The organism is Photorhabdus akhurstii (genome assembly GCF_019090985.1).
Classification (GTDB): Bacteria; Pseudomonadota; Gammaproteobacteria; order Enterobacterales; family Enterobacteriaceae; genus Photorhabdus; species Photorhabdus akhurstii.
This window is the reverse complement of the sequence record NZ_CP020335.1, coordinates 1,672,472-1,730,142: the sequence shown is the minus strand read 5'-3', so window position 1 is coordinate 1,730,142 and position 57,671 is coordinate 1,672,472. Positions and strand designations below refer to the sequence as shown.

Below are 57,671 nucleotides of genomic sequence, written 5' to 3'. Positions count from 1 at the left end.
AAATACGACACATTATCCTTTCTCTATTTTCAGAATAAAAAAATAAAGCCAGACTAACCGGCTTTATTCTTACTTCAAACTGCTTCGGCCACTATAATCATGCAGCCCTTACAACGTAGTTAAATGCAATGTTACGGGGTCTATTTTCATGTGATGTTCTCGCAACATTTGAATTATCAAAATAGATTACATACCCGGTACCTGCAACTTGCTGATAAACGATTGTACGAGCCGGTCCTTCCGAAAACACACCGCTCGTGCTGTCATGCGGTCGCGTCATCATGCCGATGTTATTACCGCCTTCAAGTGCCCCGCCTAATTTCTGCATTGTATCTGTTTGCCACGTACCGCACATGCGACCGGGATCAACACCACGGCCATCATCCCATCCCCGGATAAATTCGCCTCTTAAATCAGGTAATCTACCGTCAGGATAAGCTTCCGCCAACTTCGGATACTGTAATTTATTGAAAAATGCGCCATTACAAGTGAGATAGCCAACAGGTGGATAGGGCAACGGCCACGGAATAGGAGAACCAGCAGGAATTTCACTGGCAGCTTTAATCCGGTTATCTATCTCTTCACGAGTATAAGTATACTCACGTAATGAATTTATTTCTTCCTTAACAAACTTTTGCGTCACTGCCAATGTATCACTATTGCCAATCACATTTGTCAGCTGAACAACGCCTTTTTGTGTTAATGAGGCACTGGGAATGTCTGTTGTAATTTTTTGTTCTATCGCTTTATTTAATTGAGCGGTGAGTTTGGCTACATTTCCATCATCAAGAACATCATTGCCAGATTGTGTCGCGATAAAATCAGCGACGACAGATGATATGGTTGATGCTTGACGCAATACCTTATTTAACAAGTGTGTGGGAACATTATCCGGATAAAATCCTGTCTGCAACCCCTGGCTTTGTTCATATTTTTCTTGACTAATTACATTTGCATTATCACTAATAGAAAAAGCCTTAAAATCATTCTTTTGACTCATATACTTTCCTTAAATTAAATCATGTTATTTTATAATCAACACCTTAAATTATTGTAAAAATAACCCCCTATAATTCAGGATAATAAAATTCTAGTTCAGGAAAAATATAATACTGTGTTCTTATTACTTATAAGGTTAACCGTTTTTGTATCATTAGCAGTAATAAATAGTTCAATATTTTGGAGTCGAAAATACCCCACCAATTTATATTTAATATCTGAAAATTATTTTTCTCTTATTCCTGTCATCTCATAGAAAAGTTTCGCAAGTAATTAGCGTAAGAAACTACGGAAACGGGGTATTGGACCGAAAGGTTGAATTTTTCGAAATGACAACAAGCATCTAATTCTGAGTGCCTCTTTTGTGAATTACTCTGATGACTTTATGTGAGGGTCTTAGCCTATCGTAATCCTAACTGGTTTCCCTAGCCAGTACACCTCAAAATCTAAAAAGATAAAGCCGGACTAACCGACGTTATTTACTAACCACACCTTTCCTCCTTTTTATATATTTCTGATAACCAATTATCAATGATATTTGAAGCTTCAATTAGTGTAATTGGATGTCCGTTATCACCTTTTCGGCCTCTGATTGTTACATTGATCATGTTTCACACCCATAAAAAGTAGGCATAACACCCACAAATATATTGATAATAGAATTAATGTATAGGTATTATACTCATACATTAACCAAACGGAGGATTTATGGGTAGTGCAGAGCTAATAAAACTCCTAATAGCTGACGGATGGGTTAAGGCCAGACAAGACGGTAGTCACATCACTCTAACTAAACCCGGTGTTGCAAAAATAATCACAATACCGCACCCAAGAAAAGACTCATCAAAAGGTGTTATCCGGCAGGCACAAAATATTTCAGGGCTGAAATTACTATGATAACGGGCACAGTTATGCCGCCCTTTCTATGCAAAGCTCATGATCAAATTAAGAGGTAATACTATGATTTATCCACTCTTTATATTTAAAACAGAAGATGGGTTTGACGGTTACTTCCCCGATGTTGAAAGCTGTTTCTTTGCTGGCAATACCTTAGAAGATGCTATTCGGGATGCTGAAAAAGCGTTCGCGCAGCACATGGAAGTTTTAATCGAACACGGCGGCTATGTCCCCGCTCCTAAAAACTCTTCTGATTACATCGGTGATCCTCGCTTGTCTGAAGATGGAGGGGTTATTGCCCTCATCGAGTTAGATCCAGCGAAATATGAGTCAAAAGCCATAAAGTTCAATTTAACTATGCCTGGCAATCTATTAACTGCCATAGATCGCTACATTGAAAAAAACGGACACTACAAAAACCGCTCTGCTTTTCTAGCTGAGTTAGCCAGAAAAGAAATAGCTCACCAGTGACAGATTTAGTTTTCAGAATAAAAAAATAAAGCCGGGCTAACCGGCTTTGTTATTACCTCAGTTTATCCAGCCATTCAATATCGTAAGCTTGTAAAATATCTGTTCTGCTCAGCAATACCCGATATGTTTTCCATTCAAGCAAAACGGCTTCTTATATTTTTGGCTTTTAAAGGGTATTTTTATTCGGCGATTATGCTGCCCTCACTATGTAATTAAATGCAATATTGCGGGGACGGGTTTCATGACCGCCGGTATTGTTAGCAATTGATGTAACAGTTGCGTCACCTGTAACATCCCTACCGAGCGGGTATTGGTATCCATCTACAGGTCCTTGATAATTAGAAAGGTATTTTCTTCTCTCATTCCCTTGAGAAAGTTGTATTCTTTTTGTGTTGTCAGTCTGTGCGCTTAAAATAATACGACCACTATCAACACCTCGGCTATCATCCCAACCACGAATAAATTCTCCACGCAGGTCAGGTAATTTCCCTGTAGGATACGCCGCCGCTAATTGTGGGTAAGCTGTTTTATCGAACTCTGCTCCATTACATTGCAGCCACCCCGCTGGCGGTATAACTGTAGGCCAGGGAATAGGAGCTCCCACAGGAATATTATTAACTGCATTGACTAGATTATTAACTTCTGCCTTGGTATATGCACCTATATCCTCAGCCTCTAAACTAATGTCAGTAGACAATGTTTTCCCATTCACCTTTCGGCTATTGGGCACTCTGTCATTAATATTTTCACGCAATGAATCTATTATTTCCTGGGCTAGCTTTTGAGTGACAACCAATGTATCACTATTGCCTGCTACATCTGTAAGCTGAACAATACCTTTCTGTGTTAATGAAGCATTTGGAACTTCTGCTGTGATTTTTTGCTCTAATGCTCTGTTTAATTGGGCTGTGAGTTTAATTATATCACCATTATCCAGAATATCATCGCTAGATTGTGTAGCGATAAAATCAGCTACCACAGATGATATAATTGATGACTGGCGAAGAACTTTATTTAATAAATCAATAGAAATAGTGTTTGGTGGAAATCCAGTCAGTAAACCCTCACTTTTTTCATATATTTCTTGACTAATTATATTCGCATTATTACTAATAGAAAAAGCCTTAAAATCATTCTTGTGACTCATGCACTTTCTCCTTAATTTAAACAATGTTATCTTATAATCAATATATTAAATTATTGTAAAAATAGTCTCCCTTTCAATTCACACTAATTAAAGTCTAGTCCAAAAAAAGAATGTGGTTCAACATTTCTAAATCAAAATATACCCTATAAATTTATATTTAACTCTGGAAATTATTTTTATTTTATTCTTTCTATTTCATCCTGTAATTTTTTCTATTTTAAATTCCAAACTGAATGTTCTAGCATTTGGACAAAAATATCTAATCGGTAAATGAAAGTGATGACACTGGAAGATTTCAATAATATGATGGATCTGCCGGGTTAACGCGGTTATCGACAAAGTAGAGCCAGAGTGAACAATGAATATTAAACCCATTAGAACAAAACAAGATTATCAAGAAGCATTAAAAACTGTCGCTTCTCTGTTTGATAATCAACCTGAAATCGGCACACCTGAATTCAATTATATGGAAGTTATGGTTCTATTGATTGAAGCCTACGAAGCAGAACACTATCCCATCGACCCACCAGACCCAATCGAAGCTATCAAATTCAGAATGGAACAATCTGGATTGACGGCCAAAGATTTAAAGCCGGCAATTGGTAAAACAAATCGAGAACACTGAGAAGTCCCCAGGACATGAGACAGGCATAGAGTGTTTGTGATCCACCGATTGCTCAACCAATTCAATGAGATCTCCTCTATGCCTGTTCTTAATGTATGACAGAACTTTTTCCCCGTACGCCTTAGCACCATTTCACAAATATCGACAGAATGCCCTGACTAATGCCACTGTAGTGCTGATCAGAGGTGTATCATGATGTTGACCAGCCTTGGACATTTTCTACCGGGGCCCACTCAGATTAAAGGAGAGGATTATTATTCGATCCAACCTCCACTTCAATTTCTGCGTTTAAATAACTGGCGAGATTAGTAGCTGTAACTTTATAGTAGTAAATAAGATTAGGAGGCGGTATAAGTATTTCACTTCTGCCGGGATAGATCTCTATAGAATTATACAGAGTATAATCTCCGACTAAGGACGCCCAGTAACCACTCACTTTAACTAGCGCTAAACTAACGTTTTTTATAGTTATATGAGGTTGATGAGCAGGGACTAATATACTGCCATTCTTATAAATATCAAGAGTCTGATTAGGGTTTATATATACTCGTGCCATTTTATTGTTTCCTTATTATTACGGTTATTTGACTGTTTATATAGCATGTGACCTTATCGGTGAAATTTAAATTAGCATTTACTCCGAGTAGTTAAATATTGAACTTTATCAGTGACGTAAAAATAATAAGATAACCTCATGGTCATATCAGTATTAAATGATTAGTAGGAAGAATGTTTTCTGGAGTATATTAAATGTCAGTATTAAAATCAGCCAGATTAATTATGAGCTATACATTGGTATACTTTTAGAAATGAAATAGTGATGAATGTCGTTTAGACGTTTAATTTTAAAGTAATAGATATGTTTTTAATTTCAAAATTTTGGGTTATTTATTACTATTAATTACATGTAATGGTTAATCATTTGAGATGTAAGAATATTTCATTGTTATTTATCAAAATTAGACTATGTTTTTAATGAATTGTCAGAGGTTTTCTACAGTAATAAATATATTATTTATAGAATAATATGATAGTTTCGAATAGTAAGTGCAACATAATTACCCTACAAGTAAATAATTTCGTATTCTTTTAAACAATTTATTGTGGGCTTTGCAATTACATGTTGTTATCCCGCTTCGCTCGGCTCGAACCTGCGACCCATTGATTAAAAGTCAACTGTTCTACCGACTGAGCTAACGACCCATCTAGGGAATTGGTTTTGAATGAAGCTTTAAGATGGTGGGTCGTGCAGGATGACTCGGCCTGGGGCCTCGCCCTTCGGGCCAGCGCTTACGCGCTGTTATCCCGCTTCGCTCGGCTCGAACCTGCGACCCATTGATTAAAAGTCAACTGTTCTACCGACTGAGCTAACGACTTAGCTGAGGGATTTGTTTTTGAATGAAGTTTCAAGATGGTGGGTCGTGCAGGATGACTCGGCCTGGGGCCTCGCCCTTCGGGCCAGCGCTTACGCGCTGTTGTCTCGCTTCGCTCGGCTCGAACCTGCGACCCATTGATTAAAAGCCAACTGTTCTACCGACTGAGCTAACGACTTATCTGAGGGATTTTTTTTGAATGAAGTTTCAAGATGGTGGGTCGTGCAGGATGACTCGGCCTGGGGCCTCGCCCTTCGGGCCAGCGCTTACGCGCTGTTGTCTCGCTTCGCTCGGCTCGAACCTGCGACCCATTGATTAAAAGTCAACTGTTCTACCGACTGAGCTAACGACCCATCTAGGGAATTGGTTTTGAATGAAGCTTTAAGATGGTGGGTCGTGCAGGATGACTCGGCCTGGGGCCTCGCCCTTCCGGCCAGCGCTCTCGCGCTGTTGCCTCGCTTCGCTCGGCTCGAACCTGTGCGACCCATTAATTAAAAGTCAACTGCGCTACCGGCTGAGCTAACGACTTATCTAAGGGAATTGGTTTTGAATGAAACTTTAAGATGGTGGGTCGTGCAGGATGACTCGGCCTGGGGCCTCGCCCTTCGGGCCAGCGCTTACGCGCTGTTGTCTCGCTTCGCTCGGCTCGAACCTGCAACCCATTGATTAAAAGCCAACTGTTCTACCGACTGAGCTAACGATTTATCTAGGGAAATGGGTTTTAAATGAAGCTTTAAGATGGCGGGTCGTGCAGGATGACTCGGCCTGTGGCCTCGCCCTTCGGGCCAGCGCTTACGCGCTGTTGTCTCGCTTCGCTCGGCTCGAACCTGCGACCCATTGATTAAAAGTCAACTGTTCTACCGACTGAGCTAACGACCCATCTAGGGAATTGGTTTTGAATGAAGCTTTAAGATGGCGGGTCGTGCAGGATGACTCGGCCTGTGGCCTCGCCCTTCGGGCCAGCGCTTACGCGCTGTTGTCTCGCTTCGCTCGGCTCGAACCTGCAACCCATTGATTAAAAGCCAACTGTTCTACCAACTGAGCTAACGATCTATCTAGGGAAATGGGTTTTAAATGAAGCTTTAAGATGGCGGGTCGTGCAGGATGACTCGGCCTGGGGCCTCGCCCTTCCGGCCAGCGCTTACGCGCTGTTGTCTCGCTTCGCTCGGCTCGAACCTGCGACCCATTGATTAAAAGTCAACTGTTCTACCGACTGAGCTAACGACCCATCTAGGGAATTGGTTTTGAATGAAGCTTTAAGATGGTGGGTCGTGCAGGATGACTCGGCCTGTGGCCTCGCCCTTCGGGCCAGCGCTTACGCGCTGTTGTCTCGCTTCGCTCGGCTCGAACCTGCGACCCATTGATTAAAAGTCAACTGTTCTACCGACTGAGCTAACGACCCATCTAGGGAATTGGTTTTGAATGAAGCTTTAAGATGGCGGGTCGTGCAGGATGACTCGGCCTGGGGCCTCGCCCTTCCGGCCAGCGCTTACGCGCTGTTGTCTCGCTTCGCTCGGCTCGAACCTGCGACCCATTGATTAAAAGCCAACTGTTCTACCAACTGAGCTAACGATCTATCTAGGGAAATGGGTTTTAAATGAAGCTTTAAGATGGTGGGTCGTGCAGGATGACTCGGCCTGTGGCCTCGCCCTTCGGGCCAGCGCTTACGCGCTGTTGTCTCGCTTCGCTCGGCTCGAACCTGCGACCCATTGATTAAAAGTCAACTGTTCTACCGACTGAGCTAACGACTTATCTGAGGGATTTGTTTTTGAATGAAGTTTCAAGATGGTGGGTCGTGCAGGATTCGAACCTGCGACCAATTGATTAAAAGTCAACTGCTCTACCGACTGAGCTAACGACCCATCTAGGGAATTGGTTTTGAATGAAGCTTTAAGATGGTGGGTCGTACAGGATTCGAACCTGTGACCAATTGATTAAAAGTCAACTGCTCTACCGACTGAGCTAACGACCCATCTTGTGACTTCTCTCGGCAACGGCGGCATATATTACTGATTTCTCCGCGCTACGCAATGATTATTTTTTCAAATTACGTTTAAATGCTTATTAAACACTCAATTAACCCCGAAAATGTATTACTACACCCTTCCGGGGCCAATAATTATAGAGTAGAAAGCTTTTTCTCCGCCAGTTTAGCTGCATTCGAACCAGGGTATTGTTTCATGACCTGTTGATAAACCGATCTCGCTTTATCCTTCTGCCCCTTGTCCTGCATGATTAAACCAACTTTATAAAGCGATTCACCACTCTTCTGCGACTTTGGGTACTCTTTGACTACCGTAGCAAAGTAATACGCGGCTTCGTCTTTTTTACCCTTGTTGTAATTAAGCTGCCCTAACCAGTAATTGGCATTAGGCATATAGCTCGACTTTGGGTAACTCTTCACGAAACTTTGAAAGGCTACAATCGCTTTATCATACTCTTTGGTATTCACTGCCAAATGAACAGCAGCGTCATAATCACCTTTCTCACTGCCCGTGCCGACAGATGATGATGCCTGATTGCCACTATGACTTGCCGTTGAAGAAGCTGTATTTGCAGCAGGTTTGCTCCCCTCAGAACTGGCAGCCCCTTCCAGTTGCTGATAAATGTCCTTCTGCCGCTCTATAATCTGATTGAGCTGATACTGATTCTCCTGAATCTGCCCTCGAAGCATGTCAATATCACGTTGAGAATCAGCAAGTTGTTGCTGGAGTTGCGTTAATAGCTGACTGTGAGCGTTGGAAATCCGCTCTAATTGGGTAAGGCGCTCATCGGTAGAACCCGATCCGACATTACTGATTGGCGCTTGGGCAATAGCGGCCCAAGGAACCGCTACGCCAACCAGTAACGACAGACCCAAAAAATGATGTCTGAAGTTACTGTTCATGAACTACTCTTAGTATGCCAGTACTGCGCGACGGTTCTTAGCATAGGCTGCTTCGTCGTGACCCAGTACAGCAGGTTTCTCTTTACCGTAAGAGACGATAGAGATTTGCTCACCGGAAACACCTTTGCCTTGCAGGTACATTTTCACTGCATTAGCACGGCGTTCACCTAATGCGATGTTGTACTCAGGAGTACCACGTTCGTCAGCATGACCTTCTACAACAACTTTATAAGATGGGTTGCTGCGCAGGAATGCCGCGTGAGCGTCTAACAGCTGAGTAAAATCTGAGCCAACGTCGTATTTGTCAAAACCAAAATATACGATGTTGTTGTTTTGTAGCTCTTGCATTTGCTGACGAGCTAATTCCTCTGCTGACAGACCCGCATTAGTTTCGTTAACAGTGCCGACACCAGTCTGATCGTTATCAGCATTCTTGTTAGAACTACACGCTGCTACGGCCATAACTGGTAAAGCTAACATCAGCCCTTTTAGCACTTTGTTCAGTTGCATCTCTTTGATCCTTTTAAAATTTGCCATACATATTATTATGCATCACAGATACGGCGACCAGGCAGGGAATTTTACCTGTCCATCGGTTGCCGGAAGACGCGCTTTGAAACGCCCGTCAGTCGAAACTAGCTGCAATACAGTCCCCAACCCTTGGGTGGAGCTATAAATCACCATAGTGCCGTTAGGTGCGATACTCGGCGTTTCATCCAGGAACGTATCCGTCAAAATTTGAACGGCTCCCGTTGCCAGATCTTGTTTAGCTATGTGCTGCTTACCACTCTCTGAGCTGACCATCACCACAAAACTACCATCTGCGCTTACATCAGCATCCTGGTTTTGTGTGCCTTCCCAAGTGAGACGTTGCGGAGCACCGCCATTAATATCGGTTTTATATAACTGTGGACGACCACCCTGATCAGAGGTGTAAACCAAAGTCTGGTTATCCGGCATCCAACTTGGCTCAGTGTTGTTACTGCGGCCATCTGTAACCTGACGAATCTGAGCTGAACCCAAATCCATCACGTAAAGATTCAAACTACCCGATTTAGATAGAGCAAATGCCAATTTACTGCCATCAGGGGAAAATGCAGGCGCACCGTTATGACGCGGGAAGGAGGCAACCTGACGCACCTCACCACTCGCCAAGGTCTGGATCACCAAGGCAGAACGGCCGCTTTCAAATGTCACATAAGCCAGTTTGGCTCCATCAGGAGACCATGCCGGCGACATCAACGGTTCCGGCGAACGGTGGACAGTGAACTGGTTGTAACCATCGTAATCAGATACACGCAGTTCATACGGATATTTACCGCCATTCGTTTTTACAATATATGCCAAACGGGTACGGAATGCGCCTTTGATGCCCGTCAGTTTTTCAAATACTTGATCACTGGCTGTATGCGCAGCATAACGCAACCACTGTTTGGTCACTTTAAATTGATCCTGAGCAAGCACCGTGCCCGGAGCGCTCGCAGTATCAACCAATTGATAAGAGATTAAAAAACCACCATCCGCACTTGGTTGGATCTGCCCAACAATAACAGCATCAATCCCTAACGCCGACCACGCAGCAGGCGTCACCTCAGATGCCGTTGTTGGTTGCTGCGGCATACGGCCGACATCAATAGGGTTAAATTTACCGCTGTTGCGAAGATCGGCCCCAACGATCGCCCCAATTTCTTCCGGCGCATTGCCCGCTCCAGTCCATTTAAAAGGTACAACGCCAATAGGACGTGCAGAATCGACACCTTGGGTGATCTCAATACGAACTTCTGCGTAAGCAACCGTGGCCCACAACATTAAAATGCCTAGTACTACTTTAAAAGCCTGCCTCATTAATCTCTCCCTTATCACGATGGAATAGTCGCAATAATTCGCAGAATATTAACAAACGTCAACAAACAAAACCAGATATACCCGTTATCTTTCAAGTTGCCTCTTTGTTGGCCGCACTCGCTCACCCCGGTCACATAGTTATCTATGCTCCCGGGGATTCGCTCCCTTGCCGTCGCGATCCATCTTGAAATCCATTGGGTATAGCTTAATAACATTGAATGGTTCTGTTTGTTATTAATAACTTTTAAATAACAACTTTATTGAGGGTTGAAATCAAGCGGCGCGTTTTTAAACACTTCGTAAACCTCCTTACTTGGCGGTTTAGGAATTTTCGCTTGTTTAGCCGCCGCTACCGCTGCCTGGCACAACGCCGGGTCTCCCCCCTCTGACCTTACATCAATTAACAATCCATCAGGAGCAAGTTTAATCCGTAATGTACAGGTACGCCCACGATACATACTTGGATCGTAAAACTTATTCTGTATCGCTATCTGGATCTGCCCCAAATAGTTATTAATGTCGGCATTCGAAGCTCCACTTTTCTTGCCGCCGCCTTTACCGGCGGCAGAAGCCCCTCCTTGCTGTTTCGGTGCATTGGAAGTTAAGCCACCCAGTAAGTCATCAACTTCACTTTCCTGTTTAGCGGCTTGCGCCGCAGCTTTCTTCTTGGCGTCAGCTTCGGCCTTAGCTTTAGCCTTTGCATCCGCCTCAGCTTTGGCTTTAGCATCCGCTTCAGCCTTGGCTTTTGCTTTAGCCTCAGCGTCTGCTTTGGCTTTCGCTTCTTCCGCGGCTTTTTGTTTAGCAGCAGCGGCTTCAGCCTCTTTCTTAGCTTCAGCTTCGGCTTTCTTCTGCGCCTCAGCCTGCTCTTTAATCAGTTTTTCTTTTTCAGCCTTAGCCTTTGCCGCCGCTTCTTCTGCCTGTTTTTGCTCTTCACGGGCTTTGTTTGCAGCTTCTACAGCCTGCTTTTTCTGTTCTTCCGCTGCCTGTTGCGCCTTAATTCGTTCTTCTTCTACCGCCTTTAAACGCTCCTGCTCTTCGGCCTGTTTTTCCCTTAATTCAGCAGCCTGCTGTTCGGCTTTCTTCTTTCGTAACTGCTCTGCACGTTTAGCATCAGCCTGTTGTTGTTGCTGTTGGTTGTACTGTTGTACTACCGCATTCGGATCGACCATCACAGCATCAATAACAGAACCATCCTGACCACCGCCACCCATTTCAGTTTTTCGTGTCAGGGAACCCCAAATAAGTAACCCAATCAAAATAATATGCAACACAACCGAAACGATAACAGCGCGATTTAATTTATTGTTTTGCCCGTTTGTCTTTCCCACGCTCGATATCCAAGATCTTCAAATAACAGCAACTGCCGGCTAAACTCAGATAGGCTGAGTCATTAAACCAACGGATTTCACACCTGCCCGATGCAGCATGTTGAGTGCCTTAATAATCTCATCGTAAGGCACTTCCTTCGAACCACCGATTAAGAAAACGGTTTTTGGATTCTCTTTTATTCGCGCCTGCGCTTCCGCAATAATCTGCGGCTCAGGCAATAATTCCAATCGTTCATGGTTAACTATCATGGTGTACTGACCAACACCAGAAACCTCCACGATTACCGGTGGATTATCGGAGTTGGAAACCGTTTTAGAATCTACCGCATCCGGCAGATCAACTTCTACGCTTTGAGTGATAATCGGCGCTGTCGCCATAAAGATAAGCAACAGAACCAGCAACACGTCCAGTAAGGGAACGATATTGATTTCGGATTTCAGCTCACGCTTGCGACTACGGGTGCGTGCCATAGCTTCTCCCCTTACTATTTGTTCTCTGCTTTATTTTCAGCAGCGAAAGCCTGACGATGCAAAATAGCCAGAAACTCTTCCATAAAGTTATCGTAATTTTGCTCCAGCTTATTAACACGCTGATTCAAGCGGTTGTATGCCATAACTGCCGGAATCGCCGCAAACAGACCAATCGCCGTTGCAATCAACGCTTCTGCAATACCCGGCGCTACCATCTGGAGAGTGGCCTGTTTTACCGCACCTAACGCGATAAACGCATGCATGATCCCCCAAACCGTACCAAACAAACCGATATACGGGCTAATTGAGCCAACGGTACCCAAGAATGGAATATGGCTTTCTAACGATTCCAATTCACGATTCATTGAGATACGCATTGCACGCGAAGCCCCTGTTACTACCGCTTCTGGAGCATGATTATTTGCATGACGCAGACGGGCAAATTCTTTGAACCCAGAATAAAAAATTTGTTCTGTTCCACCTAAAGAATCTCGACGCGACTGACTTTCCTTATATAAGCGTGATAATTCAATACCCGACCAGAATTTATCTTCAAACGCTTCCGCTTCACGGGTTGCTGCATTGAGAATTTTGGTCCTTTGAATAATGATCGCCCATGAAGCAACGGAAAAGCAGATCAAAATAAGCATGATCAGCTGCACCAAAAGGCCCGCTTTCAGGAATAAATCTAGAATGTTCATGTCAGTCACTGCTTAAACTCCGCGACAATAGACTTTGGAAGCGCAATCGGCTTCATTTGAGATGTATTCACGCAGGCGATTAAAACTTCTGCGCTGTTAAGAATTGTCCCATTACCATCAACAATGCGTTGAATAAATGTCAAAGACGCTCTACGAATATCCGTAATTTCGCTCTGCACCTCTAACATATCATCAAGCCGGGCCGGGGCACGATAATCAACCACCATACGCCGAACAACAAATGCAATTTGTTCATCAAGTAAACGCTGTTGATGAATTCCATGCTGACGTAACATCTCAGTACGTGCTCTTTCATAAAAGACCACATAACGGCCATTATAAACTATCCCACTCACATCTGTATCTTCGTAATAAATACGAATGGGCCACCGGAACAACGTATTACTCACTTTCAATCCTACATAAGGCGAATTAACGCTGCCACTATACTCAAGACAATGCGGCTTTGGAATAATGTGCAAATAAAAAATTTATGGGTCAGAAGCCCCATAACATACAGAATTAACTCATAAAGAAACGATACAAACCCCAAATCAAAATCAAGAATGCCGGCAAAGGAGAAAAAAAGATGCGCCAAACTATATTTCTTGGCTGAAAACCCACCCCGAAAATCACACCTGTACATACAGACCATATTAGCAAAATACCTTGCCATATCTGCAATGAACTGGTGTTAGCCGCAAAACGAGCCGGGTCCCAAAATACACAAGCGGCAAACATTAATGCAACAATAAGGATAAAGCCCCGAACAGGGGCTTTATCCATTAGCCGATAGTATTTATCTATCAACACGATTTCTCGCTATTTTTAGCGGTTTTTTCTTCTTCATTATGCTCAAAAGCTAAGGCAGCGATTATAGCGAAACTACAAGCCAAGAGCGTTCCGAGAATCCAAGCAAAATACCACATGCTTTATGCTCCTTAGTACAGTGAATGTTTGTTATCTTCAATAAAACTTTTATCCAAACGCCCAAACATTTTGTAGTAACACCAAATGGTATATCCCAGAATGATTGGAACAAAAATCAATGCAACCACAAACATGACGCGCAGTGTCATCAAGCTTGAAGTCGCATCCCACATCGTCAAGCTGACATTAGGATTAGTGATTGAAGGCATCACAAATGGGAACATCGTTACACCACAGGCCAGAATGATGCCAGCAATTGTCAGTGAAGAGAACAGAAATGCCCATCCAGCCTTATTCATGCGCGTCATCAGCATCGTCAGCAAAGGCGAAGCCACGCCCAGTGCCGGCAGCACCCACAACCACGGATAGTTGTTAAAGTTAGTCAACCAAGCTCCAGCCTGATGAACGACTTCTTTATGTAATGGGTTAGACTGAGCCATCGTATCCAAGCCGCCGGTCACAACATAACCATCAATACCATAAATCAGCCATACGCCTGCCAACAGGAAAGCCACCATTGTCACCAGCGCACAGAGGTAAGTCGCGGTACGAGAACGCAGACGCAGCTCACCCGTAGTACGCATTTGCAGATAAGTTGCTCCCTGCGTCACAATCATCATCAAGCTGATCACTCCCGCCAGTAAACCGTATGGGTTGAGCAATCCAAAGAAGGAGCCGGTGTAGAACAGACGAAGTTGAGAGTCAACGTTAAACGGCACTCCCTGTAATAGATTACCGAATGCCACGCCGATAACTAATGGCGGAACAAAGCTACCGACAACGATTCCCCAATCCCACATGTTACGCCACTTGCGGTCTTCCAGTTTGGAGCGGTAATCAAAACCAACCGGACGGAAGAACAATGCAGATAACACTAGGATCATAGCAACATAGAAGCCAGAGAATGCCGCGGCATAGACCATCGGCCAGGCGGCGAACAGCGCTCCACCGGCGGTAATCAGCCAAACTTGGTTACCATCCCAATGCGGCGCCACTGAGTTAATCATGATGCGACGCTCAGTATCGTTTTTCCCGATGATACGTAACAGGATACCAACTCCCATATCAAAACCATCAGTTACCGCAAAACCGATTAGCAGCACACCAATCAGTAGCCACCAGATAAATCGTAGTACTTCATAATCAAACATAAGTGGACTCCTGTTTACTGAGCATCGGGTGCTGAAGTTGTTTTCTGTTCAAAATGGTAACGCCCGGTTTTTAAGCTACTTGGGCCAAGGCGAGCAAATTTGAACATTAAAAACATTTCCGCAATCAGGAATAAGGTATAAAGGCCACAAATCAGCGCCATAGAGAACAAAATATCGCCGGCTGTTAAATTGGAACTCGCCACCGCAGTTGGCAGAACTTCACCGATTGCCCACGGTTGACGACCATATTCCGCCACAAACCAGCCTGATTCTATGGCAATCCACGGTAATGGAATGCTGTACAGTGCGGCGCGAAGTAACCATTTTTGTTTACCAATACGGCCACGGATAACACTCCAAAACGCCAAACCAATCAACAATAACATCAGGAAGCCGGCTGCAACCATGATACGGAATGCAAAATAGAGCGGCGCAACACGTGGAATAGAATCTTTCGCGGCTGCTTTGATCTGTTCTTCACTGGCATCAGTCACTTTGCTGGTATAACGTTTCAGCAACATGCCATAACCCAGATCTTGTTTACTTTCATTGAATGCAGTACGAACAGTCGGGTCTGTGTTACCGGCACGCAATTCTTCCAACAGTCCATAAGCCTTTATACCGTTACGAATACGCACCTCATGCTGCTCCATCAGATCACGCAGACCAATGACCGGGGTATCAACGGAACGGGTAGCAATCAATCCCATAAGATAAGGGATCTGGATGGCATATTTGTTTTCCATTTTATCCTGATCCGGGATACCTATCAGTGTAAAAGCGGCCGGCGGTGCCTGAGTTTCCCATTCAGCTTCGATTGATGCCAGCTTAGTCTTCTGTACGTCGCCCATTTCGTAGCCAGATTCATCACCCAACACAATAACAGACAACACAGCCGCGATACCAAAGCTTGAAGCAATCGCAAATGAACGTTTAGCAAATGGAATATCACGGCCTTTAAGCAGGTAGTAAGAGCTGATACCGAGAACAAAGATCGCCCCTGTCACATAACCCGCAGCAACGGTATGAACAAATTTCACCTGAGCAACCGGGTTTAGTACCAGTTCAGCAAAACTGACCATCTCCATACGCATAGTTTCAAAGTTGAAATCAGAAGCAATCGGGTTTTGCATCCAACCGTTAGCAATCAGAATCCAAAGCGCAGAGAAGTTAGAGCCTAGTGCGACCAACCAAGTTACCGCCAGATGTTGCGTCTTACTGAGACGATCCCAACCGAAGAAGAACAAGCCTACGAATGTAGACTCCAGGAAGAACGCCATCAAGCCTTCAATCGCCAGAGGCGCACCGAAAATGTCACCAACGTAGTGAGAAAAGTATGACCAGTTAGTTCCAAACTGGAACTCCATAGTCAACCCTGTTGCAACCCCCAAAGCAAAGTTAATACCAAATAACTTGCCCCAGAACTTCGTCATATCTTTATAAATTTGTTTACCGGAAAGCACATATACCGTTTCCATGATCGCCAGCAAAAACGCCATACCAAGCGTTAGCGGAACGAATAGGAAGTGATACATCGCAGTTAAGGCAAACTGTAATCGTGACAGTTCGACAATATCAAACATCTTGACTCCTTGCTCCTAGCAGGAAGACACCGACTTGCGGCAACCTGACTTCATATAAGCCCTTTTCTCAAAGAACTCATGCAAAAGCCCCGTAACTACCAGCAATAAATGCCTTTAAAATAACAACTCATTACTAAGTAAATTAAAAACCAATTAGACTAATAGTATAGTACGCTTATATTCCCATACAATAAATAGGTTTTACGTGATTCAGATTAGAATTCTGAATATAGGTCAAGAATTGCAGCCATGTTTAATAGGAATTAATTTGATCAGAGTCAATTTAAGCAAACTAAAGCAATAATGCTATAGTAATAACTTGATTTTAGTTATCTTTTTCTGGTTAGTGTTAATTACTTTGTCTATTATTTAATTTTGGTTGATATCTTGTTAATTATTTGTTCATTTAGATAAATGTTGATTTCTATATTGTTGTGAAATGACTTTTAAAATTAACTTCTTATTTTCATTCTTAAGAAAATATTATTATTAACTTTGCATTAACAGTGAGATCACAACCATTTGGCTGTCATTCAGATAGCATAATGACACGCAACTCAAGAACTAAACTTCCCTCTTACGACAAATCTCTTCAAACTGAGTGAAATGACTTAGTATTTTAAGTTACACAGACCAACAATAATTGTGTAAAAATATTTTACACAACAGAAAAACTGCGCGTACCAGCAAATAATGACCAATATCGCATTATTACATTCACATGGTACTACAAAGCAGAAACATTCTGATATTTTTAAAGATATAGAGCTTATGAAAAAGCTAAAAGTTGAGAACAGAAAACCGGTTGAATTAGAGAACTCACCTACAGAACCAGCAAATTATTTTGGCCTTCCCAGAATAGCATTCTCCAAAGATTCTAAATTACCCGAATTCTGGATAAGAAATTGACATGAAGCCTGTTCCAGGAGCAATGTTTTGGTGCATGCCGAAACAGCTCCGGGGAGGAACAGGCTATGGACAACTTAGTTGAAATTTTCTGTGATGTCGATGATTTTTGCCGTTTTTTCATCCCTCAATGGGAACAATTTTGTCTCGATAGCGGGCATCGTTTACGCCGCCGACAAGGTCACATGTCTCCCAGTGAAATCATGACCATTTTGATCCTTTTTCATCGGTCGCATTACCGGGATTTTAAACATTTTTATTTAGAACATATTTGGAAATATCACCACAACGATTTTCCCACCTTACTCAGCTATCCCCGTTTTGTCAGTGTGGCCCCTTCCGTTTTGGTGCCACTATGCAGCTATCTGACACAATTAAAAGGAAAACCCACAGGCATTGCTTTTATTGATTCCCCCTGTTTGAGTGTCTGCCATAACATTCGCATTCCTCGACATAAGGTCTTTGTGGGGATAGCCAAGCGCGGAAAAAATTCAATGGGATGATGTGATGGACGTCCCCTTTTTCAGCGGTAAACAGTGCCATCTTTTTTCCGATGCACTGAATTTCAGGAGAACAGCTCATGAATACGATCAAAGTGGTTGGCATTGACCTTGCCAAAAATGTTTTTCAGGTCTGCGTCTGGATGGCGGACGGTTCCGTTGCCTCTAACCGAAAGATTTCACGGCAAAAACTCCTTGATGTTGTGCGGACTTTCCCGCCATCAACTGTCATTGCCATGGAAGCCTGTGCCACTTCTCATTATTGGGGGAGAACGTTACAGGCGATGGGCTATACCGTCAGGCTCATCCCCACCCAGCACGTCAAAGCCTTTAGCTATCATCAAAAGAACGATGCCAATGATGCGTTGGCTATCTGCGAGACTGCCTGTCGTCCGGGTATCCATTTGTCCCGGTTAAAACAGTGGAACAGCAGGATATTAAAGCACTGCGTAGCGCCCGACAGCTCATGGTGGAGCAACGCACCGCGCTTGCCAATCAACTCCGGGCGTTCCTCGCTGAGCAGGGCGTGATTATTCCCGTTGGCATTCAGTCACTTCAACACCATTTACCTGATGTTCTGGAAGATGAGAACAATACCTTGTCTTCTGTCCTGCGACGTTTACTTTATACCTCGTGGGAAGATTTACGTGCCCTGAACCTGCGTATCCATGATATGGATAAAGAAATTGCGGCACTGTCTCGCCAGCAACCGGGTTATGACCATCTGCTCACTATTCCCGGTGTCGGTCCCCTTATTGCGGCTGCTTTCGTGAGTGACGTCAGCACATCTCAATTTGCCAATGGCCGACAACTGTCTGCCTGGTGTGGTTTAGTCCCCCGGCAACACAGTTCGGGCGGGAAAAATCGTCTCTCTTCCCTGAGCAAACAGAGTAATCGTCATCTCCGAACGTTAATTATTCATGGTGCCCGCGCCATGATGCGCGGCGTACAAAAACGGGATGACCCTTTAGGCGAGTGGCTAAGAGCCCTGATTACCCGATGTGGGGCCATGAAAGCCGTGGTTGCTTTAGCCAACAAGCTGACCCGAATTATCTGGCGTGTTCTGACGGATAAGGTTGATTATAATATGAAGAAGGCTTTTGCTATCAATTAATTGAATTGAATGAATCGAAATAGACGCTTTAACCGAGTTTGCAAACACTGATGAAAAAACGGCTATCGGCCCTGCGATAACCTGAGTAAAACCAAGGTAGTTACATACCGATAACGGATGATAAGGAAACAGGGTGCGGATGACATCATGGCGCAAGCAAATAAGCCCTTTATGACGCCGGATATATGGTCGCAAACCGTATCAATTTAGTGCTTGCATAATCGGGGCGTCCATATATGGTTTTACGGTTTCAAATTACACCTGGTTGTCAATCATCAGGGGGAAATTTTGGCGCTTAAAGTCACTGCCGGTAATGTAGATGATCGGGAACCTGTTCGCGAGTTAACAGCAGAATTAACGGGTTCTCTGTACGGCGATAAAGGTTATCTCAGTCAGGAACTGGCAGACGATTTAGGCAAAACCGGTGTCACTTTCGTCACCCAAAAGCGCCGAAATATGAAAGCCCGGCTGCTGGCTGAGTGGGATAAGATAATGTTATCAAGGCGTTTCATCATCGAAACGATTAATAGGCAATTAAAAACCGTTTCTCAAATAGCACATTCTCGCCACCGAAGTATAACGGGATTTATGTTGACCGTTTTAGGCGGTTTGATTGCTTATTGCCTTAAATGGAAGAAGCCATCACTGAAAGTTTTCTATTCGGAAGACGATTTTTCAGTGACGGCTTAAACAGAATTCGGGTCAAATTAGTTTCAGCTCAAGTTTTTAGTTCCATATATTTTCCTCCTCTTACTACTTTAAGCAACGATACCATTAAAACTGAGACTAAACAGACATCGATTCTCTCCATTTTTAGCACAGACAAAAATGGGAAGATCAAAAAAACACTCATACGCACAAATGGAAATGCAAGAGACACAGAAATACGAGATTTTTCAATAAGCACTGAGGGATATAATCTTTCTGACTTGAAGAAACTTGGATTTATTCAATATGTTGCTGCTTTCCAAGGGAAAAAAACGGGAAACCTCTCACTATTGGCCCTGTATTAATTAAGTCAAATACACTGACAAACCTTGAAAATCCTTTTCAATATTTTCAGCCTCACACAATGAAGAACCATGCACCAACTCATGTAAAGAACCCAAAAACGCAATCGGTAATCGTTTGCTTGAATAGAGCAAATCCTGAACCAGGAACTCCTAGTCAATGCGATTATGGTCCAACATCACCCGGTAATCCAACAATCAAGTTAGAAATAATAGGTGATATTATATTCATAACCCTATAGCGGTTGATGAACAAGGAAAACCTACAGCGTTTCAGGGAATCAAACCAGAGGCAAATCTGACACTAATTGGTCTTAATACTGGAGGAACATGTGAAGTAAGAGGAATAGATGAAGGTATATTTTGGAAACATACAAAAGTCAATAATGATCCTGCCAAAGGTAATAATACAAATTTATCATGGGATTTTTCTAAAAATACAGGTTACGCTGATTTTGGACCAATATGCTGGAAAAATAACGAAAGCTATTTACTAGACTTACAGGCTACTATTATAACAATGCAAGATGATAACGCATTTCCGGTTATATTTTCTTATACCAATAGCCCTTGCGTATTACCACGATGGAGATCACTGCCTTGAAAAACGCCGTTATTGGGTGATCTCCATGGACGAAAATACGCAGTCGTCGTTCAAGCGCTATGCTAGCAGTTCTTTAACGAATTTAAATGATTTATGAAAATTGGCTTTAGGATCTTTAATTTCACCCGACCCATCCTGATTGAGCTCTAAAGACCAATGATATGGGTAACGCTGTTTCAATTGCTGTAGTTCGTCATAAGTTAATACCGTATAGCCGTGTTGTTTCATGTAAGAAGCAAACACCTCAAGTTTTGGTTCGGCTATAGTAGTAATAACCGCTCGGTCGCAAAGATATTTAGCATAGTGCTGACCAATTTCTTTATTTTCTGTCTCAGCTGCTTGTAAAGCCGCCTCTACAACGTGAAGCGGTGCCTGCTGCGACACAATTGCACTACAAGTTTCAGATAAGTCATTAATAGTAGGATTATTCATAATGCTTTTACCTTTCCTTTTTAATTTTCAATGGTTTGTGCTATTTGTTTTGCGACCTGATGTGCACTAGGATCGGACTGAGTACGCAAGCCTTCTATAATTGCTAAGCGGTCATCAATGTTACGTTGCTGCATCAACTGCCTTTTTCCCAGTAGATTGTGAATAGTCAGCTCGATCCCAACGACATGCTGTTTTAAGCCGTCTATAAAATCTTTCGGTGCTTCTGCGACTTGCCAAGGATCCAGTAATCCTGCTTCAAAACAATTAACGGATTGCTCAAAATGCGCATTTATCCAACTGTCATCATCAATAAACTTGATGGAACACATGGCATGAACTGCCGTGTAAGCCCAACTAGGTTGAACTCGACCATTGATATGTCGTCTAGGTAACCAACTAGGTGAAATATAAGCGTCTGGTCCTTGGAAAATAACCATCACTTCATTAGTTTCAGCCACGCTTTTGTGCAAAGGATTTCCGCGTGCAATGTGTGTTTTCAGCACACCTAGCTCTAAACCATGCCTATCTAAAGTAAAAGGCAGATGATCAGCACTCAATCCATAACTGCCATAGACGGTCAAAGTCCCCAGAGGGTTTTGCTCTATCAAGTCATGCAAAACAGAGATTCGATTTTCTTCAAATACTTTTTGTATATACATTGCTTGAATCTTATGAGTTCAAAGAAGACAAAGGCTCACTATAACCTTGTTCTTCAAGCTCCCGTTGTGCACGATCGTTTTTCTTCAAGTCTGCTAATCCCATACCATTGAGAACACCAGGAGACTTAGTAAATTTAATATTCTCGTAGCTGACCACTTCGATATGATTGCCCCAAGGATCCAGAAAACCAAAAAATCGGCCAGGCAAAGGTTCAATATTGAATTGCTTTAATACCTCACGAACCTTTTCTTTATCATCAACAACGAATCCAAAATGACCAGGTTTGTGAGCTTGTTCTCCTTGGCTGCAAGTAAAGGCAACAAACTGATCACCCAGTTCAATCGATCCCTCAGTCTCTGATAACAGCCCGGGTTTAATGCGCATAAGTGCACCATAAAATGCGACTGCTTCATTAATGTTACCAACTTCAATAGACACATGGTTGATCCCTACGGCTCTGGCCTTCTCTGTCATGATTCCCTCTTCATCAAATTTTTTTGAAGTTCAATTTGTCTACAACGATATCAAGTGCCGAAATAAATTTTTCGCAATGTTCGAGCTGTGAAATGGTTACTCTCAGCCAACCTTTTAAATTACTCTGTTCAAACGGACGCCTGATTAAAATACCCTGCTCTTGAAACAATTGCTCTACCTCTTTTGAATCGTATCCGGCAAACTGTACCAACATGAAATTACCGTGAGTATCTTTGAAAGTCTGTCTTCTTTCGGTCAAAGCTTCTCTCATATAGGCTTTTGTCTGCCTCATCTTCTCTTGAAAACGTTCAAGCACTTCAGGATGATCTAGCTGCCATTCCGCAGCCCATGCCGATAACGCACTAATCTCATATAGCGGTCTGACATTTGAAATATGGCCGATTAACTCTGTCTCTCCGATCAAAAAGCCGACTCTTGCTCCTGCCAATCCATGAGCTTTAGAAAGGGTTTGTGCCAAAATAACGTTCGGAAATTTCTGCAAGATATCCAGGTTTGCGCTTTGTTTTCCTTCTACATATAGATAGGCTTCATCAATCAGCAGCAACACACCCTTGTTATAAAGCGCTTCAGCCAAGCCATGCATTTGGGAATAAGATAAACGCGTGCCGACAAAACCACTCGGATCTTCTACAACCACTAATTTGGTATTTTCTTTGACTGCATCGATAATAGCCGCTACATCAGGTTTCCAATCTTCGGTGACCAGTGTTGACGAGATTGATACCCCAGCATACTTTGCGTAGTTTTCAAACATAAAGTAGCAAGGGTTATGTAAAACCACATGATCTCCCTCTCTTAAGCATGCATCAAATAATGCTTTTATCGCCAAGTCTGAACCCGAGCCGAGGTAGATGTTGCGCTCTTCAACGCCAACCAGTTTGGCTATTTTTTTATATAAGTTATTTAACACCGGATAATTACACAAATGCTCTGGTTTTAATGAGGCTCGAAACGCTTCAAAAAGATCTTCATCCATTGGATGGTGATTCTCATTTTTATCTAGCATCAAGTAATTAGGGCGTTCTTCCAGATAGCTCCATAAGCTTTCCCTTTTATTTTCAACTACATGCTCTTTGATTACTGCTTGTATATTGAACATTTATTTTTTCCCTAACTTTTAAGAGTTAGCCATTTGTCCATCTAAGATGAGGATTTACTTTCAATGGCTAGTGATTGTTTTATGATGATTGCAACAAATAAAATCTGGCCAATAGTAATTACAGCTGCGGTTGCAATTGCGTATTGGAAGCCTAATTCATGTGCGTAAGAGACCACCATGGCGACAATCCCGATATGCACTGAGGATACGATATACTTAATACTACTTAACCTACCTATCATGTGAGATGGCAGCTGTTTATGTAGCAATGTGCGCCAGTAAATACCTGAGTAACTCTGAAACAAGCCGATACTCACAATCGCGAGCGGCATCAAATAGACCACCTGTTCTGTGAAACATAAACCTAGATAGATTAGAAAAGCGACCTGAATAGCAATAACATCGCTTAGAGAAGTACTTTTGTTCCTTATTTGCTTCGCAATAACAGCGCCACCAACAAACGCACCAATAGCGAATGAGGCATCTAATCCGGCAAGCCAGTATGTGCTGCCGTCAAATGCCTGACTAACGACGGAAACCAGCATAATGTTGAATATGGCTACAGTGACGAAGTCAAAATTACTTAGAACAAAATAACGCATGTAGGGTTTACTAGCTTTAAACAACTGCCACAGGTTTTCTGGATCTTCACGTTTATCTATATCTGAAGGAGACTCAGCTAACGACAAATTGGCTGTTGCTCGCCAGTAAAAAAAGCTCGCGGCACTATATAGACAGACGACAAACATCAAAATTGCTATAAAGTCAAACTCATCTAGCAACCAGGCAGATAAGGCCATACCAATCAACTGACCGCCCTGAAATGCGGAAGTCAGTGTACCGTTATCTTTTTCTAAGCGATCATGTTGAGAAAGAAGTGGTGTAACACTGAATAAGGCCATTTTTGAAATTGGCCCAAGAAAACTCAAAAACACCGATATTAGCAATAAAATCGACACGGACATGCCCAATTGAGTCAATGCCAATACACCTGCCAAACAAAAGACAACATGACAAACGGCTGAACCAATAAGCACCGTTTTAATACCTTGGTTATCAACCGACTTGCCAACCAATATTGGTAAAATGGTTGAGATCAAGATTTCAGCCATGAAGATTAAGCTGATTTGCCATATTTGACCCGTTTCATCATACATAAATTTGGCAAAGCTCAGTAGCAATATAGCTTTACCTATATTGATGAACAACTCTGCAATTGCTAACGACTTCATTCATGTTTCCCTTCAGTTAGATACAGTACTAAGTACTTGGATGAACCTATGGTTACACTACTCACCTACAACAAATTCAAGTTTCTGAATGGCTTCCTCTGCAATACTTAGCGCCTGTTCAGAACTGTCGCACAATACCAACACCGAGGCTGAGCGGTCGAAACTGTTTACTATTTGGGGCAGCACTTCACCTACCTGATGAGTGATAGATACATCTTCAACACCACTCCAATTTTTGATTTCTTCCTTGCCGTTCACTCGAATAACCTTTTTCCCAGGATGATCGTTGAGTTTAAATTTGATACACGCATGTTTACCGTTTAGTTTTGGTGTTAATTCGTCTTCACCGATAGGCAAACCCAAACTTTGCAGAGCTTGCAGACGATACATATCTATTCCTGTCGTCATCTGTACCAGGTCAAAAATTCTGTCTCCGCCTACTCGAGTGTGTGTTTCTATTAGCTCTATCTTTTCACCCAACATAATTTCGCTGTGCGTAATACCCGACACGACCCCTAGAGCAGGTAGCACCTTGGCAATGAATGCAGCAATTTTCTCGTGCTCATCGCTAGATAAACGGGCAGGCACCAAATGCCCTGTCTCGATAAAGCTTTGCGCATCTTTGAATTTTTCAGTGATTGCAAAAATATGGCATTTACCTTCTTGCATGAATGCTTCAACACTGAATTCGCGACCTTCGACAAACTGTTCCACCAGCACAGGGTAAACGTTGTCTAAGTTAGCGGTTTCAAGCTCTTTACTTTCTAGCGATCGAACATTTTCACTGCCTGTACCAGCAACTGGTTTAACGATAACTTTATTTACTTGTGGATAAATCTTGAAAAAATCATGTAAATCTTGCTCATTCTCCGCTATCGCCGATTGCACTTCTGTCAGGTTTTTTTCGCGTAAAATCCTGCGACTTAATTGTTTATCTCTCGTGTTGACTATAGCCCCCATTGACAAACTAAAAGGTAGCTCTAGAGCATTTGCAATAGTCAATGCATCAAGCTGGGCTCCATCGTGAAAAGACACAACTGAATCGATTTTTTGTAGTTGATCAATTGAACGCGCTAAACTAATTAACTGAGTTGCAGACTCGTTGCTGTACATTAATATTCGCTCGCAACGATTGTGATCTTCAGTCGTATGCATAAAATTAGGTACTTTTTTGTACATCCAAGAAATAGCATATCCCTGTGCTTCCAGTGTCTTATGAGGTTGGCGAATATTACCAATCACAAGAACGTGTTTCTTTTTCTGGGGTATACACTCGCTGTAAGGCAAAGGAGTATCGACAGATATTAGTTGTAACTGTCCAAACAACCTATCAATCAGATCTGTTAGTTCTTTAGCGGATTTGGCTTTTAATAATCCGGCTAACGGAATTTCACTTTCTTTATAAGTAACCGCTTTGACTAAAGGTTGTTGCATCGTAAGCTGATTCAGCATTACAACCTCTTCCTTGCCATAAAGAAACTCATGCCCCGACACCAAGCCATAGTTTCCTGGCAGCTGGTGTCCAGGCACAATAAACCACGCATATTTGTACCCGGTATCATAGTTAAGTTCGAATTTGAAGTCTGGGTCTAGCAACAATCCAAGTTCCAGTATCGATGGATGAATCCCTGTCTGTAACGTCAAAGTTTCAGCTATTCTAGCTCCCCCGATACGATGAGCGATTTCAAGAAACACCGGCCCTGTATCTGTTTGAATCGCTTCAAGATGGAACGCCCCCAAAGATATATCAACCGCATTTAAGATTTGAAGCACCCAGGTTTTCATCTCTTCCGTGGTTTCTAACTGCACAGACCCTGCTGGATAGCCGTTGGCAAAATCCAGCAACGTATTGATATATTGGCTGACGACAATCATCTCTATTTGTCCGTTACGGATCATGCCGTCGATATGCAATACAGGACCGGATACAAATTCTTCAACTTCAAAGTTTTCAATCCATTCAGGTGTTTCTTTATCAAGAGCCACAATTCCAGTTGTGCGATCTATAAGCGCCTGTTCCAAAACTTTCTGACTGTCAAACTTGACCACATCAACTGACGAAGCACCATCCAGAGGCTTTAAAATAACTTGTGAAGAGGGAGAAATCGCTAGTCGTTCTGAGTTTATAAAATCGGACAAAGACATGTACTGCGGAGTACGAATATTTACAGCGCCAACACAGTGTTTCATCACAATTTTGTTTCGAACTTTTTCTACATCAGCCACTTTAGGGCCCGCAATGTTGAGCTTTTCTCGTATCAAGGCAGCTTCAATCAATTCAAACTCATTAATTGAAACAACGTGATCAAAGCAAACATCAAGATTTTCTATTTGTTCGAGGACTTCTTTGTGTACAGCATCCACACCGGGTCTTACTATTTTTGTACAACGTAGATCGGCAGGGATTTCATTCAGATTTTCTTCGATACCAATGTAGTAAACATTATGTAGTTCGTGATCGATGGACTGATGGTAAAGTACGTCAACGTACCTAACTCGGTGTAAAATAAGTATATTCATTAGCTTTCAACCACTTCGAAAATTTGTTCAGTTAATTGTTGTGTAAGCATCAGGTACTCTTTCGGTTTTCCATTTAGCTCATAGTCTGGCCAGAAGAATTCAACATAACCCTCAAGCTCTGCGTTGCTGTATAGTGGATTGACCCGAGCTCCTTCGGATGTCCAAAGTTGTAGTCCAAATGCTTCTTTTGGTAACTCGTGCTGAGCTGGCAACTTAATTCGCTCAATCGTTCCTTGCTTAGCTTTCATAAATCCAATCGCAGCTAGTCCAGACATGTGATATGCAGGTACTTTAACTTCATCGTATAGATAAGAGCGAGAGTGAAGCTCGAGCATATTTACTCCGGCTATTTTTTCGAATATTTCAGGAATGCCGCCGCCTGGAGTACGCGCATTCAACTCCAGTAGGTAAATCTTGCCACTGTGATCAATCATAAATTCAACATGAGCTATACCATGTTCAACATCCAAGACTTCACAGGCTTTAAGCGCTGCTTGTTTAAGCGCTTCGTTATCAGATTCTATACTGGGTAAGGAATGGCCGATTTCAACAAAATGAGGTAACGGGGTCAGTTCTTTATCAGTCACTGCCAATACACGTCTTCCAGTTTTGGTATTTAGTACTTCAACCGAAAGCTCAATTCTAGCATCGACAAACTGTTCTATCTGATAGTCGTTATCTGCCATACCAAACTCACTACCATAATTTTCGGTCACTCGACGCAAGTTAGCAAAAGCACTAGCCAAATCATCTTTGCTAGCTACGTAGGTTACACCTTCACTTCCCCCGGCGTTGGTCGGCTTTACAACTGCTGGAAAAGGAAAATCTTCAGCAAGGGTCGCTAGCTGCTCAAGGTGATTAAAACGTGCAAACTTCGGAACGTTCAATCCACCTGCATGTGCAGCCTTACGCATTTCAAATTTGTTGCGGGTTAATGTCAGCGCTTTTTCAGACAAATAATTTAAATTATAGTACTGAGCGATACGAGCCCCCGGGGCTATCGTCATTTCTGTCAATGGAACAACTGCGCCCGGTTGCATTCCTTCTCGCTCGGCAAAAGTCTGTACTGCAGCCAGAGCTTGTTCAATGTTTTCTGGGTTACCGTCAATCACTAGATCAGCGTAACGGTTTCCATTAACATAACCACTTGGGGCCATGATCGCTATTTTCATGTTGGTTGCTCTAGCCGTGGCAACCAATGCACGAAATCTGTTTTTCTCTGTTCCTAATAACAAGCAGTACTTTGAATACATCGACTCTTCCTTAAAAACTCTTCGCAAATTAACTTTGTGTTATTCAACAAGTGCCAACACCCTGCAAGGGCTTCCTGAACCACCAACGATGGGAAGCGGCGCTATCATGATCACTGCACCTGTTGGCGGTAACTTTGCTAGGTTCTTCAACTGAGTCAGGCCATATTTTCCCGCCCCATGAAAGTACCAGTGTACGGGGTAAGGTTGTTCAAATTTTCCGGCTTGACCTGCGTCGGTTCCAACAGTCTCCACCCCGATACCTATAATTGGTGTTTGCTCAGCCAACCATTTTGCACAAGCTTCACTTACCCCTGGGGTATGACCATGATTAAGAAAAGTATCAGCATCTGAGTCTCGACTGTCCCAACCTGAGCGGAATAGCAACCAACCACCTTCAGGTAAAGGTCCATGGACTTCGCACCATTGATCGACATGTTCACGTTCGAGTAAAAAATCTGGGGCTGTTACTTGATCAGATACATCAATTACAGCGGCAGGCGCAACCAAGTGCCTAGGAGGTACACTTGAGACATCGATAGAATCTTTGCCTGACCGCCAATGAACAGGGGCATCAAAATGAGTCCCTGTATGCTCGGACATCTGGATATTATTCCAATAAACTTCTTTGCCTTTTTCGTCATAACGGCTTATTTTTTCCAACTTAAAAGGCCAAGGTTGCCCTCGTTCAGGCGGCAAACGAATCACAGGTGTTTCCGTTGACAACGGCGCTGTAAGGTCAAGTACCTCAACTTTCCCCTGCATGAACTTCGCATAGATTGAAGATGTCATAGTATTAAGATTTCCTTATTCTCATTATGGGCTTAATAGACAGGGGTTGAATATTCAGATGTCCAATTCGACATCACCTCGTCTTCATAAGCAACCTGAAGCTTACGGGTCACCAAACCAGGACGCCCGTCCCCAATAGACTTTCGGTCAACACTAATCACAGGAACGATTTCAGCGAGAGTGCCACAGGTAAAAACTTCATCAGCCAAATACAACTCGGTACGATCAATTTCTCTTCGTTCACATTCAACCGAAAGCTTATCCTTCGCTAGTCTTATAATGCTGTCTACCGTAATCCCTTCAAGTACGCCTGCTGAACCTGGCGGCGTGATCAGTCGGTTATTTTTGACCATCATGATGCAAGATCCAGGGCCTTCAGCCACAGTGCCTCTGTGATTTAGAAAAAACGCAGTATCAAAACCATTTCGCATCGCCTCATGCTGGGCTAAGCGGCTATTATGGTAATTTGCTCCTGTTTTAATCCTCGGTGGCATTGAATCGTCACTGATTCGTCTCCAAGTTGAAAACGAAGCCGTCATCCCTGTGTCATAACGCGCAGACCTTGGCATAGGTAATGCTGTAATATGCATACCAGTGTCTTCGGTATAAATAAGTGGGTCGAAGTTTTTCCCCATCGCAAAATAAGGAGCGATAACCAGATGCACATGTTGCTTAAAGTTGTTTTTTCGTACTAGGTCGATGCAAGCTTCAACAATCTCTTGATCTGTGAAAGTGACAGGCATGTCAACACACTTCATGGAATCGCGCAGGCGCTTGATATGCTCTCGTATCCGATACATATACATTTGCTTATCCGTTTTATTCCAATAGACTCGCACACCTTCAAAAACATTTGCGCCCCAAAAAGCTCCCTGCGTTCTAGCATGTAAGGTACACTTTTCCCAAGGCACGCATTCACCATTTAGCCATGCGAATTCTGGCGTATTGTGGGTAGACGACATAAGTTAATCTCCGTTTATGATGCTTCACGCTGAAACGTTAAGGAATCAGTACCACTGACTTTTTCCAGGATTAAACTAAGAGACGGTGCGTTATCAAGCAGGTAATGCCCTGCTAAATGGCCATCAGGACGGATAACAAACAATGAATCTTGTTTTTCTGTCAGGGTTTCAAAAAACAGAATATCGTCGTAAGTAACACTGATAAGTCTCTCGTCCACTTTTGGCGAGAAATATCCTTTTGGTACAGCAGCAACCAAACTAAAATCCAAACCATTATAGGTGTGGCTTTGCTTATTTAAATACTGCTTCACCTTATTTGGGTCTGCGCAAAAAAGACAAACAAACCCTTTCCCGAACAACTTACGTAAGCGGCTTTTTTCTCCGTCGATATAAACCACTACATCCGGAGAGAACGCACCGACATAGGGTGTCCGATGGTTATAATCAATCAAACTAGAAGATTCGTAGGTAAAAGGTTCTGTCATTTTCCCGTGATTCACTTGCTTACGAAGCGGTTTCCAGACTTCTGAAATTCGCAGCACGGTGTCACGCCAGATTTGCTTCAAAGGTGTTGGCGGGACCATGAACTGTATCGTGGCTTCCGTCAGTCTCAAATTCTCTTTCGCTGCAAGGAACCTTTCCTCATGATAAGTATCCAACAATTCATCCCCTGCGCTTCCTCTAATTACTAGCGCCAATTTCCATGCTAGGTTGTCTGCGTCTTGAATCCCGCTGTTCATGCCGCGAGAGCCATAAGGTGGAAATGAGTGAGCCGCATCACCAGCAAAAAACAGTCGATTGAGTCTGAACTTCTCCACAACTCGCTGGTTAAAACGATAGGTACTGATCCAGTCAATCTGATACGGAATATCACCGATGACAGACTTGATACGCTTGTCTAGTTGGCCATTTTTCTTTTCAGCTTCAATATCCGCATCTGGAGGCAATTGCCAGTCAATACGCCATATATTGTCGGGCTGAGGATGCATCACCAACTGACGGCCTGGATTAAACTGAGGATCAAAATGAAAGTGACGTTCTTTGGTTAAAGCAATATTTGCTTTAATATCAGTAACTAAAAAACGATCTTGGTGAGTGTATCCGGTAAAGTTAACCCCTGTCAGATCGCGTAACGTGCTTCTAACTCCATCGCAGGCAATTACATAATCAAATTCTAGGGTCTCCGTTTCGGTACAGTGTTTTACCTCTAGCTTAACCTTGTCCTGTTGTTGTGAATAACCAACGACTTCACTTGACCACCTGAGTTCACATAGGGGATTAGCTTCCAACAGCTTAACGAGCTCTTGCTCTATACGGTATTGGGAAATATTGACAAATTCACCATAACCGGGGCGTTCGGGGTATTCTTGGGTGATCCTCTCAACATTTCGAATATAGGTGTGCGCTATCCGCCAATGAATCCCTTCTTTTGCAATCTGTTCTCCACACCCGACTTTATCAAGTACTTCTAGCGCATCGCCGTGGATCAGGCAGGCTTTAGAACCTTTTCGAAGCAGATAATGGGCTTTATCCATCACGATGCTCGTAATACCGAATGAAGCCAGTCGAGCTGATAAAATCAGGCCAACTGGACCTGCACCAATAATAGCAATCTTGGTTTTATTTGAACTATTCATCTTAGTAATCTACTCATCAAGCTGGGTTTCAAAAACAGGGATGTCTTTGACAAAAGCCAAATAAGGAGTGCCTTCCGTGTAACCAGTACCCGAGCCCTCACCCAACATCTTCATCGCAAGACCATAATGGGTTTGCTTCCAACGTTTCAGCGTCGTAGCAAAACTTTTCATGGCTTGTTTGACCTCATCAAAGTCGTTGCTATTGAAACGACCACTCTGTTGCGCTTGACTCAATGCAAGGTCTAAGTTATTTGGCCGCACCAACAGTTTTTCTTGAACTTCAGGGACAGAGCCGTAAGCAATAGAGTTCAACCGATCCTCATCCGGTTGTCTGCATAGTGATTCAATACGCTTGTAGTTTCTTGATTGGATCGCACTTGCGCCTTCAGTATATGCACGAAACACCTTAAAGGATTCTGCACGCATAGAAGACAGTAAATGGAAAAAACCGATGGCTTCTTTAATTTTTTTCTCGCAACTTTCGACCAAAATACTTGTCTGGCTAGGCGAATCAATGCAAGCTTCAATTGTCGCCCTCAAACCAACTGCAATCCAAGAGAAAGTGTATTCGAACGTTTGTAAGACCCGAATGAACATATATTCGTCGTGAATGAGATAGACGGGTAAATTAGTTGTCATCAGCATTTGCTCATCGTTGTGTGTTTTCCTTTGCTCTACTGCGGCAATAAAATGTTTTGCTGATTCGATAACATATTCCGATGAAATATAGGACAACTTAGCCCGTTGTGCGTATGGAGTCACCGCTTTTAGAGCCATAGCACAACGTTTTTCAACTAAAGTACGTTCTGGTAACTGATGTCTAAAATTTTCCTCTGTTTCTAACCCGCCAAGTTCAAATTTGAGTAGATCCGCCGTAAGCAGTAACGTCATACGGTCAATGTGGGATTGCGCTTCTGCGTATGCTTTAATCTCTGTCTGGTCATCAGGCATGTTTAACAATTCAAGCGCTAGATAAGAGCGGTAGTCATAAGTACCGTCGTATTTATCCAACAAGACATTCAAAAAACGTGTGACTTGCTCGATTTCCTCACTGTTTAATTTTGCGCACTCTTTTCTAGTAATATTCAACAGCTCGAGAAAATATTCAGGAACGAAATGTTTACCTGTCTTATGATACATGCGAACAACATCCTGATATGGGAAGGTTGCTTTATTTTCCTTGGTAAACCGCAATATGGTGTGAATGCTAAGATTAATAGCGATTGTTTCTGAATCACTGTAATCACAAAGCAAACTAGTAAATCTTGGATGCTCAAGTTCTAATATATCCAGCACTGTAAAACTTTCCTTTTATTATAATTTATTGAAATAATTAACTTATATTCACCATATTTGGGTTTTGAAGTACGCGCAAATCAATCTACATGTTTGAACAACTTCGTCTGCCGTATTAAAGTGATGAAACGCAAGTCTGAGCATCTCACCTCGCGGGCTTGTAATTATCTTGTGCTGTTTTAAGTACGTGTCCAATGCAGAAACATTTGGAACAAGCAAAGCAATATGCGCCGAAAATAATGTTCCGGGGACCTTTACGATTGTCACGTCGCCTTTTTCCAAAATGTCGATAGCAAGTTCAACTAATGTCTGAATATGCAGCCGACCTTGCTCAAAATCTAAAGTCAAAAGTGCAGTTAAGGCGCTACTTGCCGCATAAAGCGCGGGCACAGCAGGAGTTCCGGTTTCAAATCGTTTGGCGCAATCGGGGAAATCCACCAACGATGGGTTAAAAGCAAATGGCTCTTTACGTCCTTGCCATCCAGTCAGCCCCAGTGCAACGGTGTTACGAATGCCATCTTTTACATAAAGGAATGCAATACCTGGCAAACCTAACATGTACTTCATGCTGCCGCAGATCAGGTAATCACAATTCAATTCACTGACATTAATTTTTTCAACACCTAGCCCTTGGTATGCATCGACTAATATTGGAACTCGTGATTGATTAGCGAGTTCTGTTATTAATTCGACTGGGTATCGTCTACCTGTGCGGAAACTGGCTAACGGTACTGAAACTAAACATGTATTGCTGCCCAACATTGCGCGGGTAATGGTGACAAAACTTTCGTCTGAAACCTGACTTTCTATGCAACGCGTGACGAGTCCACGACTCGCTTGTTGCAACCAAACATGGGACAGAGACGGAAATTCATCTTCCGTACAAAGAATTTGTTCTCCGGAATTGGCTACTAACGTTGAAATAACCTGATAAGCAGCTATCGTTGCGTTTGGCAAAATCGCTATTTGTGATGCATCTGCGCCTATAAACTTAGCAAACAAGCGCCTGGCCTGTTCGGTTTGCCGCTCGAAATACACCCACGCCAGCTCATTTTTTGCCATATCAACTAGCATCGTTTCCATCGCTGCATCAAGGAACTGAGAACGAGGAGAAATACTACAACTGGCAAGATGGACAAGGCCATGCAACCCGCTAAAATAATTGTCCCGAAATGCTTGAGGTGAATACATAGCGACTAGTAACTGTTGGTATTAGTCATTTCGGTACGCAATTCCCACAGTTCTGGAAAGAATTGCTTATTCATCAGCACCGTCAGTTTTTCAACCGGAGTTCCCTTGGTGCCTATCGTGTTAAGTCCGATAGTACGTACTGCGATTTTATAATGTCTGCTGCGCCATAAACTGACCATTTCATCCCAGCTCACCATTTCTTCCATTAGGAAATAAAGCGGCGACTTGTCTTCCTCGGTATAAACGCCCATCAGGTCGATACTCATAGACTTAACAATACGAATAAAAGTTTGATGGAGTTCCCGCCCAACTGATTGCAACCGCCTCCAGCCTGGAGATTCGAAGCCTGAACCGTTGCCTAATGCAGGTCTTACTTTCTGAAAGTCATACGGAGTCATGTATTTGAACATTTCGAGTTGCTTAGTAATTATCTCAATAGGATAGCTGGACCGCTTAATTAACTCGGTTGCAGCAACAAAGTCTTTCTTGGATAACTTTTTTATCGCTTCAGCCAACTCATTATTGCTCAGTTTCAGCCAAAGCTCAGTAGATTGATGAACCACCTGAAACAATAATTCATCGCGGTGGAGCATCTTTTCTGGCGTTACTTGCAAATTGAGCAGCGTAGGAATGCGCATATACTTCTCATAATCGCTATCTCCTTCACCAGACAGTACACTTGTTGAATAATCCCTATTTCCTATCACGTTCTTTCTCCTTCTCAAAAACGGATCAAAGCCAGCCTTTTATTTGCAAAATATCAGCCGTCAATGTAGTGAATTAATAATTCGAACGGGCGTCAATGTATATAAAATAGCGAGAAATCGCAACATAAAAAAACAAAAATAACAAAAACCACACAGTTAAATAACTTAATGCGTATTTCGGTGATTGTGATTGCCTGTTTCCGCTTTTTCTCTCTCTTCCTATTTTTACGCCGCTGTTTTTCAAGTTAGTTGTCGCTAAAATCGCATTTATTTTTCTATATTTTCAGAAAATCAATTAAACGCTGACTTTTGCAGCGGCTTTCTTCACGCTGGTCTGATGTTTTGCACTCGGGATGGCGATGATAAAAAAACGGGGATTAGTGTTTTTGCTGGGAGGGGGCTGTCATGGCATGCCTGTGCGGGCACGGTGGTGTATACCGACAATCGACACCCACCGGTTGTGCAAGCATTGAATTGATACGGTTTGCGACCATATATCCAGCGTCATTGTGGGCTAAATCACCTGCGCCATGATGTCATACGAACCCTGTTTTCTTATCACTACATAGGTATGTCGCTATCTTGGTCAAGAACAGGTTAATACAGGGATGGTAGCCGTTTTCTCATCAGTGTTTGCAAACTCAATAAAGCGTCTCTTTGAACCTCATTAATTCACGGCTTTCTTCATAATAAAATCAACATCATCCTTTAAAATATGCCAGGGGCTGTTGACGTTTTGAGTTCATCATTTATTCAGCCCACATCGGCAACCAGACAATAATAAATGCCAGTGCCAACATGCTGGCGTAATTCCGTTCAAATTTGTCGTATCTTGTTGCTATCGCACGAAAATGTTTGATTCTGGCAAAGGCATTTTCCCGGTAACGATATAAACATTTGTCAATTTTTTGACCTGATTTTCAGCTATTTTTGCGATAAGGGATCACCGGAACCGACTTTTGTTCTTCGATAACACTTCTCAAACGCTGACTGTCATATCCCTTATCAGCAATTACAAAATCGGATAAAGGTGACTGAGATACAAAACTTTCCGCATGAACAATATCATTGACCTGACCACCAGACAGTTCGAAATGTACAGGTAAACCGTAACTGTCTACAGCCAAATGGATTTTGGTTGAACGTCCTCCACGACTTTGACCCATTGCTTCATCCGCTTCAGAAGTCGCTCCGGCACTATGCTGATAGGCTCGAACAATACTCCCGTCCCGTCAATGAACAACCACTCTGAATCAGAATATCTAGATAGCCAATTGAACATTAAATACAAAACACCCTTTTTTGACCAAGCATTAAAACGTTGAAAGACGCTATTCCATTTTCCGAATTCGGAAGGCAGGTCGCGCCACGGAATGCCTGTTCTCATACGATAAAGAATGCCTTCAAGCGCCTGACGATGTTTTGTTTTGTGGTAAATAAATCCAGTATAGCGCATGAATGCAAATAGCTTATTCCATTGTGTATCTGTTAACATAGTTCTCAGCATGATGGTGAGGTCTGGTTATTTTTTTGCGAAAACGATTATACCAAATCATGTTGTTCAATAATTCCTCTCAAAACATCAACAGCCCCTAACAGAATGATGTCATAATCCCGCTTTCCGGAAGGGTTACCGCGATCAATCGCTGCCAGTAACCTGAGCAGATCGTCTTTTTTCCAGACAGAGAGTATTTTGGTTTGCTTGCGTGTCTGCATACAGGGAAGCGAATCAGAGAAATGTGTGGCAATTCTCTTTTCGTTATAAAGAAACCGAAGAAAACATTGGAGTCCGCAAGAACGAACTGTCCAACTCCAGCACCCAATTGACTTTCCTCTCCATAATTGCCACATTCAGCGCGTCCAGTGCATCGTGTTGCCCTCTGCCTGGTCTGAACCCATACGAGAAGCCGAGAAAATCGGTCCCGTAGATTTGATTTAAAACCGTAACAACCGCTTGCTGCACGATTTTGTCCTCCAGACACAGTATACTCAATGGCCTTTCTGTCCCGTCTTCTTTCAGGATCCTCACCTGCCTTGCCAGCTGGGGTCTGTATTGCCCACGATGAAATCTGCCGTGGAGCGCATGGAGGTTATTTTGCAGATTTTCTGCATAGTTTTCCCATGTGATACCCTCGCAGCCCGGTGCAGATTGACGTTTAAATTGCTGAAAAATCTGATATAACAGTTCTTCACTGATGTGATGAAAAAGGTGAGTAAACTGTTGTTTCCTATCCTTCTTTGCTACTTTTCGCACAGCCAGCAAGCGTAACGTCGTATTGACAAAGATGGAATTTGAAATTTTCGATGCTAAAGAACCTATTTCTAACGGGCTTTTTTAACGATCTGAGGCCACTTCACAGTGGCCTCATAGATAAATATTTCTTATCAGCGCTTACTTGCCAGCAAGTAGATCTTTCACAGCATCACCGATGTCAGCCAAGCTACGAACAGTTTTCACGCCTGCCGCTTCCAGAGCAGCAAATTTTTCGTCCGCCGTTCCTTTGCCACCCGCGATAATGGCGCCGGCATGGCCCATACGCTTGCCTTTTGGCGCAGTCACACCCGCGATGTAGGCGACAACCGGCTTAGTGACATGCTCTTTAATATAAGCCGCCGCTTCTTCTTCCGCTGTACCACCAATTTCACCAATCATTACGATGGCTTCTGTTTGCGGATCTTGCTGGAACAATTTCAGAATATCGATGAAGTTAGAACCTGGAATTGGGTCCCCGCCGATACCAACGCAGGTAGATTGCCCTAAACCTGCATCCGTCGTCTGTTTTACTGCTTCATAAGTCAGCGTGCCTGAACGGGAAACGATACCAACCTTACCCGCCCGATGAATGTGGCCCGGCATAATACCGATCTTACATTCATCTGGTGTAATGACTCCCGGACAGTTAGGGCCGATCATACGCACACCCGCTTCATCCAATTTCACTTTAACCGCCAGCATATCCAGTGTCGGAATACCTTCGGTAATAGTGATAATCAGTTTAATACCTGCGTCAATCGCTTCCAGAATAGAGTCTTTACAGAATGGCGCAGGAACATAGATAACAGAAGCCGTTGCCCCTGTTGCTTCTACCGCTTCACGAACGGTATTGAAAACAGGTAATCCCAGATGCTCAGTGCCACCCTTACCCGGCGTTACCCCGCCAACCATTTGGGTGCCGTAAGCAATCGCTTGTTCTGAGTGGAAAGTACCTTGGCTGCCAGTGAAACCCTGACAGATAACTTTGGTGTTTTTATCAATTAAAATAGACATTATTTATTTTGCCCCCACTGCTGCTACTGCTTGTTTAGCTGCATCTGTCAAGCTGGTTGCGGCAATGATATTTAAACCACTGTCAGCCAGTTTTTTCGCGCCCAGATCAGCATTGTTTCCTTCCAAACGAACAACAACCGGTACGTGAACTCCAACTTCTTCCACCGCACCAATAATACCGTCAGCAATCAGGTCACAACGAACAATACCACCAAAGATATTAACCAATACCGCTTTTACATTTTCATCTGACAGGATGATCTTAAACGCTTCTGTAACACGCTCTTTGGTTGCGCCACCACCGACATCAAGGAAGTTAGCTGGCGCCCCGCCATGCAATTTAACGATATCCATCGTTCCCATCGCCAGGCCCGCACCGTTTACCATGCAACCAATATTGCCATCCAGCGCGACATAGTTCAGTTCCCACTGTGCCGCCTGAGCTTCACGGGGATCTTCCTGAGATGGGTCATGCATTTCACGCAATTCAGCCTGACGGAACAGTGCGTTGCCATCAGCACCCAGTTTGCCATCCAGACAAATCAAATCACCTTGAGTGGTAATAACCAATGGGTTAATTTCAACCAGAGCCAGATCGCGCTCCAGGAACAGATTTGCCAACCCTAAGAAAATTTTAGTGAACTGGCTGACTTGTTTACCGGTTAAACCCAATTTAAATGCCAGTTCACGCCCCTGATAAGGCATAGGACCAATCAGCGGGTCAATAATCGCTTTATGAATCAGTTCCGGGGTCTCTTCCGCAACTTTTTCAATTTCAACACCACCTTCAGTAGAAGCCATGAACACTACACGACGTGTACCACGATCAACCACAGCACCGAGATACAGCTCCTTCGCAATATCAGTTGCCCCTTCCACTAAAATCTGACGAACAGGCTGACCTTGAGCATCTGTCTGGTAAGTAACCAGACGTTTGCCCAGCCATTGTTCAGCGAAAGCGCGAATTTCTTCTTTACTGTTAACCACTTTCACGCCGCCCGCTTTACCGCGACCGCCGGCATGAACCTGGCACTTCACCACCCAAGGGCCAGAGCCGATTTTAGATGCAGCTTCTTCTGCTTCACGCGGTGTTGTGCAGGCGTAACCAGCCGGAGCGGGTAAACCATACCGTGCAAAAAGCTGTTTTGCCTGATACTCGTGTAAATTCATGATGTTCTATCCATAATTAAGTCTGAGGAGAGCAAAAATAAGTAGGTTGCTCTCTGATTTTTTTGTTGCTTTGGATATAGCCAGTCCAAAGAAAAGACTGGCTGTACATATACATTTGTTTACTTCAGACTGGGCAGATATTAGCGCGTATCTGCCCTGATTATGTTGCTATACGTCCAGCAGCAAACGTGCAGGATCTTCCAGCATTTCTTTGATGGTCACCAGGAAGCCTACAGACTCACGTCCATCGATCAGACGGTGGTCATAAGACAGTGCCAGGTACATCATTGGAAGGATCTCCACCTGACCATTAACCGCCATTGGGCGATCTTTGATGGCATGCATGCCAAGAATCGCACTCTGTGGTGGGTTAATGATTGGCGTAGACATTAAGGAGCCGAATACACCGCCATTAGTAATGGTAAAGTTACCACCCGTCAGCTCTTCAACGGTCAATTTGCCGTCGCGGCCTTTGATAGCCAGCTCTTTAATGCGTTTTTCGAGATCAGCCATGCTCAGTGCATCGGCATCACGCAGTACTGGCGTTACCAGACCACGCGGTGTTGATACCGCAATACTGATATCGAAATAGTTGTGGTAAACCACATCAGTGCCATCAATAGAAGCATTCACTTCTGGATAGCGTTTCAGTGCTTCAACCACGGCTTTCACATAGAAAGACATAAAACCCAGACGCACACCGTGACGTTTTTCAAACGCCTCGCCGTACTGTTTACGCATGTCTTGAATGGGCTTCATGTTAACTTCGTTAAATGTTGTCAACATCGCAGTGTTGTTTTTCGCTTCCAGCAGACGTTCAGCTACGCGCTTACGCAGGCGAGTCATTGGAACACGTTTTTCACTGCGGTGCGGCAACAGAGAATCCTGGGCAGAAACAGGGGCTTCTGCGGACTTGCTAGCCACTTTTTCGTTATCAGCCATGTATTTTTCCACGTCTTCACGGACAATACGTCCACCAACACCACTGCCTTTAATCGCTTTAGCATCAAGATCATGCTCTGCAATCAAACGGCGAACCGCCGGGCTGAGCGCATCATTGCTCTCTTCTTCTAAACCCGCCGTCTGGCGTTTCGCCAAAGTCGCTTCTGTTTTCTCTTTTATTTCCGCTGGCTTGCCGGTGCTATCGCCCAGACGGATACGACCAAGAAGCTGACGGGACAGAACAGTGGCGTCTTTCTGTTCTAAAATGGCTTCTAAAACACCGGCCTCGCTGGCAGGCACTTCCAGCACAACTTTATCTGTTTCGATTTCAACCAGCACTTCATCACGTTCAACACGGTCACCCTCTTTTTTGTGCCAAACTGCCACAGTGGCATCAGCAACAGACTCAGGCAAATCCGGAACCAGAATATCTACGCTACTCATTTTATATCCTTTATTTATTCAACGTTCAGTGCGTCATTAACCAGCTCTTGTTGTTGTTGCTGGTGAACTGACGTATATCCAACTGCCGGGGAAGCAGACGCAGGACGACCTGCATAACGTAAAGAAGCCCCGAACGGGATCACTTCACGGAAGTTGTGCTGACTGCAATACCAGGCCCCCTGATTTAACGGCTCTTCCTGGCACCAGACAAAATCATGTACATGAGCATACTGTTCCAGTGTTGACTGAACATCCTGATGAGGGAATGGATATAGTTGCTCAATACGCACGATAGCGACATCAGTTTGTTCATTTTTACGACGTTGTTCCAACAGGTCGTAGTAGACTTTACCTGAACAAAGTACAACTCGTTTAACGCCTTTCGGATCAAGAGCGTCAGTTTCACCAATCACTGTCTGGAATTTACCGTTAGCCAGTTCATCCAAACCAGAAACAGCTAATGGATGGCGCAACAGTGATTTTGGCGACATCACGATCAACGGACGGCGCATACCGCGCAAAGCCTGACGGCGAAGCATATGGTAGACCTGGGCTGGCGTTGATGGTACACAAACCTGCATGTTCTGTTCTGCACACAGTTGCAGATAACGCTCCAAACGAGCGGAGGAGTGTTCAGGCCCCTGCCCTTCATAACCATGAGGCAGCAGCATAACCAAGCCGCACATACGGCCCCATTTCTGCTCACCAGAGCTGATGAATTGGTCAATAACAACCTGTGCGCCGTTGGCAAAATCACCAAACTGAGCTTCCCAGATTGTCAGAGCACGAGGTTCTGTTGTTGCGTAGCCATACTCAAATGCCAACACCGCTTCTTCGGACAGAACAGAATCCCAAACATCGAATGCTCCCTGACCGTTATGAACGTTCGCCAAAGGAACATAAACAGAACCATCAGACTGATTATGGATAACAGCATGACGATGGAAGAAGGTACCACGACCAGCATCTTCACCAGACAAACGCACCGAAACCCCTTCATCCACTAAAGTTGCGTAGGCCAATGTTTCCGCGGCGCCCCAATCGAACAATTTATCGCCGTTTGCCATCTCGGCACGGTCGTTATAAATCTTCACTACACGGGAGTGCATTGTCACTGCTTCCGGGACAGAACTGATGCGTCTACCCAGATCTTGCAAGCGCTTGATATCAACTTTATGTGGATACTCTTCATCCCATTCGTGATTTAGATAAGGTTCCCAAGTAAATGAGTGCAGCCCCATTGAGCGCCACTCATCAACGACACAATCACCACGGTCGAGGGCATCACGATACAGATTAACCATCTCGGTCACATCATCGACTGATATCAAGTTCTCAGCCGCCAGCTTGTCACCATAGATTTTACGTGGCGTTGGGTGTTTCTTGATTTTCTGATACATCATTGGCTGAGTTGCACTGGGCTCATCAGCTTCGTTATGACCATGACGGCGGTAACAGACCAGATCGATCATCACATCACGTTTGAAGGTATTACGGAAATCCAGTGCTAAACGGGTGACAAATGCCACCGCTTCCGGATCGTCTGCATTAACGTGGAAAATCGGCGCCTGTACCATTTTGATAATATCGGTACAGTATTGTGTTGAACGGGCATCTTTCGGGTTAGACGTTGTGAAACCGATCTGGTTATTGATGACAATACGAATTGTACCGCCTACCTCATAACCACGAGCCTGAGACATGTTCAGCGTTTCTTGCACCACTCCCTGACCGGTAACAGCCGCATCACCGTGGATAGTGATTGGCAACACCATATTACTGAGACCTTCATCCAGACGATCACGGCGGGCGCGTACTGAACCAATAACGACAGGACTGACAATCTCAAGGTGAGATGGGTTAAATGCTAATGCCAAATGAACCTGAGCGCCCTCGGTGGCAAAATCAGACGAGAAACCTTGATGATATTTCACGTCACCGGTACCAAGGTGCTCTTTATGTTTACCGGCAAATTCATCAAACAGATCAGCCGGTTTTTTACCTAAAATATTAACCAAGACGTTGAGGCGACCACGGTGAGCCATTCCCAGCACAACTTCTCGTGTGTCATGTTTACCGGCATGACGGATAAGATCCTTCAACATTGGGATCAGCGCATCACCACCTTCAAGAGAGAAACGTTTCGCTCCCGGAAACTTAGCTCCCAGATAACGTTCCAAACCTTCCGCTGCCGTCAGTTCCGCCAGAAAACGCCGCTTTTCTTCTACGCTAAACTGAGAGCTGACAGTAACAGATTCCAGACGCTGCTGAATCCAACGTTTTTCTTCCGTATTGGTGATGTGCATGTATTCCGCGCCAATAGAACCGCAATAGGTGCGTTTCAACGCTTCATACAAATCAGCCAATTTCATTGTCTCTTTGCCGACTGCAAAAGAACCTACGTTAAATGTTTCTTCAAAATCAGCTTCCGTCAGATTATGGAAAGCAGGATCTAAATCAGGAACACTATCCTGTTTCCATAATCCCAGCGGGTCAAGGTTCGCATTTTGATGGCCGCGGAAGCGGAATGCGTTGATGAGCTGCAAAACTTTAACTTGTTTTGCATCCATTGCTGGATCGCTGACAGAGGAGTGATAACGCGTAGTATCTTTCGCAAGACGGCGGAAGTAATCACGCGTCTGCGAGTGGAGTTGTTCACCGTTGAGTCCCGCATTCGGCAATTGTTGGAAAATCTCTCTCCAACTTGCATCAACGGAGTTTGGATCGGTTATATAGTCTTCATAGATCTGCTCTATGTAAGACTGGTTTGAACCAGCCAGGAAGCTTGAATCCAGCCAGTCCTTCATTGCGCCGTTCTGCATTGTGATCCCTTAAGCTTTAAAAGCTTTAGTTTTCGCCGTGGTTAACTATTACCGTTTAAATACGGTATCGATAAAAGGTTCATTTGGACGTGCTTTATGCATGTTCTCTTTTGGGTTTCGGAACCCTTCAAGGAACCTTTAAAAAACGCCCAACCGTTTTTAAAGGTTCCTCTCCTCAAGCTTTTGTCATCATTAGCAGTTGGCAACTCATACTCTTCAATTCTTTGTGCCCTCCACAAAAAAATTTCGCGGAGGGCGGACCTATTATGCACTATGTTTCAGTAACATAGACTTAATATGGCCAATAGCTTTTGTTGGATTCAACCCCTTAGGGCACACACTGACACAATTCATGATGCTATGGCAACGGAAAACACTAAAAGCATCATTCAACTTATCTAATCGTGAAGCCGTTTCAGTATCACGGCTGTCAATCAGGAAGCGATATGCGGCCAGTAAACCCGCAGGCCCGATAAATTTATCAGGGTTCCACCAGAATGACGGACAAGAAGTTGAACAACATGCACACAGGATACACTCGTACAGACCATCGAGTTTTTCCCTTTGTGCAGGTGATTGTAAATGTTCACGCGCCGGTGGATTTTTACCGTCATTCAGCAAATATGGGCGAATCTTCTCATATTGCGCATAGAATTGCCCCATATCTACAACCAAGTCACGGATAACCGGCAAACCTGGCAACGGACGGATAACAATTTTCTTGCTGCCACGCCGCAAAGCCGAAACAGGCGTAATACAGGCCAAGCCATTTTTACCATTCATGTTGAGGCCATCAGAACCACAAACCCCTTCACGGCAAGAACGGCGGAAAGAGAGTGTTGGGTCCTGTTCTTTAAGCTGGATTAACGCATCCAGCAACATCATGTCACGCCCTTCTTCTGCTTCCAGCGTGTAATCCTGCATACGAGGAGCGCTGTCAACATCCGGGTTGTAACGATAAATCGAAAATTCAAGTTTCATAATCTATTCCTCCGCAACTGGATTATCAGCAACTCATTAGTAAGTACGCGCTTTCGGCGGAAATGCTTCACGCAGTTTTGGCTGCATGTTGACATTACGACGAGTCATAGTTTCAGTTTGCGGTAGATAGAGGGTATGGCATAACCAGTTCGCATCATCACGATCCGGATAATCGAAACGGCTGTGAGCACCGCGGCTTTCAGTACGGAAATTAGCAGCAACAGCCGTAGAAAATGCCGTTTCCATCAGGTTATCAAGCTCCAGACACTCAATACGTTGGGTATTAAACTCTGAGGAAGTATCATCCAAACGGGCACTTTTCAGGCGTTCACGAATAACTTTAAGTTCTTCCAGCCCTTTCGCCATTGCATCGCCTTCACGGAATACCGAGAAGTTGTTCTGCATACACGCTTGCAAATCTTTACGAATTTTAACCGGGTCTTCACCAATACGGGTACTATTCCAACGATTCAGACGTTGCAGGGACACTTCGATGTCAGATTCGCTAGCTTCGCGGCTAGCGCCCTGCTCCATCAGCGATTCTTTCAGGTGCAAACCGGCAGAACGGCCAAACACCACCAAATCCAACAGAGAGTTCCCCCCCAGACGGTTTGCGCCATGAACAGATACACAGGCAATTTCACCGACAGCAAACAGGCCCGGAATAACGACATCTTCACCTTTTTCATTAACCATCAGTGCCTGACCGGTAACTTTAGTTGGGATGCCTCCCATCATATAGTGGCAAGTCGGAATAACCGGGATCGGTTCTTTTACCGGATCAACGTGGGCGAAAGTACGGGATAATTCAAGAATACCCGGCAGACGAGATTCCAACACCTCTTTACCCAAATGATCCAGTTTCAGCTTAGCATGAGGCCCCCAAGGACCATCACAGCCACGGCCTTCGCGGATTTCGATCATGATGGAACGCGCCACGACATCACGACCAGCCAAATCTTTAGCATTTGGTGCATAACGCTCCATAAAGCGCTCACCATCTTTATTCAACAAATAACCACCTTCACCGCGGCAGCCTTCCGTCACCAGAACACCCGCCCCGGCAATACCGGTTGGATGGAATTGCCACATTTCCATATCCTGTACAGGCACACCCGCACGCAGCGCCATACCTACACCATCACCGGTGTTAATGTGAGCGTTAGTTGTTGATTGATAGATGCGACCGGCGCCACCCGTTGCCAGAATAGTCGCCTTCGCTTTGAAATAAACCACTTCACCGGTTTCAATAGAGATCGCAGTACAACCAACAATGCTGCCATCCTGATTTTTAACCAGATCCAACGAATACCATTCAGAAAAAATAGTAGTGTGATTTTTTAAGTTCTGCTGATACAGCGTATGCAACAGGGCATGACCGGTACGGTCTGCCGCCGCGGCTGTACGTGCCGCCTGTTCACCACCAAAGTTTTTTGACTGGCCGCCGAATGGACGTTGATAAATGCGACCGTCATCCAAACGCGAAAATGGCAACCCCATGTGCTCCAGCTCCAGAATCGCCTCCGGCCCGGTCTTACACATGTACTCAATCGCATCCTGGTCACCGATATAGTCGGAGCCTTTCACCGTGTCATACATGTGCCATTCCCAGTTATCATCATGGGAGTTACCCAACGCAACGGTGATCCCCCCCTGCGCGGATACAGTATGAGAACGGGTTGGGAATACTTTGGAAATCAAAGCACAGGATAATCCCATTTGTGAAATTTGTAGCGCAGCGCGCATGCCAGCGCCACCTGCACCAATAACGACTGCATCAAACTCTCTTACTGGCAGTTTCATCTATACACCCCACACCACAATTGTTCCATAAATCAAGTAAGCCATCAGCGCAACGATAATCGCCAATTGCAGCATTAAACGCAGTGCCAGCGGCTTTACATAGTCAGTTAGTACTTGCCACATACCAATCCAAGCGTGAGCCAGAATGGAAAACAGGGCCAGCACAGTGAAGACTTTAGTGATGGATGAGGCGAAGAAACCCCGCCAGACTTCATAAGTGATATCCGACGTTGTAACGACAAAGCCCAGCATATAAAGAACATATAAAACAATAATCATTGCGGACGCGCGCAATAATAGCCAATCATGGATACCCGTGCGACCCAATGCAGATGCGTTACTTACCATACCAGTACTCCAGCCAGAATCGACAGAATAACAGCAATCCCGATTGCCACTTTGGCAGAGAGACTACCGACCGCTAAGTTTTCTTCCAAGTAGCCGAAATCCATCAGCATATGACGGATACCACCACAGATATGGTAAGCCAGTGCGGTCAGAATGCCCCACACAATAAACTTAGCGAAAAATCCCGTCATAATATCGGCGGCTTGCTGAAACCCTTCTTGCGAGGAGAGAGACATTCCTAACAACCAGAGGAGAATTCCTACTGCTATGAAAGTAATGACGCCAGAGACACGGTGCAAGATCGAGGCTATTGCAGAGACTGGAAAGTGTATCGTCTGCAAATCAAGGTTGACAGGTCTTTGTTTTTTCACAATTTTGCCCACACAGCTCTTTTATTATTTTCCTTCCTCCGGACCTGGGCGGAAATCAGACAGCGATAAGAGGATACAAAGACACAACATTTAATCAAACGATAGATCCTTCATGTTAAGGAATGTTGTGATTTAGTTACGCTGGGTGCTCCTACAGCAGGGTAATCCGGAGACCTGGCGGCAGTATATGTGCTTCACATTATTATTACAATTCCAACACAATATGATTAGCTACATTTCCACTGAACAGTGATTAAGATCACGATTCAAACATATTGCACAAAATTAATTATCTTGTTTGACAAACTTTAAACATTTATCTTACATATATGGTTGAAAACACTTTTGAGATTGATTTTTGGTAAGAGGAAAGACCTCAAGAAAAGCTAAAGTTATGTAACTGTGTAGTCCGCACGAATCATAATCATTTTTGTAGTCAATGCATAAAACATAACTCTCAAAAATTCGCTAACAACCCGAAAACCATTGTCGTCCGGGGTGAAATTTCAGCCTTAAATGTGATATTGGCCTGATTTCAGCTTTTCCCCGGTAGTACAGTGTCAGGGGACACAGTATAAGAACCTATTCCACCAGGCATTATGAGTGTAGGCCATCTTGTCAATAAATTGGGAACACAGATTGCACCGCAACCGGAGTATGCGCACAGTCTGTAAGAGGCGATTCAATCACAAATCGCTCACCGGCGCGGGCCACACCAAAGTGCATTCAAAAGTGATCGCTTTTGTCCGAGTACCGTCCAAGCCTGTTCTTGATGACAAAGAATGGTCGATAAAATAGCCTGATAAGATAGACTCTATATAGTGTCTTTCCGCCGTGGTTGTTAAGAGTTATAAAAATGAAAGCGCTAAGGAGACTGTAATGGCAGATAACAAAGCAACTCTAACCCCAGACGGTTCAGTTGCTATTGAATTGGACGTGCTAACACCGACCCTTGGGTCTAAAGTCATCGACGTTCGTACTCTCGGCTCCCAAGGTTTCTATACCTACGACCCTGGTTTTACTTCTACGGCATCTTGCGAATCCAAGATCACCTACATTGATGGTAACGAAGGTGTATTGCTGCACCGTGGTTTCCCTATCGACCAGCTAGCGACAAAATCTACTTATCTGGAAGTCTGTTATATCCTGCTGTATGGTGAGACACCAACACAAGAACAGTTTGATAAATTCAAAAAAACTATTACCCGTCACACCATGATCCATGAACAGATCCATCGCCTGTTCAACGGCTTCCGCCGTGATTCGCACCCGATGGCGGTGCTGTGTGGTGTTACCGGCGCTCTGGCTGCTTTCTATCATGATGCTCTGGATGTGAACAATCCACGTCACCGAGACATTACCGCCTACCGTCTGCTGTCAAAAATGCCGACAGTGGCCGCCATGTGCTACAAATACTCTATTGGTCAGCCATTCGTTTATCCACGCAATGACCTCTCCTACGCAGGCAACTTCCTACACATGATGTTCGCTACACCATGCGAAGAATATAAAGTGAACCCTGTACTGGAGCGTGCTATGGATCGCATTTTAATCCTACATGCGGACCATGAACAAAACGCGTCTACCTCAACAGTACGTACCGCAGGTTCTTCCGGCGCCAACCCATTTGCCTGTATTGCCGCAGGTATCGCTTCTCTCTGGGGACCTGCTCATGGCGGCGCAAACGAAGCTTGTCTACGTATGCTGGAAGAAATCCAGTCAGTTGAACATATTCCTGAATTTATTAACCGGGCCAAAGATAAGAATGATGCTTTCCGTCTGATGGGATTTGGTCATCGTGTTTACAAAAACTATGATCCTCGCGCAACCGTCATGCGTGAAACCTGCCATGAAGTGCTAGATGAACTCGGCCTGAATGACAGCCTGCTGGAAGTTGCTATGGAGCTTGAACGTATTGCTCTACACGACCCCTATTTTATTGAGAAGAAACTGTATCCGAACGTGGATTTCTACTCAGGCATTATCCTGAAAGCAATGGGGATTCCATCCACCATGTTCACTGTTATTTTCGCCATTGCCCGTACTATCGGCTGGATCGCTCACTGGAATGAAATGCATGATGATGGCGTGAAAATCGCTCGCCCACGTCAACTCTATACCGGCTACACAAAACGTGATTTCAAAAGCCAGCTTGAAAAATAATAATAAAATCCGATTACGATAAGGGCCAGGCTGTGACTGCTCCACGCCGCAAACGGCGAGGCTTCCCACTTCTCAGGCCGCCACCGTCGATATAACGGATTTACGCGGGCCTCCGTGGGCAGAAACGACGAGTCCCGCCGCCTGTAATTCTGTTGTGCCCTTGCACTGGATGTTGAGCGCCGCATTGATATCGCGGTCATGTTCGACACCACAGCAAGGGCATAGCCAGATCCGCTTATGCAGCGGCATTTCCGGCACTTTGTGGCCGCAGCAATGGCAAGTTTTCGAGCTGGCGAACCACTGATCCAGTTTGACCAGATGAACGCCCGCCGCCGCGGCTTTGTATTCCAGTTTCTTGATGAAGCCATGCCAGCCAGCATCCCCGATAGCCCGAGCAAGGTGGTGATTCTTCATCATATTGGCCGATTTCAGCGTCTCGACAATGACCGCTTGGTTTTCGTCAACCATTGTCCGGGAGAGTTTGTGTTGAAAATCGGCACGGGCATTGGCTACCCGTTCGTGTACCGCGGCGACCTGTAAACGTGCCTTTCGACGGTTGGCGCTGCCTTTCTGTTTTCGGGACAGGGCTTTCTGCTTGCGACGCAGGTTACGGGCGGCGTTGATAAGGTGACGAGGGTTATTCACCTTCTCCCCATCCGACTGGATAAGATAGTGGGATAAACCCATATCACACCCTGTCACGCGGGTGATAACGCCCGGCTTTTCCGGTACATCCCAACCATCGTCACACAGGATAGCGGCGAAATATTTTCCCGTAGCTGTTCGGGAGAGCGTAATGCTCTTCACTTGCCCTTCAATTTCTCGGTGTATGTGCTGCCTTTATCGGTGACAATTTCGGGATCTTCACGGCGCCATCCAGCACTTTCACCCCAATACAGTGATAGCTGGATTGCCGGCCGTGTTTGCGTTTGAACGTGGGAAATTTGGCTTGCAACTTCGGATTGAAAAAATTATCAAACGCGGTATTCAGATTGATCACCGCCTGCTGTAACGCGATGGCGTCATATGCCTTGAGCCAGGCGTACTTGCGTGATTTCTTCGCGACCGCCAGTAGCGGTTTAAGATCTTTGCGCGGATTTAAACTCACACCGTGACGTCTATAAGCATGCTTTTTGATGTGCAGCGCCTTATTGTACGCAAAACGGACCGCACCGAACTGGCCGTTAAGATACGCGGCCTGTTCGGGTGTGGGGTAGAGGCGGACTTTGGTCGCTCTTAACATATTCAGCGCTCATTGAGAAAGTGCCTTCATTTTAGCCTGTGACAGGAAGATATCAACGGGTTGTGCATTTGATATTCACGACAAAATCCCGTCGAAAGCGCTTTGATGGACGGATGATACACCCGTTACGTGAGGCATTCAGTTCAGCGGTGGCAAAGCTGGGATGTGAAAGGGTTTATCGGTCTGCACACACCGTGCCAAATCTAATCATGTTGACGTTGTAATCAATTTTCAAGATACAAGGGTTTACCGCAGTTTTTGCTAGCTTAATAGCTAGGGCTTTATTCAATTGGAAAGATTATTCAGTGAAATTTGATGCCATACCAGTACAGCTTAAAGCACCGTAAAAATTGATCTCATCACCTTCCTTGTGTATGCTCGTTATCTAAGAGTAGGTACAAGCGACTTGCTCTCTAAATTATCAAACGTAGCCTCTACTTGCGTGTGTAGCGAGATCACCAAGATCAAAATTCACAGTTCTATGAATCGGATAGAATAACGTTATTGATCAAAAAACGTTAATTATGAAAAGCCTGTCAAAAGCTTTGAAGCCCACCGATGGTGGGCTTCGCTTATTTCAATGTCAGCATTAGAAAAACGTGATTACGCCGGATTTGGAATATCGATAAAAGTGACATCCAGACCATAATTATCCGCCAACCACTCCCCTAAAGCCTTAATACCATAACGCTCGGTGGCATGGTGGCCCGCAGCATAAAAATGCAGCCCCATTTCACGGGCGATATGAATCGTCTGCTCTGACACTTCACCGGTAATGAAAGCATCAACACCAAATTCAGCCGCCTGTTGAATAAAACCCTGCCCACCGCCAGTGCACCAGGCAAGCGTGCGAATCTCCTCAGGCGCGTTATCGCTCACATGCAACACCTTACGACCAAGAGCCTGTTCAATACGTGAAGCTAACTCCACCGATGATATCGGCTGATCAAATTCCCCATGCGGTACGAATGGTTCAATCAACCCAACAACTTTCGCATTCATCAGACGGGCCAATTGCGCGTTATTTCCCAGTGATGGATGAGCATCAAGCGGCAGATGATAGCCGTATAAGTTGATATCATTACCGAGTAGAGTTTTCAGACGATTACGTTTCATACCACGAATCACCGTTGGCTCATTTTTCCAAAAATAGCCATGATGAACGATAATAGCATCAGCCTGATGACAAACCGCTTCATCCAATAAAGCCTGACAAGCGGTCACACCGGTAACGACTCGCTGAATATGAGTACGCCCTTCAACTTGTAAACCATTGGGGGCGTAATCCTGAAATTCGTCAATTTTCAGTTCTCGGTTAATCACATTTTCCAGCTCAATATTACGCATCATATTCGTCCTGTTTATTGATTGTATGACAATAATATACCGTTACCTGCCGCCAATTGTCAGTTGTCAGCTACTTCTGACTGCCATAACCTGTTCTGACTGTTTTAACCATACGGGTTTATTGCTGGTTTTTACCCACACACGATACAAATAACTGTAAAAACGAACGCGATCACGACGAAACAACATAACCGGAAACGCCAGGATACCGAAAGTGACAGCGCCAATACGGCGTAAAAGAACTTGATACCAAGGATACTCACGATATGAAGACATATTTGTCCTCCTTAAAATGATCCCACTTTTCCGCAGAATCTTAAAAATAATCAATCTGTAAATTGTTTAAAATTTTATCGCAAAAAATGAAAATTTACCACTTATCAGATCACTTTTAAGCCGTTATTGTCGCTATATTTTCTATTTTATGTAATTTTATTACATAAAATATGATAAAAATGTAATATTAAAAACATTTTATTAACAGCCAGTGAAAATGAAATTAACGATACAGGTATTTGAAAATATCCGTTTGACGCTAAATAACGTTTCGTAATTATGCTACACATAGCCTTCTTCAACCCATTGTTATACATAGAATTATGAGTGGTATAAGATGTAGCACTATTTTGAAATCTTATTTAGCGATAAAAGCAAGGATTGCCAATATGAAAACTTTCATTGATAATCATTATAAAGCAGAGAAAAACGATATTATTCTTTGCGCCATGCTATTTTCCAGAATGATCGTGGATTAACTATGACAGATAATAGGAGGAAAGATGAAGGTATTAACTGTTATATTATTAACATTAGTAATAAATGTTTCAGGTTGTGTCTCCAAAAAACACGCTTTTTCTATTGACTATAAAGCAAATGGTGAAACTTTTCATTTAACTCCATTATGTATAGAGGAAATTACCCCGAAAAAAGGGGATAATTACTATTCCATTTTCATTAAAGTAAAAAATAACTCTCATTGCAGTAAACCATTTAATCTCTTTATAAAGAAAAACGTAGGAAAAAAACTATATGTTTTCTTTAACAATAAACCAATATTGAAAAACACTAATATAATTACGCCAATACATGTCGAAAATGGTTTCTATCAGGCAATAGATTCAAATGTAACATTTGAAAAAATAAAAAAAATACTTAATTCATTGAAATAAATGGCTTTTTAATATAAAAATCCATTTATTAAATATTTTATAAAATTCATATACGGAGTATTTTTTGTTAATCATTAATAATTACATTAACACTTAATCCTGCATTCTCATAATAGGCTAAAATAATTTAACCCATACTATAAAATCGCAATTAATTTAATTATCAACACAAAAATATATAATTAAAAAATACGAAAACCATACACCAATTTTTAATATTTAGATTACTTTATTAATATTATATAAATAATCAAAACATTCATGAACAGGGTTATAGATTAATTTAAAATCACCTAATGCTCCTAACCATTCACTTTCTCATAAGTGTATCTTCTGCTGAAAAAGGGAATTATTTTTATAGTTCTAAACAAGATAGGTTTCTATTTAAGTCTTCTTTTATTAGTCATTTTTACACTTTTTTTACACATCCACTCACTCTTTTATCAGCATCTTTGCATCCCCTTCCCTAATCTTTATCCATCCAAGTTTTCGGGAGATAAGCAATGAGCATATCCTGCATTTCCGGCGTGTTATTAGTAGCCCTGTTACTAGTTTATCTGATTTATGCGCTACTTCATGCGGAGGATTTTTAAATGGCAGCATCCGCTTTTTTATTGATCACCAGTTTCTTATTGATTTTGATGTTACTGGCAAAGCCACTCGGAAATGTTATCGCCAATATGATCGACGGTAATATTCCGCGCGGGCTGACTAAAGCAGAGTCAAGCCTTTGGCGTTGCTGTGGCTTACAAAAACCTGGCGGCGCCGTCAAAGAGATGAACTGGCGGCAATACGCATTAGCTATCATTATCTTTAATCTGACCGGGCTACTGCTGCTATTCACGCTTTTAGTCACACAACACGCCCTTCCCCTTAATCCTGAACATTTCCCCGGACTCAAATGGGATCTTGCGCTGAATACAGCCGTCAGCTTTATCACCAATACCGATTGGCAATCATACAGTGGAGAAAACACCCTCAGCTACTTTAGCCAGATGACAGGTCTAACGGTGCAGAACTTTCTTTCTGCGGCGACCGGTATTGCAGTGGCATTTGCGCTGATACGCGCATTTTCCCGTCATGGCGTCAAAACCGTAGGCAACGCCTGGGTTGATATCACACGTATCACACTTTATCTGCTATTACCGCTGTCTATAGTTATCACGCTCGTTTTTGTCAGTCAGGGAGTGATTCAGAATTTCGAACCGTATCAATTAGCTCATACCATTGAAGGCCAACAGCAATTAATTCCGATGGGTCCCGTCGCCTCGCAAGAAGCTATCAAATTATTGGGAACCAATGGTGGTGGATTCTTTGATGCTAATTCATCACACCCCTTTGAAAATCCAACCGCCATCAGCAATTTCGTTCAGATACTCTCTATCTTCTTGATCCCTTGCGCACTCTGTTTTGCTTTTGGGCAAGTAGTTGGCGATAACCGTCAAGGGCACGCTCTATTGTGGGCAATGAGTATCATCTTTGTCATTGCCACCGTAGGAGTCATGTATGCCGAACTGAAAGGGAATCCCCATTTCAGCCTGTTAGGCGCCAACAGTAATATCAATATGGAAGGTAAAGAGAATCGCTTTGGCATCCTCGCAACCTCAATTTATGCCGTAGTCACAACCGCCGCTTCCTGTGGGGCAGTCAATGCTATGCATGACTCTTTCACTGCGCTTGGCGGCATGATCCCAATGTGGTTGATACAAATTGGCGAAGTCGTGTTTGGCGGCGTCGGTTCTGGTTTATACGGTATGTTACTGTTCGTTCTGCTGACCGTTTTTATCGCCGGTTTAATGATAGGCCGCGCCCCTGAATATCTCGGTAAAAAAATCGAAGTATTCGAGATAAAAATGGTAGCGCTGGCGATTTTGGTTACTCCTACACTGGCTCTTTTAGGTACAGCGCTTGCCATCTCCACCGCCAGTGGACGTGCCGGTATTTTGAACCCTGGCGCTCATGGTTTCAGTGAAGCGCTCTATGCCCTATCCTCCGCTGCCAACAATAATGGCAGTGCTTTCGCCGGCCTCAATGCCAACAGTATGTTCTACAACCTGTTGCTAACCATCATCTTGTTTTTAGGTCGCTTTGGCATGATCCTGCCAGTACTTGCTATTGCCGGTTCTTTGGTCGTAAAAAAACGCCAGCCTGCCAGCAACGGTACACTCCCCACCTACAGCACACTGTTTATCAGTCTATTGATTTTGACCATCATGCTAATCGGTGCCTTGACTTTTATTCCGGCTCTGATCCTTGGCCCGGTAATTGAACATTTACAAATCTGGCTAATGGCCCGATAAGAGCCAAAGAGAGGAATACCATGACCAACAAGCAACAGACATTATTCGAGCCTGCTTTGATTCGTAATGCCCTGATTGATTCAGTCAAAAAATGTCATCCGGCCGCACAATGGCGTAACCCAGTGATGTTTGTCGTCTATCTAGGCAGTGGGTTAACCATCATTTTATGGATTGCCATGTTAACGGGTCAATTCAAGGGAAATACGTTGTTCACAGGTAGCATCGCCTTATGGCTGTGGTTTACTGTGCTATTCGCCAACTTTGCCGAAGCACTGGCAGAAGGGAGAAGCAAAGCTCAAGCCGCCAGTCTCAAAGGAGTAAGAAAAACCAGTTGGGCAACCAAACTCACCTCATCCAATCGTAATGCAGCCAGAGAGAAAGTCCCTTCTGACAGCCTTCGTAAAGGGGATATCGTCATTATTGAAGCCGGTGAAACTATCCCTTGCGATGGTGAAGTTATCGAAGGTGGCGCTTCTGTTGACGAAAGCGCAATCACCGGAGAATCTGCCCCAGTTATCCGCGAATCTGGCGGTGATTTTTCCTCTGTGACCGGCGGCACGCATGTGCTATCTGACTGGCTGGTGGTTGAATGTTCGGTTAATCCCGGTGAAACTTTTCTTGACCGCATGATTTCAATGGTGGAAGGGGCTAAACGTCGTAAAACCCCAAACGAGATCGCACTGACTATCTTGTTGACAGCTCTGACAATCATCTTTCTATTGGTGTGTGTCACCCTGCTACCCTTTTCAATATTCAGCGTGGAAACTAACCAATCCGGTCAACCTATCACTGTCACGGTATTGATAGCGTTATTAGTCTGTCTTATTCCTACCACCATTGGTGGGTTACTTTCTGCAATTGGCGTCGCGGGTATGAGCCGCATGCTAGGCGCGAATGTTATCGCCACCAGCGGACGAGCCGTTGAAGCCGCGGGTGATGTGGATGTGTTACTACTGGATAAAACCGGTACCATCACTTTGGGAAATCGCCAAGCCTCTCAGTTTCTGCCCGTGCCCGGCATAACGGAACAGCAATTGGCGGATGCCGCCCAACTCTCTTCTTTAGCCGATGAAACACCAGAAGGCCGCAGCATTGTCATTCTGGCAAAACAGCGATTCAATCTGCGTGAACGTGATCTGCGCTCCCTGAACGCAACTTTTGTGCCGTTCTCCGCCATGACGCGAATGAGTGGCGTTAATGTGGAAAACCGCATGATCCGCAAAGGCGCTGTCGATGCGATCCGCCGCCATATCGAAGTCAATCACGGAAAATTCCCAGAAGCCGTGGAGATTTTGGTACAGACTGTGGCGCGGAAAGGCGGTACGCCGCTGGTTGTCGCAGAAAATCAACAGGTACTGGGCGTTGTCGCGCTAAAAGATATCGTCAAAGGCGGCATTAAAGAGCGATTCAGTGAAATGCGCCGTATGGGAATCAAAACCGTTATGATTACCGGCGATAATCGTCTGACCGCGGCTGCGATTGCCGCAGAAGCTGGAGTAGATGACTTTCTGGCGGAAGCTACCCCCGAAGCCAAACTAGCCCTGATCCGCCAATATCAATCCGAAGGCCGTCTGGTCGCCATGACAGGTGATGGCACTAATGATGCCCCGGCACTTGCTCAGGCCGATGTTGCCGTTGCTATGAATTCAGGCACTCAGGCAGCTAAAGAAGCCGGCAATATGGTGGATCTGGATTCCAACCCAACCAAACTGATTGAAGTTGTCCATATTGGTAAACAGATGTTGATGACACGTGGCTCTCTGACCACATTCAGTATCGCCAATGATATCGCAAAATATTTCGCCATTATCCCGGCGGCGTTTGCCGTCACTTATCCACAATTAAATATCTTGAATATCATGCACCTGCATTCGCCCACTTCGGCGGTTTTATCGACAGTTATCTTTAACGCACTGATTATTGTTTTCCTGATCCCATTGGCTCTCAAAGGCGTGAGCTACCGACCAATGAATGCCTTGTCGCTTTTACGTCGCAACCTGTGGATTTATGGTCTGGGTGGTCTGATAGCGCCTTTCATCGGCATCAAAATAATAGATATGTTGCTCACTTTGCTGATACTTAAATAAAGGTGATGAAAATGATTTGGTTACGTTCTTCTGTTGTGTTGTTGATATTTCTGACACTGATTACCGGCGTAGCTTATCCATTGCTGGCAACAGGTTTGTCAGAACTGATGTTCCCTTATCAAGCACAAGGCTCTATGGTAAAACAAGAGGGTCAAACCGTTGGCTCTGAACTGATTGGTCAACCCTTCACTAAAGCGACCTATTTTCAGGGACGTCCTTCTGCTACCGTAGATTATCCCTATAACGCACTGGCCTCTGGCGGCAGCAATTTAGCGCCCTCCAATCCGATATTAGATGATGAAATCAAACGCAGAGTTGAGCAACTACGTCAATTTAACCGCCAACCAGACACTCCTGTACCGGTTGATCTGGTCACCGCATCCAGTAGCGGCCTCGAT

Annotated in this window: 51 protein-coding genes, 6 tRNA genes, 7 other RNA genes and 7 pseudogenes (1 of these 71 cut by a window edge); 15 read left to right on the top strand and 56 right to left on the bottom strand. The window is 44.0% G+C overall.

From position 1 onward, the window contains the following. Positions 1 to 97: 97 nt before the first annotated feature. Positions 98 to 1,000, bottom strand: a complete 903-nt coding sequence (locus B0X70_RS07530; RefSeq protein ID WP_217471210.1) for a tail fiber protein — start codon at positions 998 to 1,000, stop codon at positions 98 to 100. Between the two features lie 707 nt (positions 1,001 to 1,707). Here B0X70_RS07530 and B0X70_RS07525 point away from each other — a divergent pair. Together B0X70_RS07525 and B0X70_RS07520 are read left to right on the top strand one after the other, a co-directional pair. Further along, on the top strand, positions 1,708 to 1,896 hold the full coding sequence (locus B0X70_RS07525) for a type II toxin-antitoxin system HicA family toxin (RefSeq protein ID WP_046397782.1): 189 nt from the start codon (positions 1,708 to 1,710) through the stop codon (positions 1,894 to 1,896). 63 nt (positions 1,897 to 1,959) lie between these two features. Further along, complete coding sequence (locus tag B0X70_RS07520; RefSeq protein WP_036812864.1) at positions 1,960 to 2,367, top strand: type II toxin-antitoxin system HicB family antitoxin; 408 nt, start codon at positions 1,960 to 1,962, stop codon at positions 2,365 to 2,367. 52 nt (positions 2,368 to 2,419) lie between these two features. Here the strand turns inward: B0X70_RS07520 and B0X70_RS07515 are convergent, their stop codons facing one another. Both B0X70_RS07515 and B0X70_RS07510 read right to left on the bottom strand, forming a co-directional pair. Beyond that, positions 2,420 to 2,509, bottom strand: coding sequence for a tail fiber assembly protein (locus tag B0X70_RS07515; RefSeq protein WP_217471209.1), 90 nt, complete (start codon positions 2,507 to 2,509; stop codon positions 2,420 to 2,422). 48 nt (positions 2,510 to 2,557) lie between these two features. Beyond that, positions 2,558 to 3,514, bottom strand: a complete 957-nt coding sequence (locus tag B0X70_RS07510) for a tail fiber protein (protein WP_217471208.1) — start codon at positions 3,512 to 3,514, stop codon at positions 2,558 to 2,560. Between the two features lie 358 nt (positions 3,515 to 3,872). Here B0X70_RS07510 and B0X70_RS07505 point away from each other — a divergent pair. Beyond that, positions 3,873 to 4,130: pseudogene (locus tag B0X70_RS07505) on the top strand (helix-turn-helix domain-containing protein); the annotation flags it as partial. 247 nt (positions 4,131 to 4,377) lie between these two features. Here B0X70_RS07505 and B0X70_RS07500 read toward each other — a convergent pair. The 25 genes from B0X70_RS07500 to cydA all read right to left on the bottom strand — a co-directional run bounded on the left by B0X70_RS07500 (position 4,378) and on the right by cydA (position 16,408). Beyond that, positions 4,378 to 4,695, bottom strand: a complete 318-nt coding sequence (locus tag B0X70_RS07500; RefSeq protein WP_036812860.1) for a hypothetical protein — start codon at positions 4,693 to 4,695, stop codon at positions 4,378 to 4,380. Between the two features lie 681 nt (positions 4,696 to 5,376). Beyond that, a non-coding RNA gene (locus tag B0X70_RS07495) (RtT sRNA) lies at positions 5,377 to 5,509 on the bottom strand. Between the two features lie 42 nt (positions 5,510 to 5,551). After that, positions 5,552 to 5,681: non-coding RNA, RtT sRNA (locus tag B0X70_RS07490), on the bottom strand. Positions 5,682 to 5,725: 44 nt separating this feature from the next. Further along, positions 5,726 to 5,865: transfer RNA gene (locus tag B0X70_RS07485), tRNA-Lys, on the bottom strand. 34 nt (positions 5,866 to 5,899) lie between these two features. Then, a non-coding RNA gene (locus B0X70_RS07480) (RtT sRNA) lies at positions 5,900 to 6,034 on the bottom strand. 42 nt (positions 6,035 to 6,076) lie between these two features. Then, positions 6,077 to 6,206, bottom strand: a non-coding RNA gene (locus B0X70_RS07475) — RtT sRNA. A 45-nt stretch (positions 6,207 to 6,251) separates the two neighbouring features. Beyond that, positions 6,252 to 6,391 (bottom strand) — tRNA-Lys (locus B0X70_RS07470). A 34-nt stretch (positions 6,392 to 6,425) separates the two neighbouring features. Continuing rightward, positions 6,426 to 6,555, bottom strand: a non-coding RNA gene (locus B0X70_RS07465) — RtT sRNA. Between the two features lie 45 nt (positions 6,556 to 6,600). Further along, positions 6,601 to 6,740: transfer RNA gene (locus B0X70_RS07460), tRNA-Lys, on the bottom strand. A 34-nt stretch (positions 6,741 to 6,774) separates the two neighbouring features. Further along, positions 6,775 to 6,914 (bottom strand) — tRNA-Lys (locus tag B0X70_RS07455). Positions 6,915 to 6,948: 34 nt separating this feature from the next. Then, positions 6,949 to 7,078, bottom strand: a non-coding RNA gene (locus tag B0X70_RS07450) — RtT sRNA. 45 nt (positions 7,079 to 7,123) lie between these two features. Then, positions 7,124 to 7,256, bottom strand: a non-coding RNA gene (locus B0X70_RS07445) — RtT sRNA. 42 nt (positions 7,257 to 7,298) lie between these two features. Next, a tRNA-Lys gene (locus B0X70_RS07440) sits at positions 7,299 to 7,374 on the bottom strand. Between the two features lie 34 nt (positions 7,375 to 7,408). Then, positions 7,409 to 7,484, bottom strand: a tRNA-Lys gene (locus B0X70_RS07435). A gap of 147 nt (positions 7,485 to 7,631) precedes the next feature. Continuing rightward, the gene (cpoB, locus tag B0X70_RS07430; RefSeq protein ID WP_105399355.1) at positions 7,632 to 8,399 is read right to left on the bottom strand and encodes a cell division protein CpoB; all 768 of its coding nucleotides are present in this window, start codon (positions 8,397 to 8,399) and stop codon (positions 7,632 to 7,634) included. A gap of 9 nt (positions 8,400 to 8,408) precedes the next feature. Next, positions 8,409 to 8,909: a peptidoglycan-associated lipoprotein Pal gene (pal, locus tag B0X70_RS07425; RefSeq protein ID WP_036780818.1), complete on the bottom strand. Its 501-nt coding sequence runs from the start codon at positions 8,907 to 8,909 to the stop codon at positions 8,409 to 8,411. A gap of 42 nt (positions 8,910 to 8,951) precedes the next feature. Then, positions 8,952 to 10,244: a Tol-Pal system beta propeller repeat protein TolB gene (gene tolB, locus B0X70_RS07420; RefSeq protein WP_217471207.1), complete on the bottom strand. Its 1,293-nt coding sequence runs from the start codon at positions 10,242 to 10,244 to the stop codon at positions 8,952 to 8,954. A gap of 257 nt (positions 10,245 to 10,501) precedes the next feature. Continuing rightward, positions 10,502 to 11,572 carry a cell envelope integrity protein TolA gene (tolA, locus tag B0X70_RS07415; protein ID WP_046395041.1) on the bottom strand — a complete coding sequence of 357 codons (1,071 nt, stop codon included), beginning with the start codon at positions 11,570 to 11,572 and terminating at the stop codon, positions 10,502 to 10,504. A gap of 45 nt (positions 11,573 to 11,617) precedes the next feature. Beyond that, complete coding sequence (gene tolR, locus B0X70_RS07410; RefSeq protein WP_036780822.1) at positions 11,618 to 12,043, bottom strand: colicin uptake protein TolR; 426 nt, start codon at positions 12,041 to 12,043, stop codon at positions 11,618 to 11,620. Between the two features lie 14 nt (positions 12,044 to 12,057). After that, entirely contained in the window at positions 12,058 to 12,753 is a 696-nt protein-coding gene (gene tolQ / locus B0X70_RS07405; protein ID WP_036812848.1) for a Tol-Pal system protein TolQ, read from the bottom strand. After that, entirely contained in the window at positions 12,750 to 13,154 is a 405-nt protein-coding gene (ybgC, locus tag B0X70_RS07400) for a tol-pal system-associated acyl-CoA thioesterase (RefSeq protein WP_036780827.1), read from the bottom strand. The genes tolQ and ybgC overlap by 4 nt, the downstream gene beginning before the upstream one ends. A 112-nt stretch (positions 13,155 to 13,266) precedes the next feature. Beyond that, the gene (ybgE, locus tag B0X70_RS07395; protein WP_418889055.1) at positions 13,267 to 13,557 is read right to left on the bottom strand and encodes a cyd operon protein YbgE; all 291 of its coding nucleotides are present in this window, start codon (positions 13,555 to 13,557) and stop codon (positions 13,267 to 13,269) included. Beyond that, entirely contained in the window at positions 13,551 to 13,673 is a 123-nt protein-coding gene (gene cydX / locus B0X70_RS07390; protein ID WP_072165129.1) for a cytochrome bd-I oxidase subunit CydX, read from the bottom strand. The genes ybgE and cydX overlap by 7 nt, the downstream gene beginning before the upstream one ends. Before the next feature lie 12 nt (positions 13,674 to 13,685). After that, entirely contained in the window at positions 13,686 to 14,825 is a 1,140-nt protein-coding gene (gene cydB / locus B0X70_RS07385) for a cytochrome d ubiquinol oxidase subunit II (protein ID WP_217471206.1), read from the bottom strand. Positions 14,826 to 14,839: 14 nt separating this feature from the next. After that, positions 14,840 to 16,408, bottom strand: a complete 1,569-nt coding sequence (gene cydA / locus B0X70_RS07380; RefSeq protein ID WP_036812845.1) for a cytochrome ubiquinol oxidase subunit I — start codon at positions 16,406 to 16,408, stop codon at positions 14,840 to 14,842. Between the two features lie 693 nt (positions 16,409 to 17,101). On the opposite strand from cydA, the gene B0X70_RS07375 reads away from it, so the two are divergent. The 4 genes and pseudogenes from B0X70_RS07375 to B0X70_RS07360 all read left to right on the top strand — a co-directional run. Further along, a complete protein-coding gene (locus B0X70_RS07375) occupies positions 17,102 to 17,317 on the top strand; it encodes a hypothetical protein (RefSeq protein WP_046395037.1) in 216 nt (71 codons plus the stop codon). A 65-nt stretch (positions 17,318 to 17,382) separates the two neighbouring features. After that, positions 17,383 to 17,814, top strand: a pseudogene (locus B0X70_RS07370) (transposase); the annotation flags it as partial. Between the two features lie 80 nt (positions 17,815 to 17,894). Further along, a pseudogene (locus B0X70_RS07365) lies at positions 17,895 to 18,928 on the top strand (IS110 family RNA-guided transposase). A 237-nt stretch (positions 18,929 to 19,165) separates the two neighbouring features. Beyond that, a pseudogene (locus tag B0X70_RS07360) lies at positions 19,166 to 19,618 on the top strand (IS982 family transposase); the annotation flags it as partial. 981 nt (positions 19,619 to 20,599) lie between these two features. Here B0X70_RS07360 and B0X70_RS07355 read toward each other — a convergent pair. From B0X70_RS07355 to B0X70_RS07295, 13 genes are read right to left on the bottom strand one after another with little or no spacing between them, the layout of a single operon-like run. Beyond that, on the bottom strand, positions 20,600 to 20,974 hold the full coding sequence (locus B0X70_RS07355; RefSeq protein WP_046395035.1) for a hypothetical protein: 375 nt from the start codon (positions 20,972 to 20,974) through the stop codon (positions 20,600 to 20,602). 20 nt (positions 20,975 to 20,994) lie between these two features. Further along, positions 20,995 to 21,633 (bottom strand): FMN-binding negative transcriptional regulator, encoded by a 639-nt coding sequence (locus tag B0X70_RS07350; protein ID WP_217471205.1) that lies wholly within the window; start codon positions 21,631 to 21,633, stop codon positions 20,995 to 20,997. 10 nt (positions 21,634 to 21,643) lie between these two features. After that, positions 21,644 to 22,108, bottom strand: a complete 465-nt coding sequence (locus tag B0X70_RS07345; RefSeq protein WP_046395033.1) for a VOC family protein — start codon at positions 22,106 to 22,108, stop codon at positions 21,644 to 21,646. 13 nt (positions 22,109 to 22,121) lie between these two features. After that, on the bottom strand, positions 22,122 to 23,228 hold the full coding sequence (locus tag B0X70_RS07340) for a pyridoxal phosphate-dependent aminotransferase (RefSeq protein ID WP_217471204.1): 1,107 nt from the start codon (positions 23,226 to 23,228) through the stop codon (positions 22,122 to 22,124). 41 nt (positions 23,229 to 23,269) lie between these two features. Further along, positions 23,270 to 24,460 carry an MFS transporter gene (locus tag B0X70_RS07335; RefSeq protein ID WP_046395031.1) on the bottom strand — a complete coding sequence of 397 codons (1,191 nt, stop codon included), beginning with the start codon at positions 24,458 to 24,460 and terminating at the stop codon, positions 23,270 to 23,272. 57 nt (positions 24,461 to 24,517) lie between these two features. Further along, complete coding sequence (locus tag B0X70_RS07330) at positions 24,518 to 26,980, bottom strand: ATP-grasp domain-containing protein (RefSeq protein ID WP_046395030.1); 2,463 nt, start codon at positions 26,978 to 26,980, stop codon at positions 24,518 to 24,520. After that, positions 26,980 to 28,233 carry an L-amino acid ligase gene (locus tag B0X70_RS07325; protein ID WP_046395029.1) on the bottom strand — a complete coding sequence of 418 codons (1,254 nt, stop codon included), beginning with the start codon at positions 28,231 to 28,233 and terminating at the stop codon, positions 26,980 to 26,982. Before B0X70_RS07325 ends, B0X70_RS07330 begins: the two co-directional genes overlap by 1 nt. 39 nt (positions 28,234 to 28,272) lie before the next feature. After that, positions 28,273 to 28,995, bottom strand: coding sequence for a cyclase family protein (locus B0X70_RS07320; protein WP_246593469.1), 723 nt, complete (start codon positions 28,993 to 28,995; stop codon positions 28,273 to 28,275). Between the two features lie 59 nt (positions 28,996 to 29,054). Then, entirely contained in the window at positions 29,055 to 29,984 is a 930-nt protein-coding gene (ilvE, locus tag B0X70_RS07315; protein WP_217471203.1) for a branched-chain-amino-acid transaminase, read from the bottom strand. A 14-nt stretch (positions 29,985 to 29,998) separates the two neighbouring features. Beyond that, positions 29,999 to 31,621: an FAD-dependent oxidoreductase gene (locus B0X70_RS07310; RefSeq protein WP_046395026.1), complete on the bottom strand. Its 1,623-nt coding sequence runs from the start codon at positions 31,619 to 31,621 to the stop codon at positions 29,999 to 30,001. A 9-nt stretch (positions 31,622 to 31,630) separates the two neighbouring features. Further along, a complete protein-coding gene (locus tag B0X70_RS07305) occupies positions 31,631 to 32,917 on the bottom strand; it encodes a tryptophan 2,3-dioxygenase (RefSeq protein WP_052739400.1) in 1,287 nt (428 codons plus the stop codon). A gap of 48 nt (positions 32,918 to 32,965) precedes the next feature. After that, the gene (locus B0X70_RS07300; RefSeq protein WP_046395025.1) at positions 32,966 to 34,108 is read right to left on the bottom strand and encodes an aminotransferase class V-fold PLP-dependent enzyme; all 1,143 of its coding nucleotides are present in this window, start codon (positions 34,106 to 34,108) and stop codon (positions 32,966 to 32,968) included. 5 nt (positions 34,109 to 34,113) lie between these two features. Then, positions 34,114 to 34,815 carry a tryptophan 2,3-dioxygenase family protein gene (locus B0X70_RS07295; RefSeq protein WP_217471202.1) on the bottom strand — a complete coding sequence of 234 codons (702 nt, stop codon included), beginning with the start codon at positions 34,813 to 34,815 and terminating at the stop codon, positions 34,114 to 34,116. A gap of 337 nt (positions 34,816 to 35,152) precedes the next feature. Between B0X70_RS07295 and B0X70_RS07290 the strand changes: the two genes are divergently transcribed. After that, positions 35,153 to 35,293 (top strand): hypothetical protein, encoded by a 141-nt coding sequence (locus tag B0X70_RS07290; RefSeq protein ID WP_160296998.1) that lies wholly within the window; start codon positions 35,153 to 35,155, stop codon positions 35,291 to 35,293. Positions 35,294 to 35,564: 271 nt separating this feature from the next. On the opposite strand, the pseudogene B0X70_RS07285 reads toward B0X70_RS07290, so the two are convergent. The 11 genes and pseudogenes from B0X70_RS07285 to sdhC all read right to left on the bottom strand — a co-directional run bounded on the left by B0X70_RS07285 (position 35,565) and on the right by sdhC (position 46,976). Continuing rightward, a pseudogene (locus B0X70_RS07285) lies at positions 35,565 to 36,322 on the bottom strand (IS5 family transposase). Positions 36,323 to 36,357: 35 nt separating this feature from the next. Continuing rightward, the gene (locus B0X70_RS07280; RefSeq protein ID WP_160296997.1) at positions 36,358 to 36,531 is read right to left on the bottom strand and encodes a site-specific integrase; all 174 of its coding nucleotides are present in this window, start codon (positions 36,529 to 36,531) and stop codon (positions 36,358 to 36,360) included. Between the two features lie 43 nt (positions 36,532 to 36,574). Then, a complete protein-coding gene (locus tag B0X70_RS07275) occupies positions 36,575 to 37,069 on the bottom strand; it encodes a reverse transcriptase family protein (protein WP_217471201.1) in 495 nt (164 codons plus the stop codon). Positions 37,070 to 37,207: 138 nt separating this feature from the next. After that, the gene (gene sucD / locus B0X70_RS07270) at positions 37,208 to 38,083 is read right to left on the bottom strand and encodes a succinate--CoA ligase subunit alpha (RefSeq protein ID WP_040152780.1); all 876 of its coding nucleotides are present in this window, start codon (positions 38,081 to 38,083) and stop codon (positions 37,208 to 37,210) included. A gap of 3 nt (positions 38,084 to 38,086) precedes the next feature. After that, positions 38,087 to 39,253 (bottom strand): ADP-forming succinate--CoA ligase subunit beta, encoded by a 1,167-nt coding sequence (sucC, locus tag B0X70_RS07265; protein ID WP_036812840.1) that lies wholly within the window; start codon positions 39,251 to 39,253, stop codon positions 38,087 to 38,089. Between the two features lie 168 nt (positions 39,254 to 39,421). Then, entirely contained in the window at positions 39,422 to 40,639 is a 1,218-nt protein-coding gene (odhB, locus tag B0X70_RS07260) for a 2-oxoglutarate dehydrogenase complex dihydrolipoyllysine-residue succinyltransferase (RefSeq protein ID WP_036812839.1), read from the bottom strand. Positions 40,640 to 40,653: 14 nt separating this feature from the next. Then, the gene (gene sucA / locus B0X70_RS07255) at positions 40,654 to 43,461 is read right to left on the bottom strand and encodes a 2-oxoglutarate dehydrogenase E1 component (RefSeq protein WP_036812837.1); all 2,808 of its coding nucleotides are present in this window, start codon (positions 43,459 to 43,461) and stop codon (positions 40,654 to 40,656) included. Between the two features lie 264 nt (positions 43,462 to 43,725). Continuing rightward, on the bottom strand, positions 43,726 to 44,442 hold the full coding sequence (locus B0X70_RS07250; protein ID WP_036780842.1) for a succinate dehydrogenase iron-sulfur subunit: 717 nt from the start codon (positions 44,440 to 44,442) through the stop codon (positions 43,726 to 43,728). A 36-nt stretch (positions 44,443 to 44,478) separates the two neighbouring features. Continuing rightward, a complete protein-coding gene (gene sdhA, locus B0X70_RS07245; RefSeq protein ID WP_217471200.1) occupies positions 44,479 to 46,245 on the bottom strand; it encodes a succinate dehydrogenase flavoprotein subunit in 1,767 nt (588 codons plus the stop codon). Then, entirely contained in the window at positions 46,246 to 46,593 is a 348-nt protein-coding gene (sdhD, locus tag B0X70_RS07240) for a succinate dehydrogenase membrane anchor subunit (protein ID WP_036780845.1), read from the bottom strand. Next, a complete protein-coding gene (sdhC, locus tag B0X70_RS07235) occupies positions 46,587 to 46,976 on the bottom strand; it encodes a succinate dehydrogenase cytochrome b556 subunit (RefSeq protein ID WP_036780848.1) in 390 nt (129 codons plus the stop codon). The genes sdhD and sdhC overlap by 7 nt, the downstream gene beginning before the upstream one ends. 867 nt (positions 46,977 to 47,843) lie before the next feature. On the opposite strand from sdhC, the gene B0X70_RS07230 reads away from it, so the two are divergent. Further along, positions 47,844 to 49,127: a citrate synthase gene (locus tag B0X70_RS07230; protein WP_036780850.1), complete on the top strand. Its 1,284-nt coding sequence runs from the start codon at positions 47,844 to 47,846 to the stop codon at positions 49,125 to 49,127. A gap of 72 nt (positions 49,128 to 49,199) precedes the next feature. Here B0X70_RS07230 and B0X70_RS25075 read toward each other — a convergent pair whose 3' ends face one another. Next, entirely contained in the window at positions 49,200 to 49,934 is a 735-nt protein-coding gene (locus B0X70_RS25075; protein WP_246593468.1) for an RNA-guided endonuclease InsQ/TnpB family protein, read from the bottom strand. A 97-nt stretch (positions 49,935 to 50,031) separates the two neighbouring features. Further along, positions 50,032 to 50,370, bottom strand: a pseudogene (locus B0X70_RS25070) (helix-turn-helix domain-containing protein); the annotation flags it as partial. Between the two features lie 59 nt (positions 50,371 to 50,429). Here B0X70_RS25070 and B0X70_RS25925 point away from each other — a divergent pair. Next, positions 50,430 to 50,540: pseudogene (locus B0X70_RS25925) on the top strand (IS200/IS605 family transposase); the annotation flags it as partial. A gap of 433 nt (positions 50,541 to 50,973) precedes the next feature. Here B0X70_RS25925 and B0X70_RS07215 read toward each other — a convergent pair. Further along, a complete protein-coding gene (locus tag B0X70_RS07215; protein ID WP_217471696.1) occupies positions 50,974 to 51,717 on the bottom strand; it encodes a type 2 GTP cyclohydrolase I in 744 nt (247 codons plus the stop codon). A 66-nt stretch (positions 51,718 to 51,783) separates the two neighbouring features. Beyond that, positions 51,784 to 51,993 (bottom strand): YbfA family protein, encoded by a 210-nt coding sequence (locus B0X70_RS07210; RefSeq protein ID WP_110091129.1) that lies wholly within the window; start codon positions 51,991 to 51,993, stop codon positions 51,784 to 51,786. 503 nt (positions 51,994 to 52,496) lie between these two features. On the opposite strand from B0X70_RS07210, the gene B0X70_RS07205 reads away from it, so the two are divergent. The 5 genes from B0X70_RS07205 to kdpC all read left to right on the top strand — a co-directional run. Continuing rightward, positions 52,497 to 52,886, top strand: a complete 390-nt coding sequence (locus B0X70_RS07205; RefSeq protein ID WP_217471199.1) for a hypothetical protein — start codon at positions 52,497 to 52,499, stop codon at positions 52,884 to 52,886. Between the two features lie 503 nt (positions 52,887 to 53,389). After that, positions 53,390 to 53,479, top strand: coding sequence for a K(+)-transporting ATPase subunit F (gene kdpF, locus B0X70_RS25920; RefSeq protein WP_071647059.1), 90 nt, complete (start codon positions 53,390 to 53,392; stop codon positions 53,477 to 53,479). Continuing rightward, complete coding sequence (gene kdpA, locus B0X70_RS07195; protein ID WP_217471198.1) at positions 53,480 to 55,186, top strand: potassium-transporting ATPase subunit KdpA; 1,707 nt, start codon at positions 53,480 to 53,482, stop codon at positions 55,184 to 55,186. It abuts the gene before it with no gap. 20 nt (positions 55,187 to 55,206) lie between these two features. Continuing rightward, complete coding sequence (gene kdpB, locus B0X70_RS07190) at positions 55,207 to 57,273, top strand: potassium-transporting ATPase subunit KdpB (RefSeq protein ID WP_217471197.1); 2,067 nt, start codon at positions 55,207 to 55,209, stop codon at positions 57,271 to 57,273. Between the two features lie 11 nt (positions 57,274 to 57,284). After that, positions 57,285 to 57,671: the 5' portion of a potassium-transporting ATPase subunit KdpC gene (gene kdpC, locus B0X70_RS07185; RefSeq protein WP_217471196.1), read on the top strand. 195 nt of this gene lie beyond the right edge of the window; 387 of the gene's 582 nt are visible here — the first part of the coding sequence; it begins with the start codon at positions 57,285 to 57,287; its stop codon lies beyond the right edge, outside the window.

Bases quoted from the DNA above. Each gene is read 5' to 3' on its own strand.
- B0X70_RS07345 (WP_046395033.1), bottom strand. From the start codon at position 22,108: ATGACAGAGAAGGCCAGAGCCGTAGGGATCAACCATGTGTCTATTGAA.
- B0X70_RS07340 (WP_217471204.1), bottom strand. From the start codon at position 23,228: ATGTTCAATATACAAGCAGTAATCAAAGAGCATGTAGTTGAAAATAAA.
- B0X70_RS07280 (WP_160296997.1), bottom strand. From the start codon at position 36,531: ATGCAGACACGCAAGCAAACCAAAATACTCTCTGTCTGGAAAAAAGAC.
- B0X70_RS07530 (WP_217471210.1), bottom strand. From the start codon at position 1,000: ATGAGTCAAAAGAATGATTTTAAGGCTTTTTCTATTAGTGATAATGCA.
- B0X70_RS07510 (WP_217471208.1), bottom strand. From the start codon at position 3,514: ATGAGTCACAAGAATGATTTTAAGGCTTTTTCTATTAGTAATAATGCG.
- B0X70_RS07350 (WP_217471205.1), bottom strand. From the start codon at position 21,633: ATGTATATACAAAAAGTATTTGAAGAAAATCGAATCTCTGTTTTGCAT.
- B0X70_RS07250 (WP_036780842.1), bottom strand. From the start codon at position 44,442: ATGAAACTTGAATTTTCGATTTATCGTTACAACCCGGATGTTGACAGC.
- B0X70_RS07335 (WP_046395031.1), bottom strand. From the start codon at position 24,460: ATGAAGTCGTTAGCAATTGCAGAGTTGTTCATCAATATAGGTAAAGCT.
- B0X70_RS07375 (WP_046395037.1), top strand. From the start codon at position 17,102: ATGACCAATATCGCATTATTACATTCACATGGTACTACAAAGCAGAAA.
- kdpB (WP_217471197.1), top strand. From the start codon at position 55,207: ATGACCAACAAGCAACAGACATTATTCGAGCCTGCTTTGATTCGTAAT.
- kdpF (WP_071647059.1), top strand. From the start codon at position 53,390: ATGAGCATATCCTGCATTTCCGGCGTGTTATTAGTAGCCCTGTTACTA.
- B0X70_RS07290 (WP_160296998.1), top strand. From the start codon at position 35,153: ATGTTTTGCACTCGGGATGGCGATGATAAAAAAACGGGGATTAGTGTT.
- cydB (WP_217471206.1), bottom strand. From the start codon at position 14,825: ATGTTTGATTATGAAGTACTACGATTTATCTGGTGGCTACTGATTGGT.
- B0X70_RS07355 (WP_046395035.1), bottom strand. From the start codon at position 20,974: ATGAATAATCCTACTATTAATGACTTATCTGAAACTTGTAGTGCAATT.
- B0X70_RS07215 (WP_217471696.1), bottom strand. From the start codon at position 51,717: ATGCGTAATATTGAGCTGGAAAATGTGATTAACCGAGAACTGAAAATT.
- tolR (WP_036780822.1), bottom strand. From the start codon at position 12,043: ATGGCACGCACCCGTAGTCGCAAGCGTGAGCTGAAATCCGAAATCAAT.
- B0X70_RS07300 (WP_046395025.1), bottom strand. From the start codon at position 34,108: ATGTATTCACCTCAAGCATTTCGGGACAATTATTTTAGCGGGTTGCAT.
- B0X70_RS07500 (WP_036812860.1), bottom strand. From the start codon at position 4,695: ATGGCACGAGTATATATAAACCCTAATCAGACTCTTGATATTTATAAG.
- B0X70_RS07230 (WP_036780850.1), top strand. From the start codon at position 47,844: ATGGCAGATAACAAAGCAACTCTAACCCCAGACGGTTCAGTTGCTATT.
- sucA (WP_036812837.1), bottom strand. From the start codon at position 43,461: ATGCAGAACGGCGCAATGAAGGACTGGCTGGATTCAAGCTTCCTGGCT.
- B0X70_RS07310 (WP_046395026.1), bottom strand. From the start codon at position 31,621: ATGAATAGTTCAAATAAAACCAAGATTGCTATTATTGGTGCAGGTCCA.
- sdhA (WP_217471200.1), bottom strand. From the start codon at position 46,245: ATGAAACTGCCAGTAAGAGAGTTTGATGCAGTCGTTATTGGTGCAGGT.
- B0X70_RS07210 (WP_110091129.1), bottom strand. From the start codon at position 51,993: ATGTCTTCATATCGTGAGTATCCTTGGTATCAAGTTCTTTTACGCCGT.
- cpoB (WP_105399355.1), bottom strand. From the start codon at position 8,399: ATGAACAGTAACTTCAGACATCATTTTTTGGGTCTGTCGTTACTGGTT.
- odhB (WP_036812839.1), bottom strand. From the start codon at position 40,639: ATGAGTAGCGTAGATATTCTGGTTCCGGATTTGCCTGAGTCTGTTGCT.
- B0X70_RS07205 (WP_217471199.1), top strand. From the start codon at position 52,497: ATGAAGGTATTAACTGTTATATTATTAACATTAGTAATAAATGTTTCA.
- sdhD (WP_036780845.1), bottom strand. From the start codon at position 46,593: ATGGTAAGTAACGCATCTGCATTGGGTCGCACGGGTATCCATGATTGG.
- B0X70_RS07330 (WP_046395030.1), bottom strand. From the start codon at position 26,980: ATGAATATACTTATTTTACACCGAGTTAGGTACGTTGACGTACTTTAC.
- sucD (WP_040152780.1), bottom strand. From the start codon at position 38,083: ATGTCTATTTTAATTGATAAAAACACCAAAGTTATCTGTCAGGGTTTC.
- pal (WP_036780818.1), bottom strand. From the start codon at position 8,909: ATGCAACTGAACAAAGTGCTAAAAGGGCTGATGTTAGCTTTACCAGTT.
- cydA (WP_036812845.1), bottom strand. From the start codon at position 16,408: ATGTTTGATATTGTCGAACTGTCACGATTACAGTTTGCCTTAACTGCG.
- tolB (WP_217471207.1), bottom strand. From the start codon at position 10,244: ATGAGGCAGGCTTTTAAAGTAGTACTAGGCATTTTAATGTTGTGGGCC.
- B0X70_RS07320 (WP_246593469.1), bottom strand. From the start codon at position 28,995: ATGCAGGGGAAAGTTGAGGTACTTGACCTTACAGCGCCGTTGTCAACG.
- ilvE (WP_217471203.1), bottom strand. From the start codon at position 29,984: ATGTCGTCTACCCACAATACGCCAGAATTCGCATGGCTAAATGGTGAA.
- sucC (WP_036812840.1), bottom strand. From the start codon at position 39,253: ATGAATTTACACGAGTATCAGGCAAAACAGCTTTTTGCACGGTATGGT.
- B0X70_RS07525 (WP_046397782.1), top strand. From the start codon at position 1,708: ATGGGTAGTGCAGAGCTAATAAAACTCCTAATAGCTGACGGATGGGTT.
- kdpA (WP_217471198.1), top strand. From the start codon at position 53,480: ATGGCAGCATCCGCTTTTTTATTGATCACCAGTTTCTTATTGATTTTG.
- B0X70_RS07520 (WP_036812864.1), top strand. From the start codon at position 1,960: ATGATTTATCCACTCTTTATATTTAAAACAGAAGATGGGTTTGACGGT.
- B0X70_RS07325 (WP_046395029.1), bottom strand. From the start codon at position 28,233: ATGTATTCAAAGTACTGCTTGTTATTAGGAACAGAGAAAAACAGATTT.
- cydX (WP_072165129.1), bottom strand. From the start codon at position 13,673: ATGTGGTATTTTGCTTGGATTCTCGGAACGCTCTTGGCTTGTAGTTTC.